This is a genomic window from Collinsella ihumii (genome assembly GCF_900046475.1).
Classification (GTDB): domain Bacteria; phylum Actinomycetota; class Coriobacteriia; order Coriobacteriales; family Coriobacteriaceae; genus Collinsella; species Collinsella ihumii.
Genome location: NZ_FCOU01000012.1, coordinates 345,500 through 400,089 on the forward strand (window position 1 = coordinate 345,500; position 54,590 = coordinate 400,089).

The 54,590-nt window shown below is 65.3% G+C and carries 50 protein-coding genes (1 of these 50 cut by a window edge); 27 read left to right on the plus strand and 23 right to left on the minus strand.

Features of this window, described 5'->3' with window-relative positions:
• Together BN3789_RS10645 and BN3789_RS10650 are read right to left on the minus strand one after the other, a co-directional pair.
• Positions 1-308, minus strand: the start of a protein-coding gene (locus BN3789_RS10645) for an HAD family hydrolase (protein ID WP_066834202.1). The gene continues 532 nt to the left of window position 1, outside the view; only the first 308 of its 840 coding nucleotides appear in the window; its start codon is at positions 306-308; the stop codon falls past the left edge of the window.
• A 47-nt stretch (positions 309-355) separates the two neighbouring features.
• Positions 356-643 carry an ACT domain-containing protein gene (locus BN3789_RS10650; RefSeq protein WP_066834204.1) on the minus strand — a complete coding sequence of 96 codons (288 nt, stop codon included), beginning with the start codon at positions 641-643 and terminating at the stop codon, positions 356-358.
• A 154-nt stretch (positions 644-797) separates the two neighbouring features.
• Here BN3789_RS10650 and BN3789_RS10655 point away from each other — a divergent pair, with 154 nt between their 5' ends.
• On the plus strand, positions 798-1,094 hold the full coding sequence (locus BN3789_RS10655) for a hypothetical protein (protein WP_066834206.1): 297 nt from the start codon (positions 798-800) through the stop codon (positions 1,092-1,094).
• A gap of 157 nt (positions 1,095-1,251) precedes the next feature.
• Positions 1,252-1,680: a 50S ribosomal protein L31 gene (gene rpmE, locus BN3789_RS10660; RefSeq protein ID WP_066834208.1), complete on the plus strand. Its 429-nt coding sequence runs from the start codon at positions 1,252-1,254 to the stop codon at positions 1,678-1,680.
• Between the two features lie 122 nt (positions 1,681-1,802).
• Here rpmE and BN3789_RS10665 read toward each other — a convergent pair whose 3' ends face one another.
• Positions 1,803-2,321: a pyridoxamine 5'-phosphate oxidase family protein gene (locus BN3789_RS10665; RefSeq protein WP_079989295.1), complete on the minus strand. Its 519-nt coding sequence runs from the start codon at positions 2,319-2,321 to the stop codon at positions 1,803-1,805.
• Positions 2,322-2,683: 362 nt separating this feature from the next.
• Here BN3789_RS10665 and BN3789_RS10670 point away from each other — a divergent pair, with 362 nt between their 5' ends.
• From BN3789_RS10670 to BN3789_RS10685, 4 genes are all read left to right on the plus strand, one after another.
• Complete coding sequence (locus BN3789_RS10670; RefSeq protein WP_066834210.1) at positions 2,684-4,324, plus strand: SGNH/GDSL hydrolase family protein; 1,641 nt, start codon at positions 2,684-2,686, stop codon at positions 4,322-4,324.
• Between the two features lie 161 nt (positions 4,325-4,485).
• Entirely contained in the window at positions 4,486-4,980 is a 495-nt protein-coding gene (locus BN3789_RS10675; protein WP_066834212.1) for a hypothetical protein, read from the plus strand.
• 9 nt (positions 4,981-4,989) lie between these two features.
• Positions 4,990-7,257 (plus strand): NHLP family bacteriocin export ABC transporter peptidase/permease/ATPase subunit, encoded by a 2,268-nt coding sequence (locus tag BN3789_RS10680; protein ID WP_066834215.1) that lies wholly within the window; start codon positions 4,990-4,992, stop codon positions 7,255-7,257.
• Between the two features lie 10 nt (positions 7,258-7,267).
• Positions 7,268-9,448, plus strand: a complete 2,181-nt coding sequence (locus BN3789_RS10685; protein ID WP_066834217.1) for an NHLP bacteriocin export ABC transporter permease/ATPase subunit — start codon at positions 7,268-7,270, stop codon at positions 9,446-9,448.
• Positions 9,449-9,496: 48 nt separating this feature from the next.
• On the opposite strand, the gene BN3789_RS10690 is transcribed toward BN3789_RS10685, so the two are convergent.
• The gene (locus tag BN3789_RS10690) at positions 9,497-9,796 is read right to left on the minus strand and encodes an STAS domain-containing protein (protein WP_066834218.1); all 300 of its coding nucleotides are present in this window, start codon (positions 9,794-9,796) and stop codon (positions 9,497-9,499) included.
• Between the two features lie 115 nt (positions 9,797-9,911).
• On the opposite strand from BN3789_RS10690, the gene BN3789_RS13065 reads away from it, so the two are divergent.
• The 3 genes from BN3789_RS13065 (at position 9,912) to BN3789_RS10705 (ending at position 11,423) form a co-directional block, all read left to right on the plus strand.
• Positions 9,912-10,235: a GNAT family N-acetyltransferase gene (locus BN3789_RS13065; protein ID WP_066834220.1), complete on the plus strand. Its 324-nt coding sequence runs from the start codon at positions 9,912-9,914 to the stop codon at positions 10,233-10,235.
• A gap of 37 nt (positions 10,236-10,272) precedes the next feature.
• Positions 10,273-10,488 carry a GNAT family N-acetyltransferase gene (locus BN3789_RS13070; RefSeq protein WP_066834222.1) on the plus strand — a complete coding sequence of 72 codons (216 nt, stop codon included), beginning with the start codon at positions 10,273-10,275 and terminating at the stop codon, positions 10,486-10,488.
• Between the two features lie 101 nt (positions 10,489-10,589).
• Positions 10,590-11,423: an MBL fold metallo-hydrolase gene (locus BN3789_RS10705; RefSeq protein WP_066834224.1), complete on the plus strand. Its 834-nt coding sequence runs from the start codon at positions 10,590-10,592 to the stop codon at positions 11,421-11,423.
• Between the two features lie 86 nt (positions 11,424-11,509).
• Here BN3789_RS10705 and BN3789_RS10710 read toward each other — a convergent pair whose 3' ends face one another.
• A complete protein-coding gene (locus tag BN3789_RS10710) occupies positions 11,510-13,573 on the minus strand; it encodes a YhgE/Pip domain-containing protein (protein ID WP_066834226.1) in 2,064 nt (687 codons plus the stop codon).
• Positions 13,574-13,579: 6 nt separating this feature from the next.
• Positions 13,580-16,147, minus strand: a complete 2,568-nt coding sequence (locus BN3789_RS10715) for a YhgE/Pip domain-containing protein (protein ID WP_066834228.1) — start codon at positions 16,145-16,147, stop codon at positions 13,580-13,582.
• A 202-nt stretch (positions 16,148-16,349) separates the two neighbouring features.
• On the opposite strand from BN3789_RS10715, the gene BN3789_RS12820 reads away from it, so the two are divergent.
• The 3 genes from BN3789_RS12820 to BN3789_RS10730 all read left to right on the plus strand — a co-directional run bounded on the left by BN3789_RS12820 (position 16,350) and on the right by BN3789_RS10730 (position 18,061).
• Positions 16,350-17,000: a TetR/AcrR family transcriptional regulator gene (locus BN3789_RS12820; protein ID WP_066834230.1), complete on the plus strand. Its 651-nt coding sequence runs from the start codon at positions 16,350-16,352 to the stop codon at positions 16,998-17,000.
• Positions 17,001-17,376: 376 nt separating this feature from the next.
• Positions 17,377-17,667, plus strand: a complete 291-nt coding sequence (locus BN3789_RS10725) for a nucleotidyltransferase family protein (protein ID WP_066834232.1) — start codon at positions 17,377-17,379, stop codon at positions 17,665-17,667.
• Complete coding sequence (locus tag BN3789_RS10730) at positions 17,651-18,061, plus strand: HI0074 family nucleotidyltransferase substrate-binding subunit (protein WP_066834234.1); 411 nt, start codon at positions 17,651-17,653, stop codon at positions 18,059-18,061. The genes BN3789_RS10725 and BN3789_RS10730 overlap by 17 nt, the downstream gene beginning before the upstream one ends.
• 206 nt (positions 18,062-18,267) lie before the next feature.
• Here the strand turns inward: BN3789_RS10730 and BN3789_RS10735 are convergent, their stop codons facing one another.
• Positions 18,268-19,149 carry a hypothetical protein gene (locus tag BN3789_RS10735; protein ID WP_066834236.1) on the minus strand — a complete coding sequence of 294 codons (882 nt, stop codon included), beginning with the start codon at positions 19,147-19,149 and terminating at the stop codon, positions 18,268-18,270.
• A gap of 13 nt (positions 19,150-19,162) precedes the next feature.
• The gene (locus tag BN3789_RS10740) at positions 19,163-19,867 is read right to left on the minus strand and encodes an alpha/beta hydrolase (protein ID WP_066834238.1); all 705 of its coding nucleotides are present in this window, start codon (positions 19,865-19,867) and stop codon (positions 19,163-19,165) included.
• 124 nt (positions 19,868-19,991) lie between these two features.
• Here BN3789_RS10740 and BN3789_RS10745 point away from each other — a divergent pair, with 124 nt between their 5' ends.
• Entirely contained in the window at positions 19,992-22,028 is a 2,037-nt protein-coding gene (locus tag BN3789_RS10745) for an elongation factor G (protein ID WP_066834240.1), read from the plus strand.
• 537 nt (positions 22,029-22,565) lie between these two features.
• Here the strand turns inward: BN3789_RS10745 and BN3789_RS10750 are convergent.
• Positions 22,566-23,852, minus strand: coding sequence for an ATP-binding protein (locus BN3789_RS10750; RefSeq protein WP_066834242.1), 1,287 nt, complete (start codon positions 23,850-23,852; stop codon positions 22,566-22,568).
• A gap of 1,065 nt (positions 23,853-24,917) precedes the next feature.
• Here BN3789_RS10750 and BN3789_RS10755 point away from each other — a divergent pair.
• A complete protein-coding gene (locus tag BN3789_RS10755; protein ID WP_066834244.1) occupies positions 24,918-26,612 on the plus strand; it encodes a peptide ABC transporter substrate-binding protein in 1,695 nt (564 codons plus the stop codon).
• A 241-nt stretch (positions 26,613-26,853) separates the two neighbouring features.
• Here BN3789_RS10755 and BN3789_RS10760 read toward each other — a convergent pair whose 3' ends face one another.
• On the minus strand, positions 26,854-28,707 hold the full coding sequence (locus BN3789_RS10760) for an alpha-amylase family protein (RefSeq protein WP_066834246.1): 1,854 nt from the start codon (positions 28,705-28,707) through the stop codon (positions 26,854-26,856).
• Between BN3789_RS10760 and BN3789_RS10765 the strand changes: the two genes are divergently transcribed.
• Entirely contained in the window at positions 28,706-29,020 is a 315-nt protein-coding gene (locus tag BN3789_RS10765) for a hypothetical protein (protein WP_066834248.1), read from the plus strand. The two genes, BN3789_RS10760 and BN3789_RS10765, sit on opposite strands and share 2 nt — an antisense overlap.
• 320 nt (positions 29,021-29,340) lie before the next feature.
• The gene (locus BN3789_RS10770; protein ID WP_066834250.1) at positions 29,341-30,255 is read left to right on the plus strand and encodes a ketopantoate reductase family protein; all 915 of its coding nucleotides are present in this window, start codon (positions 29,341-29,343) and stop codon (positions 30,253-30,255) included.
• Positions 30,256-30,371: 116 nt separating this feature from the next.
• Here the strand turns inward: BN3789_RS10770 and BN3789_RS10775 are convergent, their stop codons facing one another.
• The 4 genes from BN3789_RS10775 to BN3789_RS10790 all read right to left on the minus strand — a co-directional run bounded on the left by BN3789_RS10775 (position 30,372) and on the right by BN3789_RS10790 (position 34,657).
• A complete protein-coding gene (locus BN3789_RS10775; protein ID WP_066834252.1) occupies positions 30,372-31,172 on the minus strand; it encodes a transglutaminase family protein in 801 nt (266 codons plus the stop codon).
• Positions 31,173-31,187: 15 nt separating this feature from the next.
• Positions 31,188-31,886 carry an alpha-E domain-containing protein gene (locus tag BN3789_RS10780; protein WP_066834254.1) on the minus strand — a complete coding sequence of 233 codons (699 nt, stop codon included), beginning with the start codon at positions 31,884-31,886 and terminating at the stop codon, positions 31,188-31,190.
• Entirely contained in the window at positions 31,868-33,220 is a 1,353-nt protein-coding gene (locus tag BN3789_RS10785; protein ID WP_066834256.1) for a circularly permuted type 2 ATP-grasp protein, read from the minus strand. Before BN3789_RS10785 ends, BN3789_RS10780 begins: the two co-directional genes overlap by 19 nt.
• A 258-nt stretch (positions 33,221-33,478) precedes the next feature.
• Positions 33,479-34,657, minus strand: coding sequence for a cation diffusion facilitator family transporter (locus BN3789_RS10790; protein ID WP_066834258.1), 1,179 nt, complete (start codon positions 34,655-34,657; stop codon positions 33,479-33,481).
• Between the two features lie 302 nt (positions 34,658-34,959).
• On the opposite strand from BN3789_RS10790, the gene BN3789_RS10795 reads away from it, so the two are divergent.
• Positions 34,960-36,321 carry an IS3 family transposase gene (locus BN3789_RS10795; RefSeq protein ID WP_066834260.1) on the plus strand — a complete coding sequence of 454 codons (1,362 nt, stop codon included), beginning with the start codon at positions 34,960-34,962 and terminating at the stop codon, positions 36,319-36,321.
• Positions 36,322-36,530: 209 nt separating this feature from the next.
• Here the strand turns inward: BN3789_RS10795 and BN3789_RS10800 are convergent, their stop codons facing one another.
• The gene (locus BN3789_RS10800; RefSeq protein ID WP_066834262.1) at positions 36,531-37,631 is read right to left on the minus strand and encodes a glycerol dehydrogenase; all 1,101 of its coding nucleotides are present in this window, start codon (positions 37,629-37,631) and stop codon (positions 36,531-36,533) included.
• A gap of 842 nt (positions 37,632-38,473) precedes the next feature.
• On the opposite strand from BN3789_RS10800, the gene nrdD reads away from it, so the two are divergent.
• From nrdD to BN3789_RS10830, 6 genes are all read left to right on the plus strand, one after another.
• Complete coding sequence (gene nrdD, locus BN3789_RS10805) at positions 38,474-40,696, plus strand: anaerobic ribonucleoside-triphosphate reductase (RefSeq protein ID WP_066834264.1); 2,223 nt, start codon at positions 38,474-38,476, stop codon at positions 40,694-40,696.
• A 231-nt stretch (positions 40,697-40,927) separates the two neighbouring features.
• Complete coding sequence (nrdG, locus tag BN3789_RS10810; RefSeq protein ID WP_066834266.1) at positions 40,928-41,509, plus strand: anaerobic ribonucleoside-triphosphate reductase activating protein; 582 nt, start codon at positions 40,928-40,930, stop codon at positions 41,507-41,509.
• Between the two features lie 100 nt (positions 41,510-41,609).
• A complete protein-coding gene (gene folE, locus BN3789_RS10815) occupies positions 41,610-42,167 on the plus strand; it encodes a GTP cyclohydrolase I FolE (RefSeq protein WP_066834268.1) in 558 nt (185 codons plus the stop codon).
• Complete coding sequence (locus BN3789_RS10820; protein ID WP_229254342.1) at positions 42,167-42,691, plus strand: HD domain-containing protein; 525 nt, start codon at positions 42,167-42,169, stop codon at positions 42,689-42,691. The genes folE and BN3789_RS10820 overlap by 1 nt, the downstream gene beginning before the upstream one ends.
• A gap of 69 nt (positions 42,692-42,760) precedes the next feature.
• The gene (folB, locus tag BN3789_RS10825) at positions 42,761-43,255 is read left to right on the plus strand and encodes a dihydroneopterin aldolase (protein ID WP_066834270.1); all 495 of its coding nucleotides are present in this window, start codon (positions 42,761-42,763) and stop codon (positions 43,253-43,255) included.
• A gap of 156 nt (positions 43,256-43,411) precedes the next feature.
• On the plus strand, positions 43,412-44,986 hold the full coding sequence (locus tag BN3789_RS10830) for an RNA-binding domain-containing protein (protein ID WP_066834272.1): 1,575 nt from the start codon (positions 43,412-43,414) through the stop codon (positions 44,984-44,986).
• Between the two features lie 71 nt (positions 44,987-45,057).
• Here the strand turns inward: BN3789_RS10830 and BN3789_RS10835 are convergent, their stop codons facing one another.
• From BN3789_RS10835 to BN3789_RS10845, 3 genes are read right to left on the minus strand one after another with little or no spacing between them, the layout of a single operon-like run.
• The gene (locus tag BN3789_RS10835; protein WP_066834274.1) at positions 45,058-45,801 is read right to left on the minus strand and encodes a M48 family metallopeptidase; all 744 of its coding nucleotides are present in this window, start codon (positions 45,799-45,801) and stop codon (positions 45,058-45,060) included.
• Positions 45,802-45,804: 3 nt separating this feature from the next.
• Positions 45,805-46,218: a type II toxin-antitoxin system VapC family toxin gene (locus tag BN3789_RS10840; RefSeq protein WP_066834276.1), complete on the minus strand. Its 414-nt coding sequence runs from the start codon at positions 46,216-46,218 to the stop codon at positions 45,805-45,807.
• The gene (locus BN3789_RS10845; protein ID WP_066834278.1) at positions 46,211-46,507 is read right to left on the minus strand and encodes a hypothetical protein; all 297 of its coding nucleotides are present in this window, start codon (positions 46,505-46,507) and stop codon (positions 46,211-46,213) included. Before BN3789_RS10845 ends, BN3789_RS10840 begins: the two co-directional genes overlap by 8 nt.
• A 240-nt stretch (positions 46,508-46,747) precedes the next feature.
• Between BN3789_RS10845 and BN3789_RS10850 the strand changes: the two genes are divergently transcribed.
• Entirely contained in the window at positions 46,748-47,959 is a 1,212-nt protein-coding gene (locus BN3789_RS10850; protein WP_066834280.1) for a hypothetical protein, read from the plus strand.
• Positions 47,960-48,169: 210 nt separating this feature from the next.
• The gene (locus tag BN3789_RS10855; RefSeq protein WP_202615124.1) at positions 48,170-49,234 is read left to right on the plus strand and encodes a D-alanine--D-alanine ligase family protein; all 1,065 of its coding nucleotides are present in this window, start codon (positions 48,170-48,172) and stop codon (positions 49,232-49,234) included.
• Positions 49,235-49,617: 383 nt separating this feature from the next.
• Here BN3789_RS10855 and BN3789_RS10860 read toward each other — a convergent pair whose 3' ends face one another.
• Positions 49,618-49,803 carry a hypothetical protein gene (locus BN3789_RS10860; protein ID WP_066834284.1) on the minus strand — a complete coding sequence of 62 codons (186 nt, stop codon included), beginning with the start codon at positions 49,801-49,803 and terminating at the stop codon, positions 49,618-49,620.
• Between the two features lie 240 nt (positions 49,804-50,043).
• Here BN3789_RS10860 and BN3789_RS10865 point away from each other — a divergent pair, with 240 nt between their 5' ends.
• Both BN3789_RS10865 and BN3789_RS10870 read left to right on the plus strand, forming a co-directional pair.
• Entirely contained in the window at positions 50,044-50,472 is a 429-nt protein-coding gene (locus BN3789_RS10865; protein ID WP_066834286.1) for an FKBP-type peptidyl-prolyl cis-trans isomerase, read from the plus strand.
• A 151-nt stretch (positions 50,473-50,623) separates the two neighbouring features.
• A complete protein-coding gene (locus BN3789_RS10870) occupies positions 50,624-50,980 on the plus strand; it encodes a metal-dependent transcriptional regulator (protein WP_066834288.1) in 357 nt (118 codons plus the stop codon).
• Between the two features lie 101 nt (positions 50,981-51,081).
• On the opposite strand, the gene BN3789_RS10875 is transcribed toward BN3789_RS10870, so the two are convergent.
• The 4 genes from BN3789_RS10875 to BN3789_RS10890 form a co-directional block, all read right to left on the minus strand.
• Positions 51,082-52,992 (minus strand): heavy metal translocating P-type ATPase, encoded by a 1,911-nt coding sequence (locus BN3789_RS10875; protein WP_066834290.1) that lies wholly within the window; start codon positions 52,990-52,992, stop codon positions 51,082-51,084.
• A gap of 107 nt (positions 52,993-53,099) precedes the next feature.
• The gene (locus BN3789_RS10880) at positions 53,100-53,318 is read right to left on the minus strand and encodes a cation transporter (protein ID WP_066834292.1); all 219 of its coding nucleotides are present in this window, start codon (positions 53,316-53,318) and stop codon (positions 53,100-53,102) included.
• Between the two features lie 18 nt (positions 53,319-53,336).
• The gene (locus tag BN3789_RS10885; RefSeq protein WP_087199962.1) at positions 53,337-53,678 is read right to left on the minus strand and encodes an ArsR/SmtB family transcription factor; all 342 of its coding nucleotides are present in this window, start codon (positions 53,676-53,678) and stop codon (positions 53,337-53,339) included.
• Positions 53,679-53,921: 243 nt separating this feature from the next.
• A partial coding sequence (locus BN3789_RS10890; protein ID WP_459166427.1) for a 3'-5' exonuclease occupies positions 53,922-54,590 on the minus strand: 669 nt, incomplete at its 5' end.

A 54,590-nucleotide genomic window follows, 5' to 3' on the forward strand; every position in this document is an offset into this window, starting at 1 on the left:
TCGCGCGCGATGTCCCAGACCGCAAGGGCGCTCTCGGGCGCCAGGGGGACCAGGCGCAGCGCGGTGGCCGCGTCCGCAGTCTTGTTCTCGGGGTCGAGCCTGCTGACGACCGCTCCGTTCGAGCTGATGGCATAGTGCACCGCCGGGTGGCCGAGCACCTCGGGCGGAATGCCCACGAGCGCGCGCCCCGTGCAGGGGACGAACTCGATGCCGCGCGCGGCAAGCGCGTCGAGCGCTTCCAGGGAGCGTGCGCTCACGGCCTTGGTGCTCGTGAGGAACGTTCCATCCATGTCGGAAAACACAATCATGGCGTCTCTTTCGTAAGGCGCGCGGGGGCCGCGCGGACCTTTTGGCTCTACAGGCGGTACATGAAGTTGAAGACGTCCTCGCGCTGGACGGTCACGGTGACGCCCGAGAGCTCGCCGGCCTCGGTGAGCGCGCCCTGCAGCTCGTGGAAGTCGAGCTTGGAGGCGGAGATGTCGGCAAGCATGGTCATGGTGAAGATGTCGTCGAGGATGGACTGGGTGATGTCGCGGATGTCGACGTTCGCCTCGCCCAGGACGCGCGTGACGCCGGCGACGATGCCCGGACGGTTCTTGCCCAGCACGGTGATGACGATGCGGTTGGATGCGGTCTCGGCCATGGGGGACCCTTCTCTTATGCGGTGAATATGCGACCCCATTGTACCGATTGCCGGCAACGCGTGCGCGCACGGCGGGCAATGTGTGCGAGACATTGTGACGAAGCGTATGGGGGTGCTAGGTAGGATGATAGGTAGTCGAGCGATGGGAGGGGCCATGGAGACGGCCGGGATTTCATTGGCGCAGATTGTCCTGGGCGTGCTCGCGGTCGCGCTCGCCGCCGCGGGCGCAATCCTGCAGAGGGGGACGCGGGCATGCGTGCTCGCGAGCTTTGCCGCGGCGCTGGCCTCGGTTGCCCTGACGGTCGTGTACTTCAAGTGCGAGGCCGAGACGGGTGACCTCGCGGCGATTCTCGACACGGCCGATGCGTTCGTGCTCTGCTCGGTCGTGCTGGGCGTCATCGTCCTCGCTCTCGATGCGGCGGCGCTCGCGCGGGCGGGACGGCGGGGCTGACGTGCGGTCCGCGCGCCTGCATGCAGCGTTGCGTGTGCCTTTTGTGGCCATGATGCGGATGTGGTATTCTAGGCAGGCTGTTTTGTCTTGGTCGGAAACCAAGACACCCCTTATGTCCTGATTGGTAACCAGGACAACGAAGAAGAGGAGCCCTGCCATGAAGTCTGGAATCCATCCGGAGTACGTCGAGTGCACGGTGCGCTGCAGCTGCGGCAACACCTTCAAGACCCGCTCGACCAAGTCCGAGATCGTCGTCGAGCTCTGCAATGAGTGCCACCCGTTCTACACGGGCCAGCAGAAGTTCGTCGACACCGGCGGACGCGTTCAGCGCTTCGCCGACAAGTTCGGTGGCGCCGCCCAGGCCGCTCTCGAGCGCGAGGCCGCCAAGAAGGCCGCCCGTGCCAAGAAGGCCGAGGAGGAGCAGGCCAAGCGCGCTGCTGAGCGTGAGGCCAAGGCCGCTGCCAAGGCCAAGCGTGCCGCCGAGTTCGAGAAGAAGGCTGCCGCCGAGGCTGCCAAGGCCCCTGCTGAGGCTCCCGCCGAGGAGACCGCTGCCGAGGCCGAGGCCACTGAGGCCGCTGTCGAGTAGCATCTGCTGCACAAGCTTCGAGCTGAAAAGGGTCCCGCCAAGCGGGACCCTTTTTTGCAAATCGGGGACGTACCTTCCGCGTGCACAAGTGCACGCGGAAGGTACGTCCCCGATTTGCACTCCTATGGCTCGCGGTTCTCCTTTTGTTTGCGTTCCTTGGCGGTGAGCTCGTTCGCGTCGAGACGGAAGATGGCGACCCGCGCGAGCCCCTCCGGCGAAAACGATGCGGCGACGCCCGGGGCGGCGTGCTCCATGATGCGCTCGAGGGCGCACCGGCGCTCGGTCTCGTCCTCGACCGCGCGGACGGTGCCGTTTCCCATGATGCTTGCATAGGAACGCGAGTATGCGCAGCTGTAGTCGCCGACGATGTTGCCCCGGTCGCAGTCGAGCTCGAACGCGACGGGCACCCCGCGGTCCCCGCCCGCATAAAACGCGTCCGCCTTGCGGCCTTCGCGCGCGGAGTGCAGGTAGAAGCAGGGGAGCGCCTGATCGGCCTCCCACACATAGCCGAAGTTCACCGGGACGATGAACATCCCTTCCGCATCGACGACGCCGAGGCGCAACACCTGGCACGCCTCGATGATGGCGCGTATCTGCGCGGGGTCGGTGACGGCGCGTTTGCCGAGTCGCATGGGGCGCATGGTTCCTCCCTGGTTGTCGCGGAGCACGATTACTCCATGGTAGCGCTTCGTTGTTGGAGTGAGACGCTCCGAGTGCGGGATGGATCGCGCGGCCCCTTCGTGAAGGCGCCAGGGGGTCAATGACACAAACTGGGCAGTTTGGCACGCTAAAGGGGGCCAGCAGAAGCTGTTAGCGTGCCAAATTGCCCAGTTTGTGTCATTGACCCACCTTGGCTGACCTTTCCCGATACTACGTGGTCGCGCTATCGCGTGTTCGCAGCGTGGGTGTTCTGGGGAACGCGTCGAGCTCATGCCGCCGCTCGGCCGCCTTATTCGAAAGCAACTATAATGGAGGCTTGGTAATCCACACGACAAGGGGACATATGTCTGTTCGATTCCTTTCCCTGCGAGCGAGCCTCGCGGTTACCTGCGGCCTGATGCTCTGCGCGACCGGGGCCCTCGTGCCCGTTTCCGCGTTCGCCGCCGATGAGACGGCTCCGGCGATCGGCGCGCCCGCGCCCGCAGATGCGGAAGATGCCGCCGACGACCTGCCGGCAGGCGACGATTCCGCTGGCGACGCCGACGCGGAGCTGCCCGGCTCCGAAGACCCCGACACCGACGGTGGCTCCGATACGGCCGATCCCGAGAACCCTGACGCGCCGGGAGACGCGGATGATCCGGATGATCCCGAGGATCCGGATACGCCCGAGACCCCTGACAACCCCGATAACCCCGACCAGACCGGACCCGAGGCTCCTGCGGGAGGCACCGGCTGGTCGGTATGGGCGGGCGAGCGCTACTGGTACGACGACGGCGTCATGGCCCGCGACAAGCAGGTCTACGACCCCGGGAGCAACGCCTGGTACTGGTTCGACGCCGACGGTACGATGGCCCGCGACAAGGACGTCTACATCCCGGTGTCCAACGAGGACCGCTCCCGCGGCAAGTGGGTGCGCTACGACGGCGAGGGCCACATGGTCAAGGGGGAGGACTTCCGCTACGGCGGCTGGTATTACCTCGATCCGATAACCGGTGAGATGGCCAAAGGTTTTCGCTATATCGAGCAGAGCCAGAAGTGGGTGTTCTACGACTACACCACCGGAAAGATGCTCTACGGCGAGCAGGGTATCGACGGCAGCTGGTACTACCTCGACGAGGTGACGGGCGCGGTGACGTACGGCTGGCACTACCTCGCGTCCCAGAACAAGACCGTGTACTACTCGTGGCCCGCAGGAACCATGGTCCACGGGGATTGCCTGATCGGCCAGACCTGGTACCGCTTCGACCCCTATACCGGCGCGCTCGCTGGCGGCCAGCAGCGCCCCTCCACGACGATCCCCGCCGGGTTCGCGTCCGCGCTGCCCCTCGACACGCTGCTGAGCTCCGAGGGGGTGGACTCGGTGCGCATCCTCGGCGACAGCATCATGGCCGGCCTGGGGGCTCCCGGGTTCGTCCCGGGCTCCGAGAACCTCCTGTTCTCCCTCGACGGCGAGTCGTATTACGAGCCGTCCGCGTCGGTCGACTGCGCGGCGAACCGCCTGCGCTCGGCGCTTGCCGCCCGCGGCGCGACCATGGTGAACGCAAGCGTGAGCGGCAAGGGCAGCATGAACTTCTTCAACCGCTTGGGCGAGGACGCGCTGGGCGATGAGGACGCGGCCATCGTCATCTTGGGCACCAACGATCGCGGGGCGTACGACCGCACCGAGACGCTGGCGGATTTCCGCAGGTATGCCGAGGAGCTGCTCACGCGCGTGGCGGAGCGCTACCAGGGCCGCATGATCGTGCTGTCGAGCATGCCGGTCGTGCGCGAGACCTACAACTTCTCGCTCGCCGAGGTCTCGAGCACGCTGAGGTCGCTGTGCTCCGAGCACGGCTGGGCATTCGGATCGCTCTACGATGCGTACCGCTACGTCGCCTCTGCCGAGGGGTTGCCGCTGGAGGCCTTTTATACCGACGGCACGCATCCCAACCACCTGGGGCAGGAGGTCCTCTGGAGCGCCCTGAGCCAGGTGCTGAGGATATAGGGATGCGCCGACCGACCCGCTTCGCACGGCATGATGCCCCGCGAGGCGGGTCTCGGCGATTTTAGGGCGCGTCTCGCCCGGCGCCTTCGGTGCGCGGCGGATGCGCGGTATGCTTATCCCATTGTGTCGGCTATCGGGTATCGGTGCGGAGGTGCGGGTACATGGCGTCAAGCCTCTTCAGGGAAAAGAGCCTCAAGCGCATTTCTTCCCCAGAGCAGCTCAACGATTACATCAAGGTGTCCCAGCCGAGCGTATGGATCGCCTTGGCCGCCGCCGCGGCCTTTGTCGTGGCGGTGTTCATCTGGTCCGTTGCGGGCACGGTGCCCACGAGGGTGGAGGCCGTGGCCGTGGAGGACGGCGGCGGGCTCACATGCTACCTGTCGACCGAGGACGCCGCGGACGTGGCCCCCGGCATGACGGTGGAGCTCTCGACCGGCGAGCACGGCGCCGTCACCGCGGTGGACGACCTGCCGCTTTCCGTCGAGGAGGTCTCGCAGAGCCTGACGAGCGACTACGCCCGCGACAGCGTGGTCACGTCCGACTGGAGCATCCCGGTTCAGATCGATGTCGACGGGGCGCTCGAGCCAGGGCACCTCTACCAGGTCTACATTACGACGGGCTCGGTGAGCCCCATATCGTTTTTGCTGAGCAGCTAGGGGAGGGCCATGGCGAACACGATCGCGCGCGTGCCCATCATCATGCAGATGGAAGCGCTCGAATGCGGCGCCGCCAGCCTGGCCATGGTGCTCGCATACTACAGGAAATGGGTCCCGCTCGAGCAGGTGAGGCTCGACTGCGGCGTCTCGCGCGACGGCTCGAACGCCGCGAACCTGCTCAAGGCCGCGCGGGCCTACGGGCTCGAGGCCAAGGGCTATCGCTTCGAGCCTGTGGCGCTGCGCGAGCACGGGCAGTTCCCCTGCATCCTCCACTGGAACTTCAACCACTTCGTCGTGCTGTGCGGCTTCAAGGGCGACCGCGCGGTGCTCGCCGATCCGGCGCGCGGCAGCGTGACGGTGACCATGGAGGAGTTCGACCAGGCGTTCACAGGCATCTGCCTCATGATGAAGCCCGGGTCGGCGTTCGAGCCCGGCGGCAAGCCCCACAGCGTGCTCGGGTTCGCGCGCGAGCGCCTGCGCGGTTCGGCGCCGGCGTTCGCCATCGTCATCGCAACGACGCTGTTCGTCACCGCGACGGGCATCATGACCTCGGTGTTCTCGCGCGTCTTCACCGACCGCATCCTCACGGGCGACAACCCCGACTGGCTCTATCCGCTGCTGGCGCTCATGGCGGGCGTCGTGGTGGTCCAGGCGGCGGTGAGCATCGTGCGGGCCGTCTGCATGGAGCGCATCGAGGGCAAGTTCGCCATCGTGGGCAACGCGACCTTCATGTGGCACGTGCTGCGCCTGCCCATGGAGTTCTTCTCGCAGCGCATGGCGGGCGACATCGCGTCGCGCCAGGCGACCAACGCGACGATCGCCTCTACGCTCATCTCCGCTGTGGCCCCGGCGGCGCTGAACCTCATCATGCTCGTGTTCTACCTGGTCGTCATGCTGCGCTACAGCGTGGTCCTGACGGTTGTGGGTCTGGCGACGACCGTCATCAACGCCGCGGTCGCGCGCATCGTCTCGAACAAGCGCACGAACATCACGCGCGTGCAGATGCGCGACGAGGGAAAGCTGGCGAGCACGACCGTGGCGGGCATCGAGATGATCGAGTCCATCAAGTCGTCGGGCGCCGAGAACGGCTTCTTTGCGCGCTGGGCCGGCTATCAGGCGTCGGTGAACTCCTCCGAGGTGCACGTCCATCGCGTGAACCAGCTTCTGGGCGAGATCCCGACCCTCGTCCAGGGCATCGCCAATGCCGTGGTCCTCGTGATGGGCTGCGCGCTGATCATGTCGGGCGAGTTCACGCCCGGCGCGCTCATGGCGTTCCAGGGCTTTTTGGCCTCCTTCCTGGCACCGTGCCAAAGCCTCATCGCGACGGCGCAGAGCCTGCAGGAGATGCGCACGAACATGGAGCGCATCGAGGACGTGATGGACTATCCGGTGGCGGTCGACCCCGAGCCGGGAGAGCGCTCGGTGCACGACGTCCGCGTGTCGGGCGGCGCGCCGAAGACATCCGTGACCTCGGGGGACGCGCGCGACCTTGCGCAGGCTGGATCCGGCCCCGCATCCGCCGCGGCATCCGACGCGGAGGGACTCTCCTTCGACAAGCTGTCCGGTCGCCTTACCATGGAGCACGTGACCTTCGGCTACTCGCGCCTCGCCGCCCCGCTCATCGAGGACTTCAGCCTGGACCTCAAGCCGGGCGGCAGCGTGGCGTTCGTCGGCCCCTCAGGCTGCGGCAAGTCGACGCTCGCCAAGCTCATCTCGGGCCTGTACGAGCCTTGGGAGGGCGCGATCCTGTTCGACGGCAAACCGCGCGAGGCATATATGCGCGAGGTCCTGACCGGGTCGCTCGCCGTGGTCGATCAGGATATCGTGCTGTTCGAGGACACCATCGCCAACAACATCAAGATGTGGGACAGCTCGATCGAGGACTTCGAGATGATCATGGCGGCGCGCGACGCCCATATCCACGATGCGATCATGGAGCGCGACGGCGGCTACAGCTACAAGATCCTCGAGGGCGGCCGCGACTTCTCCGGCGGCCAGCGCCAGCGCCTGGAGATCGCACGCGTGCTCGCGCAGGATCCGACCCTCATCATCATGGACGAGGCCACCAGCGCGCTCGACGCCAAGACCGAATACGAGGTCATGCGCTCGGTGCGCGACCGCGGCATCACGACCATCGTCGTGGCGCACCGCCTGTCGACGATTCGCGACTGCGACGAGATCATCGTGCTCGATCGCGGCCACGTCGTCGAGCGCGGGACGCACGAGGAGCTGTACCGCGCGGGCGGGCTGTACACCACGCTGGTCACGAGCGAGTAGGGGGGCGAAGATGGGACTGTACGACGAGCAGATCAAGCAGCGCAAGCGCAACGACGAGAAGCGCTTCTCCGACTCCTTCGCCGACCTCGCCTCGGTCATCATGGGCGAGAAGGCCGCCGCCAAGACGCTGAACGAGCAGGAGAAGGCCACCAACGCCATCGGCGAGATCCTCAAGTTCTTCCATGCGCCTGCAGGCGAGCTGCCCGCGCATCCGGGCGGCATCGACGACCAGATCGAGTACCTGTGCCGGCCGTCGGGCATCATGCGGCGCACGGTCGAGCTCGAGGGCGGCTGGTATAGGAACGCCTCCGGTCCCTACCTCGGCTTTTTAGAGGATGGCTCGCCGGTGGCGCTCATCCCGCACGGGAACGCGGGCTACCGGTATTTCGACTGGGGCGAGCAGCGCACGGTGGACGTCGACGCCGCAAGCGCGAAAAGACTGCAGCGCGAGGCCATCTGCTTCTACCGGCCCCTGCCGCTGCGCGAGCTCGGCGTGGCCGATCTGGCACGCTTCGCCCTCGACTCGTTCACGCCCGCCGACTACGCCATGATCCTCGTGGCCACGGGCGCCTCGACGCTGCTCGGATTCGTCACGCCGATCATCACGCAGTTCCTCTACGGCAGCGTAATCCCCGTCGGCGCCTCGACGGCGCTGATGTCGACGCTCGTGCTGCTCGTGGGCATGGTGCTGTCCTCCTCGCTCATCAACATCGTGCGCAGCGCGGTGCTCGCGCGCATGCAGACGCGCCTTTCCGTCTCGATCGAGGCGGCGGTCATGGCGCGCGTCCTGTCGCTGCCCGCGTCGTTTTTCAAGCGCTACGGCTCCGGTGACCTCGCGAGCCGCGTGCAGGGCGTGCGCCAGGTCTGCACGGTGCTGTCCGACATGGTGCTGACGGTCGGCTTGAGCTCGGTGTTCTCGCTGGCGTACCTTGTCCAGGCCATCGGGTTCGCCCCGCAGCTCGTGCTGCCGTCGCTTATCGTGACCTTGGTGAACATCGCGATCGTCGTGGTGTCAGGCCTCGTCAAGGCCTCCTTTGCGCGCCGCCAGCTGCAGTATTCGGCCAAGAACTCGAGCGTGGTGCTGGCGCTGATCGGCGGCATCCAGAAGATTCGCCTCGCCGGTGCCGAGCGGCGCGCCTTCGCCCATTGGGCCGACGGGTATCGCAAGCAGGCGAGCTGCCAGTACGGGCTGCCCAGGGTCGCCGTCGTCGGCCCGGCGCTCACGGCCGCCATCACGCTTGCGGGCAACATCGTGATCTACCATGTAGCTGCGACGGCGGGCATCGCGGTCGCCGACTACATGGCGTTCAGCTCGTCGTACGGCATGGTGTCGGGCGGCGTGGCCCAGCTCGCGTCGCTCGCGCTGGTGGTGGCGCAGATCCAGCCGTTGCTTGAGATGGTCGAGCCGGTGCTCAAGGAGGTGCCCGAGGTGTCCGAGGGCAAGCGCGTGGTGACGCGCCTGTCCGGCTCCATCGAGCTGTCCCGGGTGAGCTTCCGCTACACCGAGGGCGGTCCCGACATCATCCACAACCTGTCGCTACGCATCCGTCCGGGCCAATACGTCGCGGTGGTCGGCGAGACCGGTTGCGGCAAGTCGACGCTCATGCGCCTGATGCTCGGATTCGAGAAGCCGCGCAAGGGCGCCATCTACTTCGACGGGCGCGATATCGACAAGATCGACCTGCGCTCCCTGCGTCGCCATATCGGCGTGGTGATGCAGGACGGCAAGCTGTTCCAGGGGGACATCTTCTCGAACATCGTCATCTCCGCACCCCAGCTGACGCTGGACGATGCGTGGGAGGCGGCCGAGATGGCGGGCATCGCCGACGATATCCGCGCCATGCCGATGGGGATGCACACCATCATCTCCGAGGGCAGCGGCGGCATCTCGGGCGGCCAGCGCCAGCGGCTCATGATCGCGCGCGCCATCGCGCCGAAGCCGAAGATCCTGTTTTTCGACGAGGCGACCAGCGCGCTGGACAACGTGACACAAAAGATCGTGTCCGACTCGCTCGACAGCCTGCGCAGCACGCGCGTCGTCATCGCGCATCGCCTGTCGACGATCCGGCACTGCGACCGCATCCTGGTCATGCGGCAGGGCGGGATCGTGGCAGACGGCACCTACGATGAGCTGCTGGAGACCTGCCCGTACTTCGCCGACCTCGTGAGCAGGCAGCGCGTCGAGGCGTAGACGCGGTTTGCGCCCGCGCGGGGTTCGGCCCCGCCATGGGACTCGGGGCTACTCGATCGTGAGGATATCGATGAAGCCCGTCATCTCGAAGATCTCCATGATCTCGTCGTTCACGCCGGTGAGCGTGAGGCTCGTGCCGCGCGCGGCGCTCTGCTTCTGGGCGGCGAGCAGCACGCGCAGGCCCGCGGAGCTCACGTACTCGAGGTGGGAGAAGTCGAGCACCACGTCATGGGTGCCGTCGATGGCGGGAATCAGCTCCTCGTGCAGCTTCGGGCTCGTCGTGGTGTCGAGTCGCCCCTCGAGGGAAAACGTCAGGATGCCGTCCTGTTCAGCGCACGTAACGTTCATGTCTTCGGATCCTTTCGGTTGCGGCGCGGACGCGCCGTGAGCTCAAGTTCCCATTGTAGGCCACAGGGGACGGGTATGATGGGGCTGAAACGTTTTCGTATGAAAAGGGGGAGCCATGGATACACCGGTGCGGTTTCGCTTCGCCGAGCGCGAGGACACGCCGCTCGTGCTCGAATTCATCATCGAGCTCGCGCGCTATGAGAAGCTTGAAGACCAGGTGGTCGCCGACGTGGAGACGCTCGAGCGTGAGTTGTTCGACGAGGGCGGGGCACAGGTTCTGATCGCCGAGGTCGACAGGCAGCCGGTCGGGTTCGCGCTGTTCTTCCACAACTTCTCGACGTTTCTGGGCAGGCGCGGCCTGTACCTCGAAGACCTGTACGTGGTGTCCTTTATACACATCTATGTGTGTATAAGAGAACGAGGCTGTCCGTCTCGCTAGGCGCAACCTCTTCGTCCCGGTCCCGCAGGTCTGGGACGTGAAGGCCTACAACGAGCGGCTGCTGCTGGCGCGCCTGGCGCGCATCGCATGCGAGCGCGGGTGCGGCAGGCTCGAGTGGTGGTGCCTTGACTGGAACGAGTCGAGCATCGGGTTTTACCGGTCTTTGGGCGCCGAGGCCATGGACGAGTGGACGGTCTATCGGATCGCGGGCGACACCCTCCGCCACCTCGCCCACGAGTCCGCTCCCGAGTAAGTGCAAACTAAAGGTACGTCCCCAATTTGCATTTTTGCAAATTGGGGACGTACCTTTAGTTTGCACTCGTGTGTCTACCAGGGGTTTGGGGAGAGGATGCCATGAAGATCACGGTACTGCTGGAAAACGCCACGCCCTCGAGTCGGTTTGTGGCAAAGCACGGGCTGAGCCTGCTGTTGGAGGCCAACGGGGCGCGCGTGCTGTTCGATATGGGGCCCGACGGCAGCTTTCTCGACAACGCGCGGGCGCTGGGCGTCGATGCCGTGCATGTCGACTGCGCCGTCATCTCGCACGGGCACTACGACCACGGGGGAGGCCTGCGCGCGTATCTGGAAGCGAGCGAGGCCGCGCAGGTGGAGACGCCCATCTACGTGCGACGCGGCGCGTTCGCCGAGCACGTTTCGGGGACGGCCGAGCACCATCACGACATCGGGCTCGACGCTTCGCTCGACGCGTGCCCGCGCCTGGTTCCGACCGATGATATGCGTCTGCTTGGACGCGGCATGATGCTGTTCTCGGGTGTCGGGGGCGCATGGCCGAGGCCCTCGTCGAACGGCAGGCTGCTTGAGCGGCGCGATGCGGGGCTCGTGCCGGACCCCTTTGTCCACGAGCAGAGCCTGCTCGTCCATGAAGGCGATCGCTACCTGCTGGTCTCGGGGTGCTCCCATGCGGGCATCTTGAACATCATGGACCGCGCCGAGACGCTGGCGGGCGCGCCGATCGATACGGTGATTGCCGGCTTCCACCTCACGGCGCCGAGCGCGGGAGGCGTGCCGGATGCGTCGTCGGTGCGCGAGATGGCGCGCGAGCTCGCGCGCAGGCCGACGCGGTATGCGACGTTTCACTGCACGGGGCTCGATGCCTACAGCATCCTCCGCGATGAGTTGGGCGAGCGCATCCGCTACCTCTACACCGGGTCGTCGGTCGAGCTGTAAGGTGCGGTCGGCTGCCTGCGGTGGAGCCGGGCCATGCGCGAGGCAGGTGGAATCGAGGGGCTCGGGCGCGGTCCCGGTCCGCACGCCTACATGATGCGGGTCGATTCGAGCGCGTGCTCGAGCTTCTCGTTCACGCGGATGACCGGACGACGGGCGACGAGGCCCAGTAGCAGCGCGGGTGCCAGGTACAGCGCGAGCAGCCCCAGCTCGATCCAGAAATCGGCGCCGTACATCCCGAACATGGCCGCCCTCATGGCCCCCTCGGCGTGCACGAACGGAAGCCAGGGGAAGATCGCCTGGAACGCTGCAGGCAGCATCTGGGGCGGGAACGTGCCGCCGGCACCGGCGACCTGCAGGACCATGAGGACGACGGCGATCGCCTTGCCCACATCGCCGAACGAGGTGGTGAGCGCGAAGATGATGTTGACGAACACGAGCGACGCGACGCATCCCGCGAGCAGGAACAGAACGGGATGGGCGCACTGGACGCCCAGATAGCACAGGTCGCCTCCGCAGATCAGAAGCGCCTGCGCTATGCCGGTCCCGGCGAACAGGGCGAACCTGCCCAGATAGGACTGCGTGAGCGTGCAGCCGGTCTCGCGGAGGGCGGCCTCGCTGGGCGTCGCCTTCACGAGCGCGGCGAGCACGACGCCGCCGATCCAGATGGAGAGCGTCGTGTAGAACGGGGCCATCGCGGAGCCGTTGTTCTCAACCGGGTACACGGCATGGCGCTCGACCGTGACGGGGGACGCCACGAACGAGCCGAGCTCGGCCGGCGAGGTCAAGAGGATAGAGCGCAGGCTGTCCATGTCCGAGGATGCGAGGGCGTCCCCGATGCGCCCGGACAGCTGGTCGAGCGCGGATGCGCGGTCCTCGAGCTCGCCTGCCGCCGTATCGAGCGCCGTGCGGGCGTCGGCAAGCCCCGCGCCGTCGTCGACGAGCTGCGCGAGCTCGCCGCGCGCGGTGCCGGCGTCGGTCAGGGAGCGCTCGATGTCCTGCGAGGTCTGCTGCAGGCCGCTCGACAGCTCCTCGAGCTCGGCGATCGCTTGCTGAACGCGCTCGTTTATGCCCTCGATGGTCACGCGGATCTCGTGGACGCGGCTGAATTCGACGGAACCCACCTGGAAGCGGTCCTCGTAGCGTTTCACGAGCGTATCCTGTCCGTTCAGGCTGTCCGACAGCTTGCGCAGCGCATCGATGCGCGCCCGCACGCTCCCGTCGATCTCACCGAGCGCTCCGGAGAGTTCGTTCGCCTGGCCGGAGGCGGTGTCGAAGGCCGCGTCGATGGCGGCGCCCACGTCGTCGAGACCCGAGGTGCTGCCGGCGAGCGCACCGTCCACGGCGCCGACGGCGTCATCGATCGCGGCGTCCAGACCGCGCAGGCCGTCCGCGCTCTCGACGAGCGCATCCTCAAGCTCGCGGTTGGGGGCGCTCGCCGCGTCGAGCGTCACGACGCTGGTGTCGAGCAGCGCCTGCGAGGAGCCGGCGAGGGAGGAGAACGACCGGGCGATGCCGGCCGTCTCCCTGAGGGTCTGGGACGCGCCGCCGAGCGCTCCTTCGAGGTTGGCGGCGGCGCCGGCCAGCTGGTCGTCGTCCAAAAGACCGCTCAGCTCCTCGAGCGCGCCGGCGCCCACGTCGGTCACGGCCTCGGCGAACCCACTGTCGATGTCCTGCTGCACGGCGGCCGACGCCTTGTTCGTGACGATCTGGGCGATGGCGTTGGCCTTCTGGTTCTGATAGAACGGCACCTCGGCTTGGCGCGGATCGCTCGAAAGCCCGCTCAGCAGGCATGTCGAGAAGTCCTCCGGGATGATCACCGCGGCGTAGTAGGCGCCCGAGCGGACCCCCTCGATCGCCTCGTCATGCGTGGTGGGCGTGTAGCCGATCGACGTCGATTCGGTCAGCTCGGACACCACGCGGTCGCCGAGGTTGAGCTTGACGGGGACGAGCTCGCCCTCAAAGCCCGCATCGTCGTTGGCGACGGCGACCTTGAGGTTGCTTGTCTCGCCATAGGGGTCCCAGCTTCCGGCGATGTTGAACCATGCGTAGAACGAAGGGACCGTGATGATGCCGACCATGACGACGATGCTGATGGCGTTCGCGTAGGCGTGGCGCGCGTCGCGACGGATGAATGCCCAGATGCGGTTCATGGAGCTTCACGACCTTTCCGAGTCGGAGGGGAAATGGCTGCCCGTGCCGGCGCGCCCATGCGCCGCTGCGTGCACCGCCGCAACCGGTGCCGCCAGGCTGTGCAGGTATTCGATGACGATGAGGTAGGCGCACGAGCAGGCAAGCGAGACGATCCAGCAGATGAGCAGCGGGAGCTTCGCGGGCAGCACGAAAAGCGCGAGCAGCAGCACGGCGGGAACCCATCCGAGGGCGATGAGGCCGCGGTGCACGAGGCGCGGGTAGGCCCGTTCGAATCCGCGGGCGCGGGCGGAATCGGCGAGCAGGGCGCCCGCGCCGCCGAGATTCTCGGGCGCGCGGACCGCCTCGGTGGCGTCGGTGCGCTCGGCGATCATGAGGTCGGTTTGCGCCAGGCGCCGGTCGAACAGGGTGTTGATGCGCAGCAGCCGGCGACGGGCGCCGATGCCGACGATGAGCGCGGGTGCGCAGAACAGCATGAGGACGGCGAGGTTCTGGACGTAGTACATGCCGTAGAAGCCGGCGACCGCCTCGCGCATGGCGTCGATGCCGTAGGTGAACGGCAGCCAGGGGTGCAGCGCCCGGAAGAACCCGGGCATCATCTCGATGGGGTAGGTGCCCGCCGCCCCCGGAATCTGCAGCACGACGAGCAGGACGCCGAGCGCCTTGCCGATATGCTTGAACGAGACGGCGAGCGCGTAGACGATGAGCACGTAGACGAGCGACGCGACCATGCCGGCGAACACGTACGCGACGGGCGAGACGCACTGGATCCCGAGGAGCACGTCGCCGGTGCAGCAGATGATCGCCTGGATCTGCCCGAGTGCGGCCAGAAGCAGCCAGCGTCCGAAGAACGCCTGGTAGGGGAGCACGGTCCCGATGCCCTCCGCGTCGACTTCGAGCTTGTAGATGGCGACCAGCACAAAGCCGCCGACCCACAGGGCGAGGTTCGTGTAGAACGGCGCCACGCCCGAGCCGTAGTTCTCGACCGGGAAGACCGCCTTGTCGACCATGGCCGCGGGCGACCCCATGAAGGAGCCGATGCGCGCGGGGTCGAGGTCGACGAGACGGGAGAGCTCGCTGGCCGCCTGCGCGCTGCCGAGCGCATCGAGGTCGTCGGCGAGGCCGCGCACCCGCGCGGACGTGTCGCGGATGGTGCTGGACGTGTCGCGCGCAGTCGAGGCGGTCTGGTCGAGCAGCGTGTCGAGCTGGCCGAGCAGGGAGGACGCTTGCTCGGTGAGCGGGCGGACGGATGCGAGCGCGCCGGACAGACGGCCGCCGGCGCTGGCGAACGCGTCGAGCGACGAGGTGAGCTCGGGCAGGGCGCCGCCAGAAAGCTGGGCCTGCAGGTCGGCGATGCGCTCGGTGCCGTCCTGCACGGCGCCCGCGACCGAGCCCGACAGGTCGCGCACGTCCCCTGCGGCCCGCTTGATGTCGTCGGAGATCTGCTGCAGGCGGTCGAGCTGGGCATTCTGCGCGTCGGAGAGCTCCACGAGCGCCTGGATCTGGACGTCGAGCTCCTTGACGATATCGGTCTGGATGGTCGTCTGCTCGCCGTCTTGCGGGGTGAGGGTCACGATGGTGGAGCGGACGGTCTCGAGCGAGGTCTTGAAGGTCTGGACCGTTCCGTCGAGCGCACGGATCCGCGCGATGGCGGCATCGACGGTGCTCTGTGCCCACGCGACGTCGCCGGCGAGCGCGCTCAGGTCGTAGGCGGAGGTCGAGGAGATGCGTGCGATGGTGCCCGTTCCGGTACCGAGGGCGTCCGAGAGCGTCGACGCCATCTCCCGCATGCCGCTCCGCGCGTCGCCCAGCGTGCCCAGCGAGGAGTCGAGGGTGCCGGCGAGCGCGTCGGAGGTGCCGGCGATCGAGGCGAGCGAGGCGCGCGCGTCGGCGATCGCGTCGCGCGAAGAGGACAGCGTGGCGTCGAGCCCGTCGATGTCGCGGGAGAGGCCGTCGAGGGAGCTCGCGGTGTCGCGCAGCGCGCTTGCGGCGCCCGTCGTACCCCGGTCGATATCGGCGAGCGCGCCGGCTGCCGCCCCCTTGAGCTTTTCGGAGGCGACCTCGCCCACCACGCGGACGAACTCGTTGGAGATCTGGTCCTCGAGGGTGGTCGCCCCGGTGTCGGTGACCTTGGGCGCGATGGCGTTTTCCTTCTCGTTGACGTAGTAGGCGATATGCGCCGGCTGCGCGCTCCCGTCGAGCACGCCTGCAAGCGTGGACGTGAAGTCGCGCGGGATGATGAAGGCGGCGTAGGCGTCTCCTGCCCGCACCTTGTCCGTCGCCTCCTTTTCGGTGTCCACGAACGTCCATCCGAGCTGGTCGTTTTCCTCCAAGCGCTCGCGCACCATCTCGCCCGCGTTCGTGGGTCCGCGGTCGGGGATGTCCGCGCCCGCGTCCTCGATCACGACCGCTACGGGCACGGTGCTCGTGTTCTCGTAGGGGTCCCAGTTGGCCAGGATGTTGATCCATGCGTACAGCGACGGGATGATGCACACGCCGAGGGCAATGACGACGGCGGCGGGGTTGCGCACGATGCGTTTGAGGTCGCGCGCGAAGATGCGAAAGACGGTTCTCATGGGTTCTCCTCGGCATCGTCTGGGCGATGCCCTCGACAGCACACTGCAGATACCCGTTTTCTTACCATGATTCCAATAATTTTGAGAAAAGTTCAAAAAACTTAAGAGATGATAGAATTTCGAGTGAGCAAGGGAGACCACCGCGTCCGTCTCGGACGGTTCCGCGTTTTTCCCGATGAGGGTTTCGGCAGAGGGTGCAGGTATGAAGAAACAAGTCGAGAAGCGCGACGCTGCGGAAGCGGCCGGCGCCCAGGCGCGGACGCGCAAGAGCGCGGCGACGCGCGAGCGCATCATGGCGGCGGCGACCGAGCTCATGCTCGAGCACGGGGGCACCGGCTTTCAGATCGGTGAGGTGTCGGAGCGCTGCGGCATGTCCAAGGGGTCGCTGTACTACTACTTCGCCGACAAGGGCGCGCTCGTGCAGGCGATCTTCGACCGCTCGATGGACGGCCTTGTCGCCGACGTCGAGGCCGCGGTGGCGCACGCCCCGTCGGCGAGCGCGTCGATTTTGGGCCTGGTCGAGGCGGTGGCGCGCGCGGTCCGCCCGGGCAGCGCGCTCACGCTGGCGCTCGCCCATGGCATCTGGGACGTGGAGCACGAGGTCCTGCCGCACATCAAGGAGCATCTCGACCGCATCATCGCCGTGCTGGAGGCCCAGCTGGAGCGCGCCAAGGGGGAGGGGATAGTGCGCCCGGGCGCCAACAGCCACCTGGTGGCGGTCGCCATCATCGGCGCCTTTGCGATCACGGAGTACGCGGGCGAGGTCGTCGACGAAAACGACGATCCCGAGGCCTTCGTCCACGGCGTGCTCGACGTCGTCTTCCACGGCATCGGCGCGGACGGGCAGCACTGAGCTGCTCATTAGATGGTTATTGGTTTATAAGGTGGTAAGGTGAAAGCTTATGAAACGTTGTCTTTTAATTGCATTACTACTGCTCATAGCATTTGCTTTTATCGTGCTATCCAATAGGTTCCTTCCAAGTACCCGGATTGGATGCTACCCGATAACCATCGGCTGACGAGGGCAACCACTGCTAAAAGTCGTGACAGGTTGGGGAGTAAAGCAGCTTTCGCAATACAGCTCGCCATCAACAGCGGAAAGCATGGCAAAGGCTCTATAGCCTGCATGTTCATCGTCAATCGAGCGCGTCGATCGTCCGCTTTTGCGTCGAGTGCCCCGCGCGTGGCACGGTAAGATGTATTCACGTTCGCGATGGAAAGGGAGTTCCATGGCAGATATCGATCGGGTGTATCGACAGATCGCGCAGATTGCCGAGAGGGAGGGCGCGCAGCGGGTCATCTTGTTTGGATCCCGTGCGCGAGGGACCAATCTGCCCAAAAGCGACATCGATATCGCCGTCGAGGGCTGTCCCCATCCAGAAGCGTTCGAGGATGCCGTGCAAAACGACCTCTGGTCGTTGCTCATGGTGGACGTCGTCAATCTCGATGAGACGGTTTCGCCTGCTCTGCGCGCAGAGATCGAGCGGGACGGAAGGGTGCTGTATGAAAAAGCTCGATAACTACCGCTCGGCGCTCAGGGTGCTCGAGCAGGCTCCTCTCCAGGACCGGACCAATGAGTTTGTGCAAAGCGGCATCATCGGCAAGTTTTCCCTTCAGTTCGAGTTCGGCTGGAAGCTGCTCGGTGCACTGTTGACATACGAAGGGGATCAGGTCTCGGCGTCGGGCTCTCCCCGGGAGATCATCAAGCGTGCGTTTCGGTATTTCGACGGCATGGATGAAGAGGCATGGCTCTCCATGCTACGCAACCGAAACGACATGACACGCATCTACGATGCAGTGCGCGCCTCAGCGCTCGTGGAGCGCATCGTTGATGACTACATCCCCGTCTTCCAGCGGCTTGAGGCATTCGTGCTCGAGCGCTATGCATCCGGCGAGCTCGACGAGCTGGCCTGAGGGAGCGTCTTCGCAGTTGCGCTGACGGTGCCGGATCATTGGCAGGCGCAGATTTTTATCAACGCCACCGAGAGCATGCCCAGAAGATGTACCCAGATAACGGGCCCAGAACTGGCAGAGAAGAGCTCAAAGGAGGCTCTCACTGCAAGTTCTGGGCCCGCTTGGAGGGTGTTCAACACTTCGTCCGCCGGGGAGCAGGCACCCTGCTATCCCTCGCGCACGGTGAACAGGTAGCCTACCGTGCCCGCATCGAAGGTCGCCTCAAAGAAGTACCGGTATCCGGGTTCGATCGTGAACGCGTATGCCCCATCAGACGCAGTGACCTGCGCGTCCTCTCCGGGAAAGTTGATCGAGTTGGGGTCCGCAGCACCCGAGATGTCAGCTTCGCTCCAGCGGGTGACGTGGAGGTCGGAGGCGGGCACGTCGAATGACACGGTGGCGTCGGTCGGACCGTCAACCTGCGCGTCGATAAGGTCGTCCGCCTTGACCTGAACCGGGTCGGCAACGTCCGCCGTCACGGTCACACCCTCGCCGTTCTCCTCGTAGCTCCAGGTGTAGCCGTTGGTTTGCGGCATGAGCGAGACGAGGGCCTGCTCGGTCCGGTACTCGACGGTCGCCTGCGCCGGCTCGGCGGGGTCGCGCTCCACGTTCAGCTCGGAGATCATATCCGCATACGGCTCGAGGTTTTCGGGTGCGCCCTCGTCGATGATCGCGATGGCGGTGATGCCGGGGTATTGTGCCGGATAGCTCTCCAGCATGATTCCGTTGCCGGTGACGCGCACGACGTTGCCGCTGGCGAGCGCATCCGCAGAGATCTCACTGGCGTCCGCGTCGACGATGCGCGCGGTATCGAGGCCGGGGTAGTAGGGCGACTCGGTGTCTTGGTCGATGAGCAGTATACTGCCGTCGTCGAGGAGGGCGACCAGCGCGGTGCTGGTAAACGATGCGGCCGCTTCACCGCTTCCCCGGTCGGTCTGCGTGTTTCCCGCAGCCGGAGACGACGACGGGGACGAGCAGCCCGCGTTGAAAGCAAGGCTTGCCGCAAGCGATGCCGTGGCGAACAGGGTGAGGCACGGATGCGTCTTCATGGCCGGTCTCCTCTCAGTCGAGGTACATCGTATCATGCCCGTCGTCTTGTCTGCCGAGGAAGGAGTCGAGGGCGGATATGCCCGCCTCGAGGCGCTCCTGGTGATGTTGCATATGGTTGCCGGGCCCCATGGCGATGTCGACGTCGCATCCATATGCGCGGCAGAGTTCCGCGCAGCGCTCCATGCGGGCCTGTACGCGTCGCATGATCGGGGCGCCCGAGCGCGGCTCCTTCTTGCCGAGCGAGAAGTACGCGTAGCGGCCCGCGCCGTTGAAGGGATGCCGCTCGAGGTCCTCAACCAGCCCTTCATACCACAGCGAGCCGGAGAGGCTCGCGCAGGCGATAAGGCGCGCGTCGCGGCAAAACGTGTGGAAGGCGAACAGCCCGCCGAGGGAGTAGCCGCAGATGGCGAGCGCGCGGGGCCGGATGCCGTGGCGCCGCTCGAGGGCGGGGACGACGGAATCGAGCAGCTCGCGGAGCGTGCGGTCGCCGTGCCCCCCGAACGGGGCGTTGCCATCGCGCAGGCCCGGTGCCGGCCACGGGGTGAGGTTGTCGCCCCATGCCGCAATCGGAATGCGCGCGACCGAGGCGCGTCTGCCTTGCGCTGCCTCGGCGATGCCGAAGGGATGCTCCGGCAGGTCGATGACGCAGATGAGGGGAGCGGTCGGTCCTTCGGCCCCTTGGAACACCTCGCATGTCTCAAGATCGATGCAGTCCATGATGCACACCTCCTCATCCAGTATACGAGGCACCCGGTCGTTTCGTTCCCGGCCCAAAAAGCACCAGCCCCTGCGCTTCGTGTGCGACAATGGTGAGCGCAGCAATCGGTTGGAGGAGGCGTGCATGAAGCAGGCGGTGGTGGGGCTTTTGGCCCATGTCGATGCGGGCAAGACGACCCTTGCCGAGGCGATGCTGTTCGCCGCTGGCGCCATCCGCACGCGCGGGCGCGTCGACCACGGCGACGCCCATCTGGACACCGACGCCATGGAGCGCGAGCGCGGCATCACGATCTTCTCCAAGCAGGCGCACTTCGACCACGACGGTACGCACTACATGCTGCTCGACGCGCCGGGCCACGTCGATTTCTCCGCCGAGGCGGAGCGCACGCTGCAGGCGCTCGACTACGCGATCCTCGTCATCGGGGCGAACGACGGCGTGCAGGGCCATACCGAGACCATGTGGGATCTGCTGGAGCGCTACGGCGTGCCCACGGTCCTCTTCGTGAACAAGATCGACCTGGCCACGGCCGATACCGAGGCGCTCATGCATCAGGTGCGCGCACGGCTTTCGGCTTCGTGTCTGGACGGGGTCGCGCTTGCCTGCGCGGCGGGGGTGCGCGTGCCGGAGGGCTGCGCGACGGACCCGGGCGCTCTGGAAGATGCCGCGGCGACCGACGAGGCGGCGCTCGACGAATACCTCGAGACCGAAACCCTGGCGCGCACGACGGTGCGCCGCCTGGTGTCGGAACGGCGCGTGTTTCCCGTGCTGTTCGGTTCCGCGCTCAAGGGCGAAGGCGTCGAGGAGCTACTGTGTTGTCTCGATGCGCTGGTCGACGAGCGGACCTGGCCCGACGAGTTCGCCGCGCGCGTGTACAAGGTGAGCCGCTCTCCCCGCGGCGAGCGGCTCGCATGGCTCAAGGTGACCGGCGGGACGCTGCGCGCCAAGATGTTCGTATCGGGCACCGAGCGCGGCGAGGCGTGGGAGGAGAAGATCGACCAGGTCCGCATCTACCAGGCCGAAACGTTCCAGACGGTCACTGAGGTCCCCGCCGGCCAGATCTGCGCGGTCACGGGGCTCACGCATGTGGTGCCCGGCAGCGCACTGGGCGCCGAGCCCGCGGGCATGGCGCCGCAGCTCGCACCGGTCCTGTCCTATCAGGTGCTTCCCGGATCCAACGACGTGCACATCGTCGTGCGCGCCCTGCGCGAGCTCGCCGACGAGGATCCGCTGCTGGGCGTGTCGTGGCAAGAGCACCTGCAGGAAGCGCACGTGCAGCTGATGGGCGCGGTCCAGCGCGAGGTCATCCAGCAGACGCTCTCCGAGCGCTTCGGGCTGGATGTCGAGTTCGGCCCGGGAGGCATCTTATATAAAGAGACCGTGACCGCGCCGGTCGAGGGCATCGGCCATTACGAGCCGCTGCGCCATTATGCCGAGGCGCACCTGCTGATCGAGCCGCTGCCGCGCGGCGCGGGCATCGAGGTGGGCACGAGGTGCTCGGAAGACGACCTCGACCGCAACTGGCAGCGCCTCATCCTCACGCACGTGCTGGAACGCGAGCATCTGGGGGTGCTCACCGGCTCGCCGATCGCCGACGTGCGCATCACGCTGCTCGCCGGCCGTGCGCACGCCAAGCATACCGAGGGCGGCGACTTCCGGCAGGCGACGTATCGCGCCATCCGGCACGCGCTGATGTGCGCGCGGGAGCAGGGCGCCTGCATGCTGCTGGAGCCGTGGTATCGGTTCCGCCTGACGGTACCTGCCGACAAGGTGGGCCGCGCGCTCGCCGATGTGCAGCGCATGGGCGCCGAGTTCGATGCACCGGAGATCGCGGGCGACACCGCGCAGCTTGTCGGCACGGTGCCCGCGTCCGAGATGCGCGAGTACGCGCTCGAGGTAAGCGGCTACACGGGCGGCATGGGGCGCTTGGCGCTCGAATACGCAGGGTACCGGGCGTGCCATGATGCCGAGCGCGTGAACGAGGAGGCTGCCTACGATCCGGAGGCCGATCTGCCCAACACGCCCGACTCGGTGTTTTGCAGCCACGGCGCGGGATACACGGTCAAGTGGTTCGATGTGGCCGAGCACGCGCATGTCGAGGTGGATCCCGCGCGCCTGCGCCCCTGGCGCGAGGCGGATGCGGCGTTCTTCTCGCGCGGGTAGCGGGGGATTGCGCGGGTTGTCAGCGGGTCTGCCGGGCGCGCCAGCCTGCCCGGATTTTGGCATGTATAAAGCGCTGATAAACCTGCAGGTAGCGAGCATTCTCGTGCATAAAAATCAGGCCGAAGTAAAACCCATCAAGGACACAGGTTGAGTTTGGTGCGATTTTTGAGTGCCTTTTCACCCTATGCGCCGTACCCCTCGACAAAACCGCAGGATTCAACTGGGCTTTTGTCGAGAGGTACGGCGCATGTGGGCAGAAGGCACTCAAAAATCGCACCAAACTCGTATACATGGTTTTTGGACCCGCCCCAGAAAGGGGTCGGCATATTGAGGCAGCGGCTTTGCACCGGGCCGCCGGCATGAGTGGGCGGCCTGTCTGCGATTTTGTGTAAAGCCGGAGTGATATCTGCTATTTGGCACCGTGCTGTCCGGAAGCCTTTGCAACGCGAGCTCTACGGTGGGCTGTCGCCCTCCCAACGCGAACATCGGGTTTCAGCGCAGCGCGCATCCGTCCCGGATGGCAGGATGGCGAACGAATCAGCGCGACGCGGTTCCGACGCATTCGGTAAGAAGGAACCTCCAAGCAGGGATGACCTCAATCAAGACCTCGTCCTGCTCGATGGTCTCTTCTTCCTCTTTGGTGACGATAACCAGCCGCTCGATAGCGGTGTCTGCTTTGGCCAGCCGGACGAGATTGCCGATTTCACGGCCGCGCGCTTCCCCTGCGATTGAGTAGGCAACCTGGACCGCCAGCCGTGCCTCAGGCAGATAGAAGTCCACGTCGATGCCGGTTTTTGAAGACTTTGCATAGTGGAGGTCGGCCCCAAAGCGATCATAGAGGGCAACGGCTATCTCGTTTTCCAGAAGGGCTGTCTCACGGTCGACGATAAACAGGTTGAGCAGCCCGTTATCCGAGAAGTAGTACTTGGGGCTTCCCTCGCGCTCAACGAATTTCGCCGTGGCATTAGTGATTCTGAACAGGAGATACGCCTCTTGTGCATATTCGAGGTACGCTATCAACGTATCTTTCGAGATCGAGAATCCGATATTTTTCAAGGTGTTGTGGAGCGTCGAGAACGAAACCTCGGTGCGGACCACCTCGGCGATTTTCTTCATGAGCACACGGAGCGCGTCGACATTGCGCACGCTGTAGCGAGCTGCGATATCTCCGAGAAGCACCTTCTGGTACACGTTTTCAACATATTCGCGAGGAGAGACGTAGCGCAGCGATTCGGGGAACCCGCCAAGTTGATAGAACGTGTCGAAATGGCGCGCGATGCGTCCGATTTCGCGCGTCGTGAAAAGGGCGGTTTCAGTGCGCGCCTGCTGCCTTGCATCAAGATACTCATCAAAGCGGTAGGGGGTTACGTGCAATGGAAAGAAGCGACCTCCCAGCGTCGAGGAAATCTGCCTGCTGAGCATCGTGGCGTTGCTGCCTGTGATGTAGACGCGCTCACCGGCGTCGGCGAGCCTGCGGGCAAACTTCTCCCAATGCGCGATGTTTTGGATCTCGTCGAAGAAGAAGTAGCCGCGCTCGTCGCTCAGCTCGTTTTGCACGAGCAGGATATCCTGAAAGTCTCTCGCTGAAAAATCTGCAAGCCGCTCATCTTCGAAGTTGATATAGATGATGCGCTCCCAAGCCACGCCATGAGCGACGAGGTCCTGCACCACGCTATACAGGAGCGTCGACTTTCCTGCACGGCGCAAACCGGTGATGACATAGTTTGCCTCGGGGTCGAGTTCGTATCTACGTGGAACGATGTGTGCGTTGCGGATGATTTCATGCTGATCGAAGATGATTCGCTTAAGTGCTGCGTGGTTCATACGGCGTCATCCAATCTGTCGAATATACTCGACAGAATCATATACTTTTTGTCGAGTACATTCGACAAAAGAGAGCGTATTGCTGTGCGGACGGAACAGTTCGCGTTGAGTACGGCCCGCGGCCTTTTTAAGAGCGACCGTCCTGCTCAAGGAGCCAGCCAAGCGCGTAGACCTGCTGGATGCCGTCGTGCGAGATGGGCCTGACGTCATCCAGGGTGATGAGATACTTCGGATGATTGTCTCGAACGGACTTCAGGGGGGCAGCTCGCGCTCGAGCGCGGCGGGATTGGCGACCGTTTCCGCGACCTAGTAGTGCACCATGCCGTTTGCCCCGTTGGCGATGAAGTCGATTTCGCCAGCAGGCGTCTTGTCAACGACGCGTTCGACCCTCGCCGACAGGGGGACGGCCGATCCGAGCCGGCGCATCGTCTCCCCGCGCCTGTCGCTGCGCACGAAGTGAGCTGCGCTCGCCGAGCAGCTCGAAGCCCTGACCGGGGAGGCAATGCCCGCAAGACGGCGCGGACTGGCGGCGGGTCTGCCGGGCGCGCCAGCCCGCCCGGTTTTTGGCATGTATAAAGCGCTGATAAACCCACAGGTAGCGAGCACTCGCGTGCATAAAAATCAGCTCAAAGTAAAACCCATCAAGGACACAGGTTGAGTTTGGTGCGATTTTTGAGTGCCTTTTCACCCTATGCGCCGTACCCCTCGACAAAACCGCAGGATTCAACTGGGCTTTTGTCGAGAGGTACGGCGCATGTGGGCAGAAGGCACTCAAAAATCGCACCAAACTCGTATACATGGTTTTTGGGTCGGACACCACGGCAGATGCTCGACGGATCTCATGCCGGCGACCGATGCGGACTGAATCAACGATCGTTTCCCGAGGCGAGTGCACCCAGCTGAAAGACGCGGAGCTTTCGCAGGCGCCCCACCACCCACTCCATTCAACTAAAACATTTCCAGCACTTTTCCAAACCGTTAACGGACGGTTCGACGCTTTACTTAACCAGAGTGCTGGTTTATACCATTATCCACGGAGGATGAGATATCTAGGAGGTACGGAAGATGGCAAGCGAATCGAATCGTATGCCCATGATGGGCCGCAGGCAGTTTATCGGCAGTGCCCTTGCGGTGAGCGCCCTGACCGCGCTTGCCGGATGCAGCGGCGGCACCGGGTCCACGAGCGGGTCTGCGCCGACCGGCGATACGGGCAGCGCCTCGTCGGGCGACAACGTCATGAGCATCTACACGAGCGAGCCTGCGTTCATCGATCCGTACAACGCAAAGGAAGTCCAGGGCACCATGGTCGTGCTCGCGTGCTTCGACACGCTCGTCTCCTGGGACTGGGACACCAACACCGCGGTGCCCCTGGCCGCAGCCGAGCTTCCGTCGCTTTCGGATGACAAGCTCACCTACACGTTCAAGCTGCGCGAGGGCATGACCTTCCACAACGGCGATCCCGTCGACGCCGCCTCGTTCAAGCGCGCGTGGGAGCGCCTGGCCGACCCCACGATGTCCACGCCGTCCGATATCGGTTACCACCTGCAGCCGGTCGCGGGCTATCAGGGCATGGTCGACGGCAACGCGACCGAGATGAGCGGCCTTGCCTGCCCCGACGACCTCACCTTCGAGGTGACGCTCACCGCACCCATGGCCGACTTCCTGGCCGTCTGCTGCCACCCGGGCCTCTCGCCCGTGCCGCAGGCCGCTATCGACGACCCGGCGACCTTCCTCGAGCAGCCGATTGGCAACGGCCCGTTCATGCTCGACGAGCCCTGGCAGCACAACCAGTACATCTCCTGCTCCCGCTTCGAGGGCTACTACGGCGATGCGCCCAAGCTCGACGGCGTGTACTTCGCCATCCACAGCCAGCCCGACACGGCGTTCAACGAGTTCGAAGCCGGCTCGCTCGATTTCGCCCAGATTCCGTCCGGCCGCATTCAGCAGACGATCGACGCTTACGGTCAATCGGATGACGGCTACACGGTCGAGCCGGGCAAGCAGGTGCTCGTGGGCAGCCAGGTCTCCACGTACTTCATCGCCCTCAACACGCAGGACGATCTGCTTTCCAACGTGGACCTGCGCCGCGCCGTGTCGCTCGCGATCAACCGCCAGAACATCGTCGACACGCTGTTCGAGGGGACGCGCGAGGTGGCCGACACCATCTTCCCGCGCGCCATCGACTCCGACGACGAGAACATCTGGCAGTACTGCACCTACGATCCCGAGCAGGCCGCCCAGCTGCTCGACGCGGCCGGCTACCCGGCGGCCGACGACGGCAGCCGCGGGCTCACGCTCACGCTGAGCTACGACAGCGGGCGCGGCCACGAGGACATCATGAGCTCCATCCAGGCGGACCTCGAGGCCGTGGGCATCACGGTCACCCAGGACACGGCCGAGTGGGCGGTGCACCTCACCAAGATGAGCGAGGGCTCGTTCCAGATGGCGCGCAGCGGTTGGACGGCGGACTATCCGACCATGGACAACTTCCTGTACCCCAACTTCTACAGCACCGCGGCCGACAACTACCCGCACTACAACAACCCCGAGGTCGACGCGGCGATCGATGCCGCGCGCCAGATCGAGGACGAGGACGAGCGCAAGGCCGCCTATCGCAAGGTCTGCCATATGATCGGCGAGGACATGCCGCTCGTGCCGATCATGTACTACGCGCATAACTACGTGGGCTCCGAGCGCGTCCAGTCGTTCTACTACGACGCGCAGCAGCATCCCGACTTCAGGACTGCCGAGCTGGCGTAAGCGATTCGCCTTTCTCGTGCCGTCCCGCGATCCCGCCATCCTCCTTGTATCGTTGCGGACGGCGTCATGAACCTGCCCCTGGCCACCTTTCTCCAACGGCCAGGGGCATCGCTGTATCGAGCGGTCGGGCTCCTCCCCGATGGCGGGTATCGGAAAAACGGGGGACGGGTGCCATGGGCCTGCCGTTTGCCAGGGAGGCGGCAGGCCCATGGCACCCGTCCCGATTTGCTCGGCGGTCAGCCTACTTGAGCATCCAGATGAAGCTCCAGCTCGGCATGTCGACGGTGGCGACCTCGGCGGTCGTGCCGCTCATCAGGTCGGTGTAGGTCGCCGTCTCCGGCATCCAGACCGTCTTCGCGTCGTCGCTGAAGTTGAAGACCGCGTGCAGCTCGCGCCCGCCGGCGCGGCGCACGATCCACAGGATCGAGGTGTCGCTGTAGTCCTTGGTGCAGACCTCTGCCTCGGCGCCGAAGATCGCCTCGGTGCGGCGGATGTCCTCGAGCTGCGCGAGCGCGCTGAAGATGCGCTGCTGGATCGTGCCGGGCTTCTCGATGTTTTCCGTCAGCTCCCAGTCGAACGCGCCGCGGTGGATGTAGCGGGAGTCGGCGGCCTTCTCGGGATCCTCTTTGTAGGAGTAGTCGTTCACCTGGCCGATCTCGTCACCGCTGTAGATGATGGGCAGGCCGGACTGGGTGAACATGTAGGCGTGCAGCATGATGTCCTTGCGGATGGCCACGTCCATGGCCGCCTCGTCGCCCTCGAAGCCCGCCGCCTCGATGCCGCACATGGACGCGGTGGTGCCGCAGAAGCGCGCGTCGCCCGTCACGGGGTCGGCGTTGTACAGCTCGCCGCGCGAGACGCTGCCGGGCGCGACGCCGCAGAAGTAGTCGTTCAGGAACTGCTTGTGCGGCACCTCGGCCATGCCCCATGCGGACAGTGTGCCGTAGTCGAGGCCCCAGCCGATATCGTCATGGCAGCGCAGGTAGTTCAGGAACGTGTACTCGCGCGGCAACCCGAAGACGGCGTCGAGCTGGGAGCGCAGCAGGCGCGTGTCGCGGCAGGCCACGGTGTTCCAGGTCGTCGCCATGGTGGTGACGTTGTAGAGCATGTGGCATTCGGGCTTCTCGACCGTGCCGAAATATGGCACGACCTCGACCGGCGCCATGACGACCTCTCCCAAAAGCACGATGCCCGGGCAGACGATCTCGCCGATCATGCGCATCATGCGCACGATGGTGTGGACCTGCTTGAGGTTGCGGCAGTTGGTGCCGAGCTGCTTCCAAATGTAGGGCACCGCGTCGATGCGGATGATGTCCATGCCCTGGTTCGCCAGGAACAGGAAGTTGTACATCATCTCGTTGAACACGCGCGGGTTGCGGTAGTTGAGGTCCCACTGGTAGGGGTAGAACTGCGTCATGACGCACTGGTCGAGCTCGGGCAGGTAGGTGAAGTGGCCGGGCGCGGTGGTGGGGAAGACCTGCGGGACGTCGCGGGTGTAGCGGTCGATGATGCCCTGGTCCTTCACGAAGAAGTAGCGGCTCATGTACTCGCCCTCGCCGGCGCGGGCGCGGCGGGCCCACTCGTGGTCCTCGGAGGTGTGGTTCATGACGAAGTCCATGCACAGGCTGATGCCGCGCGCATGGCATTCGTCGGCGAGGTGGGCGAGGTCGTCCATGGTGCCGAGCTCGGGCTTCACGCGGCGGAAGTCGGAGACCGCGTATCCTCCGTCGGAGCGGCTCTTGTCCGCCGGCGTGTCGAGGAACGGCATCAGGTGGAGGTAGTTGACGTTGCACTGCTGGACGTAGTCGAGCTTCTCCTCGACGCCCTTGATGGTGCCGGCGAAGTTGTCGATGTACATCTGCATGCCGAGCATGTCGCTCGCGCGATACCAGGCGCCGGCGGTCTCGCGCTGGGCGTCGAGCTCCTTGAGCTTGGCGCTGCGCTCGTCGAAGAAGCGCTTCATCTGGTCGCAGAGCTCGGCGAACATGTCGCCGTTGTCGTAGAGCTCCATGTAGAGCCAGCGCAGCTCGTCGTGATGGCGGGCGAGGCGCTCGGCGAAGATTTTGTCCGCGGCCTCCTTCTGGGCCTTGGTCATGCGGGCGCTTGCAGGCTTTGCGGCTGCGGGGGACGCGGTCTTGGGCGCGGCCTTCTTCGCGGCGGCCTTCGGCTTGGGTGCGGCCTTGGCCTTGGGGGCCGCGGCGGTCGGCTTCTTGGCCGTCGATGTCGCGGAGCCGGCCCGTGCCGCCGTCTTCCTGGTCGCGGCGGTCTTCGTGCCGGCCGCCTTGGACGTCGCCTTCTTCGCGGCCGACGGCTCCTTGCCCGCGGCGCTCGCGGAGCCGGACGCGGGGTCGTCGGTTAGGATGGGGTCGGAGGGGAGCTGTCTCTTATACTCATCTAGATGTGTATAAGGGACAGGGCTTGGCCTTCGGGGCTGCGGGGGTGTCGGTTACGACGGTTTCCTGCGATGCGGCAGGTTGAGGAGTCTCTGCCATGTGACGTGTTCCTTTCGCGGCGAAGCATGGGAAAATGAACGGGACAATTGTATGCTCTCGCGCGTCACCCGCATGCCGGACCGATGCAAATTAGCCCGATGAGCTGCAAGGATGTATATTTTCAACGGCATCCAGCAGGCATGAGGGAACATTATGTGTAATCGGTTTCACATATGGGCGAACCGTATCCGGCAGGACGGCGGGACGGGATGCGGCGAGGCGGAAAGGGGTTTCGCATGGCTATCGAGAAGGTCGCAATCGTCGGCAGGGGAGCGGTCGGGCTTCTGCACGGCACGGTCATCGCCGAGCATCTCGGCTGCGACGCCGTCGAGTTCGTGATGGATGACGAGCGCTTTGCGCGCAAGGGCGCCGATGCCGTCATGGTCAACGGGTCGCCCTGCCCGATCCGGACGATCCCGGCGAGCGCGGCGGTGCCGGTCGACCTGGTCATCCTGGCCGTCAAGGGGCCGGGGCTCGTGGGCGCCCTCGACACCATGGAGCTGCTGGTGGGCCCCGACACCAAGATCATGTCGCTGCTCAACGGCGTGATGAGCGAGGAGCGCGTGGCGGAGCGCTACGGCTGGCAGCGGACCGTGATCTCCATCACGCAGGGGATGGACGCCGTGTTCATCGGGGGAGAGCTCACGTTCTCGCATCCGGGCGAGATCCGCTTCGGCGCCGCCCCGGGCACCGAGCCGGGCGTGGTCGAGGACATCGACGGGTTCTTGGACCGCGCGGGCATCGTGCACGCGGTCGAGGAGGACATCCGCCACCGGATCTGGACGAAGCTCATGCTCAACGTGGGCGTGAACCAGACCTGCATGGTGTACGGCGGGACCTATGGCTCGGTGTGCGATGAGGACGGCGAGCAGTACCGCAGCCTGGTCGCCGCCATGCGCGAGGCGCGCGTCGTGGCGCGTGCCGAGGGCGTCGCGGTGACGGAGGACGACCTGACCCAGATGGTCGAACTGCTCCGGACCCTCGATCCGGAAGGCATGCCCTCCATGGCGCAGGACCGCATCAACAGGAAGCCGACGGAGGTCGAGGAGTTCTCGGGCACGATCATCCGCCTAGCCGAGCGCCACGGCGTGCTCGTGCCGCAGAACCGGTGGCTGTACGCCCAGATTCGCGCCATCGAGGCCGCCTGGTAGACTCGGTCGGCTGCAGGAGGGGGTTCGTTGGGGACGGGTTCATTTCAACCCATGGCGGCGCTCCGCGCGCCGCCATGGGTTGAAATGAACCCGTCCCCAACGAACCCCCTGCCGGCTCACACCCGCATGCTCTGGTCGCGCACCGAGATGAAGAGCTCCTGGCGCTGGTCGGCGCCCCCGCGGAACACGCCGGCCTCGATGGGGCAGTCGGAGAAGTCGCGCCCGTGCGCGAGCTCGATATAGTCGTCGTCGACGTCGCGGTCGTTGGTGGGGTCGATGCCGCGCCAGCGGGACCCGTCGTGCACCTCCACCCAGGCGTGCGTGGCCCCGTCGCCCACGATGAGGCCGTTGACGTAGCGGGCCGCCGCGCCCAGCGACCGCAGCGCAGCGATTAGGATGTGCGCGTAGTCCTGGCAGACCCCTCGACGCTGGGCGAACGCCTCGGAGGCGCTGGTGGTGGTGAACGTCGACCCCGGTTCGTAGGACATGGCAGCATGCAGCGCGCCCGAGATGCGCCGCACGCAGCCCCACAGGTCGCCCGCCACATCCGCTGAGTCCCGCCCGGCCGCGTCGCGCGCGAAGGCCGCGATGCCCTCGTCGCAGGCGGCGAGGGCGGACGGCCGCCGGTACATGGGGTGCGCGTGCTCGCAGGGCTGGTCGGCGCGGTCGACCAGTACCCGGCCGGCGGACAGAAACGAGAACTCGTCGTGCTCCGCCGCGATCCTCCCGGCGAGCACGGCGTTTCCGAACCCGTCGGTAAGCTCGAGCAGCCGCGTGTCGGGTGTCACCACGGTCTGGGTGCTCAAGACCGTCTGGCCGCCCGCGCTTTTCGGGCGGCACCGCAGCAGGAAGTCGTGCTCGCGCACGGGCTCGCTCAGATGGAGGGCGGTCTCGAACGAATAGCTGAGGATGCGCATACGCCTCACCCCGTCCTATGCGAAGATGCCGTTCGCGCACGCGATCATGCGCTCGAGGCCCTTGTCATCGACATTCTGGGGAAACGCCGGGTCGAAGGTCTGCGCCGCCAGCTCCTTGACCGCCTGGCGGCTGTAGGAGGCCCCGGTGCGGTCCAGCCTGCTGGCCAGGCGGTCGACCTCGTGCGGAATGCCGTCCAGCCGGTAGCGCAGGCGCGCGCACAGGTCGATGCGCTCTACGGTCATGCCGCATTTCACCAGGCAGCGCGCCGCGTCGTCCACCACGAAGTCGTCGATGCACCCCTTGAAGGCCATGATGTTGTCCTGGACCAGCTGCAGGTCGAGCAGGGGGCTGTCCGACGCGCTCGAGGCCTCCAGCGCGTTGACCGCCATCTGGATGTAGCCGAGGCTCTCGGTTCCCAGCGCGTCGCGGCAGGCGATGGCGTTGTCGTAGGCGGCGTCCATGGAGCGCGCCACCGACGAGGGGTTGTCGCGGTTGAACAGGCACCGCTGGAAGAACTCCAGCGGCGTCTCGGTCTCGCAGTTGAATCCCAGATCGACGAGCTGCCCTTTCCAGTCCCCGTCGATATCGTCGAGCGCCCGGTCCGCGACGCGGTCGTAGGCGGTCAGGATGAATCGCTGCGTGGTGAAGGCGCGTTCCAGGTAGCGCCCCAGCCACAGCAGGTGGTCTATGCGGTTCAGCGAGAGAGTACCCATGTGTCCTTGAAGCCTCCTCCTTGGCTTGAGTTGACGATGACCGAGCCCTCCTGCCGCGCGTAGCGCGTGAGGCCGCTGGCCCAGACGGTGGTGGTGGGGCCGCTCAGCACGAAGGCGCGCAGGTCCGCCTTGCGGGGCACGACCTCGCCGCCGATGTAGGTGGGCAGGCAGGTGAAGTCGACCACCTCCTGCGCGATGAAGCGGCGCGGCTCTGAGCGGATGGCGCGCTTCATCGCCTCGAGCCCGTCGGCATCCAGGGTGGATCCGAAGACGACCCCGTAGCCTCCCGCCTCGGCGACGTCCTTGATGACGAGCGAGTCCGCATGGTCCAGCACGTAGGCCATGTCGTCGGGATAGAACGGCAGGTAGGTGGGAGCGTTTTGCAGGATGGGCCGCTCGCCCAGGTAATACTCGACCATCTTGGGGACGAAGTAGTACAGGCCCTTGTCGTCGGCCGCGCCGTTGCCCGGGGCGTTGACGATCGCCACGGACCCTGCGCGGTAGGCCGCCATGAGGTTGGGGACGCCGATGAGGCTGTCGGGGCGGAAGCACAGCGGGTCCAGGAACTCGTCGGACAGACGGCGGTACACGGCACCCACCCGGCGCATCGCCGCGGCGTCGCGGTAGTACAGCCTGCCGTCCTCGCAGAACAGCTCGTCGGGGGTCGCCAGCAGCGCATCGGCCTGCTCGGCCAGGTAGGCGTGCTCGAAGTACGCGGCGTTGTAGCGTCCCGGGGTCAGCACCACGTTGATGCCGCCGCGGTTCACGTGGTCCATGACCTCCTTCAGCCTGCGCCCGTAATCGCGGTTGTCCACCACGGGCACGCGCCGGAACGTGGTGTCGTCGCAGCGGCGGCACAGGCTGCGGGCGATGAGCGGGTAGGAGGCGCCCGACGGGATGCGCAGGTTGTCCTCGAGCACGTACCAGCTGCCGTCGGTTCCCTCCACCAGATCGATGCCCGAGATGTGGCTGTAGATGCCGCACGGGGGCGTCACGCCCTCGCATTGGGGGAGGTATCCCGAGCTCGCGAACGCGAAGTCCTCGGGCACCACGCCCTCGCGCACGATCTCCTTTGCGCCGTAGATGTCGCGCAGGTACGCGTTCAGGGCGTCCACGCGCTGGGCGAGGCCGCGCTCGAGCGTGGCCCAGGTGCGCGCGTCGATGATGCGCGGGATCGCGTCGAAGGGGAAGAGCCGCTCGTTGAAGGTCCCGTCTTTATAGATGCCGAACTTCACGCCGTAGCGCGCGAGCTGCTGGTTGATCTTGGGCGTGTGGGGGACGAGCCCGGTGTAGGGGGCGACGTCCGTGCGGCCGGCGGGGTCGTGTGCATCCATGGGGTCCTCTTCCGTAGCAAACCTGTCGAGCGGTCCGTCCGCTCGATTCCGAGTATCGGTGTCGTTTATTTCCGGAAGAAGAACACGGCTGAGGTGGTCCAACGCGTTGCGATTCTGTTGCCATTCGGAAAACTGCGGGCCGGTGCGGGTGCAAATTCGGGGACGTACCTTCCGCGTGCATTTCTGCAAATTCGGGGACGTACCTTCCGCGTGCACTTATGCAAATCGGGGACACCCCTTCGGCGTGCCGTCGCCCCGTTACTGCTCCGAGCTCACGTAGCTCTCGTCGATGGTGATCTTGGCGACGGTGCGCGGGTAGTGGTCGCTCACGATCTGCTTCACGCGGCGGCGCAGCTGCTCCTCGGAGAGCTCAAGGTCGGCGGGGCGCACGCAGTCGAAGATCACGTTGGTGTGCGTGGGCCCGGGGACCGTGCGCAGGTCGTGGATGGTGATGCGCGGGTCGATGATCTTGACGGCCTGGTCGATCCAGTTGCGCATGTCGGTGACGGCGGGGTCGTCGGTCACGATGGGGTCGTAGTGCAGCGTCACGATGAGGCCGTCGTCGTTCTTGAAGTCCTGCTCGATGTTGTCGATCAGATCGTGGCTCTCCATGGGGTCCGCCTCCACGGGCATCTCCACGTGCGCGCTCGCGAACTGGCGGCCGGGGCCGTAGTCGTGCACCATGAGGTCGTGGGTGCCGAGCACGCCGGGGTAGCTCATGATCTTGGCGCGGATGTGCTCCACGAGCTCAGGCGAGGGCGCTTCGCCCAGCAGCGGGTTCACCGTGTCGCGCACAAGGCCGATGCCGCTCCAGATGATGAAGACGCCCACCGCGGCGCCCACGATGCCGTCGAGCTGGATGTCCGCATAATGCGCCACCACGGAGGAGAGCAGGACTGCCGCGGTCGAGATGACGTCGTTGCGCGAGTCCACGGCGGTCGCTTGCAGCGTCTCGGAGTCGATGCGGCGCCCGATGGAGCGGTTGAAAGCTGCCATCCACAGCTTGACGACGATGGAGAGCAGCAGGATGACCACGAGCACGCCGTTGAACTCGACCGGCGTGGGATGGACGATCTTGTCGACGGAGGAGCCGACCAGGTTGATGCCGATGGCGAGCACGAGCGCGGCGACCACGAGCCCTGCCAGGTACTCGTAGCGGCCGTGGCCATAGGGGTGCTCGGGGTCGGCGGGCCGGCTTGCGAGCTTGAAGCCCAGCAGGCTCACGATGTTGCTCGCCGCGTCGGACAGGTTGTTCACGGCGTCGGCGACGATGGAGACTGAGCCCGCGACAATGCCGATGGCGCCTTTCGCCACGCACAGGGCCACGTTGCACACGATGCCGACAATGCCCGCGAACTGGCCGTAGCTCGTGCGCACGGCGGCGTCGCCCGTGTTGTCGCAATCGCGCACAAAGCGGCGTACCAGCCAATCGATCATGATGCCGACCCCTTCCATCGTCCATATGAGACGACCCCGCCGGTCGGGCGGGGTCGTATAACAAATAGCAAATTGTAGAGCTTCGCGGGGCGAGATGCCAGCCGAACCCTTCCCGGGGGCGTGCAAATTCGGGGACGTACCTTCCGCGTGCATTTTTGCAAATCGGGGACACCCCTTCGGTATGCACCGCATCCGGTACGGTTGCCGCGCAGGCCGTCCAGCGGGCGCGTTCTTCATGAAAAAGTGCGATGCTCTGGGGGTGCGGCAGGAATCCTGGAGCGCCGGGGCGGGAAGGAACTGCGATGTTCACACCCGAGGAGAGGGAGGCGGCGCTCGGGCTCTACGACAGGCTCGGGAGCGTCCCCGCCGTGGTCGCCGAGCTCGGCTACCCCAGCGAGCGCTGCCTCTACGGCTGGATCGCCCGCCGGGACGGCGCCTGCACCCGTCCGCGTGCGGTAAGATACCCCGCGCAGGAGAAGGCGGCGGCCGCCAGGCGCGTCCTGTCCGGGGAGAGCTGCGCCGCCGTCGCCGCCGACGTCGGGGCCTCCGCCTCGGCGGTCCTGCGCTGGCGGGACGCCTATGCAGAGGGAGGGATCGGGGCACTCATGGCCAAGGGGGACGTGGTCGCGCCGGGGCCGCGCGCGGACGCGGGCGCGCTGCCCGACGACGCGGGGGAGCTCAAGCGGATGGTCCTCGAGCTCCAGCTCGAGAACGACCTCATGCGGCAGGTGGTCGAGCTCGTAAAAAAAGACCCCTGCGTCGACCCGACGCGCCTCTCGAACAGGGAGAAGGCCCAGGTGATCGACGCGATGAGGGGGACGTATTCTCTGAGCTGTTTGGCCTCTAGGCTCGGCATCGCCGCGCCCAGCTACGGCGACGGGCCCCCGATCGCGGGCGGCGCGCCCGACAAGTGGGCCGAGGCGCGCGCGGCGGTCGTCGAGGAGTTCGAGGGCGCCGGGCGCTCGCGCGGCTACCGCTACGTCCACCGGCGCCTCGCGGAGCGCGGGATAGCCTGCGGGGAGCGCAAGGTGCGCGAGCTCATGGCCGAGGAGGGCTGCGTCGTCGTGTACCTGAGGCGGCCGAAGAGGTGGAGCTCCTACGCGGGGGAGGTCTCCGAGGCCCCGCCCAACCTCGTGGAGAGGTCGTTCCGCGCCGAGGCCCCCAACAGGCTCTGGCTGACCGACATCACCGAGTTCGCGCTGCCGGACGCGGGCGAGCCGAAGGTGTACCTCTCGCCCGTCGTCGACTGCTTCGACGGGATGCTGGCGTCCTGGTCCATCGGCACCTCCCCGAACGCCGAGCTGGCGAACTCCAGCCTGGAGCGCGCGTGCGAGGGGCTCGCCGACGGCGAGGCGCCCGTGGTCCACAGCGACCGGGGCGGGCACTACCGGTGGCCCGGCTGGATCTCGATCTGCGAGGAGCGCGGGCTGACCAGGTCGATGTCGAGGAAGGGCTGCAGCCCGGACAACGCGGCCTGCGAGGGCTTCTTCGGCAGGCTCAAGAACGAGTTCTTCCACGGCCGTGACTGGCGGGGCGTGGGCGCGGAGGAGTTCATGCGGAGGTTGGACGCGTGGCTGAGGTACTATAACGAGGTCCGCATCAAGGAGTCCCTGGGCTGGATGAGCCCGAAGCGGTACCGGGAGTCGCTGGGCCTCGCGGCCTAGCCCGATGTTTGCCCCGGCGCTCCAGGATTCCTGCCGCACCCCCTCTTTTTCGCCTACCTGCGGAAACGTCGATTCGGGTCCCCTGCATTCATGAAAAAGCGCCCAGCGCGCATCGGGGACGCCCCTTCTGCACGCGCTTGTGCACGCGGAAGGTACGTCCCCAAATTTGCAAAAGTGCACGCGCAAGGTACGTCCCCCGATTTGCATTCTTAGCTGTCCAAGGAGTAGTAACGGCCGAAGGCGTCTGCTGCGAGGATCGCGTCGCACACCATGTCCGGGGTGACGGCGACGGGAAGGTTCCCCATGGTCTCGGTCGGCGCGCACGCGCTCTCGGCGACCGCCATGATGCGATCGCGGGAGATGTCCTCGACGCCCAGGTCCTCGAGCGTCACGGGCAGGCCGACCTCGAGGCAGAAGCCGAGCACGCGTTCGAGCAGCTCGGTCGGGGCGTTTTCCAGCACGAGCTGCACGAGCGTGCCGAAGGCGACCTTCTCGCCGTGCATCGCGTGGCCGGTCTCCGGCAGCAGGCCCATGCTGTTGCTGACGGCGTGCGCCGCTGCCAGGCCGCAGCCCTCGAATCCGATGCCCGAAAGCAGGGTGTTCGCCTCGATGATGCGCTCGACAGCCGGCGTGCAGCAGCCCGCCTCGAGCGCGACCTTGGCCTTCACGCCGTCCTCCATCAGGGTGTCGAAGCACAGGCGGGCGCAGGCGAGCGCGGTGCCCGTCGCCTTGCCGCCCGCGCAGGTGTCGGCATCGGAGTCGACGCAGGCCTTCGCCTCGAAGTACGTGGCGAGCGCGTCCCCCATGCCCGCGACGATGAGGCGCACGGGCGCGCCGGCGATCACCGTCGTGTCCATGAGCACGACGTCGGGGTTCGCCGGCAGGTACAGGTAGCGGTCGAGCGCGACCGTATCGGAGTAGATGACCGACAGCGCGCTGCACGGTGCATCGGAGGACGCGGCGGTCGGGCAGACGACGACCGGCGCGCCGAGATAGTAGGCGACCGCCTTGGCGGTATCGAGCACCTTGCCGCCGCCGATGCCCGCCACGACGTCGCAGCCTGCCTCGCGCGCGACCGCGCAGAGCCGCTCGATCTCGCGCCCGGTGCATTCGCCTTCGAACCGCTCGAAGACGATCTCGGCGTCGACGTCGGCAAAGCCGCACTCGATCTTGGCGCCCAGGCGCTCGATGCCGGTCGCCGTGGCGATGGCGAGCAGCTTGGATCCGAGCGGGGCCGCATGCGCGCCGAGTTCGCACAGGGCGTCGGGTCCTTGGATGTACTTGCCGGGGCTGGTATAGATGCGAGTCATGGATGCTCCCCTTATCCTTGAGAGGTTGATGCCACCTATTGTAGGGAAACACCGATCAAGGCGTTCGCTTGGCGAGCCTGAGACGCCCGTGGAGGCGGGATTGTATATTCCTGCCCCCATACTGCATAAAAATCTGCTCAAAATAAAACCCATAAGGGTCATAGGTTGAGTTTGTCATTGTTTTTAAGCGCCCTTTCTGCACACGCGCTGCACCCTCCGGCATTTCCCCAGTTGAATCCTGCGGAAATGCAAACGGGTGCGGCTCGTGTGGCGAGATGGCACCGAAAAACAATGACAAACTCGTATTCACTCCTCCGAGAGGGTCCGGTCGGGCACGCGACCCGCCCCGCGCCACGCGCCCAGCGCCCCGCGCCGCCCCCCGCGCGGGGCTCCCGCCCAACATCTAGGTCAAGACCCCAACTTGCGCCATTCTCGTGTTCGACATCGAACGCGTTGTGGATTCTTCGTTGGGCCGGCGCCCCACGCCAAAAAGGACAACCGCAGCTCACGCGCTCAGGCGCATTTTCGGACCCTCCCGTCCCTTCAGCAATAGTTAAATGACTCGAAAAAAGCACATTGCGGCTGACCTGCCAAAACACAATATATAGTAGGGGGTGCCCAGAAGTTCCCCCGTATGTTGTAAGGATGGATGACGTATAGTTGGTATCCGGCACTGCTTGCCTCCCGCCTCGCCGGGGTGTCCCAGACTCGGCGGCACCGTTTTGCGAGGCGGATGGCGGGCGGTGCTGGAGAAGAGCCGGGCAATCGGATTCGCGCCGTCGGGTGCGAAAGGGCCGGTCGGCGCTCTCCGGGCACGAACATGACTATCGAAGGGCATCGATATGAAAATCATCAAGCGCAACGGTACCGAGGTCGCATTCGACATCGAGAAGATCTCGAACGCGATCCGCGGCGCCAACCGCGAGGTGAAAGAGCGCGAGCGCATGACGGAGCGCGAGATCGTCTTCGCGTCCCAGAACGTGGCGGAGGCATGCGAGAACGCTGGCCATACCGTGTCGGTCGAGGAGATCCAGGATCTCGTCGAGGACGAGATCATGGCGCTCGACCACTACGAGGTCGCCCGCCACTACATCATCTACCGCTACGTGCAGAGCCTGAAGCGCCAGAAGAACACCACCGACGACAAGATCTTGTCGCTCATCGAGTGCAACAACGAAGAGGTCAAGCAGGAGAACTCCAACAAGAACCCGACCGTGAACTCCGTGCAGCGCGACTACATGGCCGGCGAAGTCTCCAAGGACCTGACCCAGCGCGTGCTGCTGCCCTCCGACGTGGTCGACGCCCACAACGAGGGCCTCATCCACTTCCACGATTCCGACTACTTCGCGCAGCACATGCACAACTGCGACCTGGTGAATCTCGACGACATGCTGCAGAACGGCACGGTCATCTCCGGCACGCTCATCGAGCGCCCGCACAGCTTCTCGACCGCTTGCAACATCGCCACGCAGATCATCGCCCAGGTGGCCTCGTGCCAGTACGGCGGCCAGTCCATCTCGCTGACGCACCTGGCGCCGTTCGTGGACGTGAGCCGCCAGAAGATCCGCGGCCAGGTGCTGCGCGAGCTCGAGGAGCTCGGCGTGGACGCCTCCGAGGACAAGATCGCCTCCGTGGTCGAAGACCGCCTGCGCGACGAGATCCGCCGCGGCGTGCAGACCATCCAGTACCAGGTCGTGACCCTTATGACCACCAACGGCCAGGCGCCGTTCGTCACGGTGTTCATGTACCTCAACGAGGCGCGCACGCCCGCCGAGAAGCACGATCTGGCCATGATCATCGAGGAGACCCTACGCCAGCGCTACGAGGGCGTGAAGAACGAGGCCGGCGTGTGGATCACGCCCGCGTTCCCCAAGCTCATCTACGTGCTTGAGGAGGACAACATCCACGAGGACTCCCCGTACTTCTACCTGACGCAGCTCGCCGCCAAGTGCACCGCCAAGCGCATGGTGCCCGACTACATCTCCGAGAAGATGATGCGCAAGTACAAGTTGTCGAAGGGGGAGACCGAGGGCAACGGCGACTGCTACACCTGCATGGGCTGCCGCAGCTTCCTGACGCCCGACCGCTCCGGCAACGGGTTTGACAACGTGGCGCGCGCCAAGAACTACGAGCCGGGCAAGCCCAAGTACTACGGCCGCTTCAACCAGGGCGTCGTGACCATCAACCTGCCCGACGTCGCGCTGTCGTCCCACGGCGACGCGGACAAGTTCTGGGAGATCTTCGACGAGCGCCTGGAGCTTTGCCACAAGGCCCTCATGTGCCGTCATGAGCGTCTGAAGGGCACGCTGTCCGACGCGGCGCCGATCCTGTGGCAGTATGGCGCGCTCGCGCGCCTGGACAAGGGCGAGACCATCGACAAGCTGCTCTACGGCGGCTACTCCACGATCAGCCTGGGCTATGCGGGCCTGTACGAGTGCGTGAGGTTCATGACCGGTGCCTCCCACACCGACGAGCGCGGCAAGGACTTCGCCCTCAAGGTCATGCAGCACATGAACGACAAGTGCGCCGAATGGAAGGCGGCGTCCGACATCGACTTCTCGCTGTACGGCACCCCGCTCGAGTCGACGACCTACAAGTTCGCCAAGTGCCTGCAGCGCCGCTTCGGCATCATCCCGGGCGTGACGGACAAGGGCTACATCACGAACTCCTACCACGTGCACGTTTCCGAGGAGATCGACGCGTTCGACAAGCTGAAGTTCGAAAGCGAGTTCCAGCAGCTGTCGCCCGGCGGCGCCATCTCCTATGTCGAGGTGCCCAACATGCAGGACAACCTCAAGGCCGTCATCCGCGTGATGCAGTACATCTACGACAACATCATGTACGCGGAGCTCAACACCAAGAGCGACTACTGCCAGGTGTGCGGCTACGACGGCGAGATCAAGATCGTGGAGGACGACGGCAAGCTGGTGTGGGAGTGCCCCAACTGCGGCAACCGCGACCAGGAGAAGCTCAACGTGGCGCGCCGCACCTGCGGCTACATCGGCACGCAGTTCTGGAACCAGGGCCGCACCGAGGAGATCCGCGACCGCGTGCTGCACCTGTAGTTCCGCGGTTCTACCGAACCGCGGAACTGCTCGACGCTGCGCGGGCATCTGACGGGCGACCTGTCCCTCACTTGTCGGGCATGGCCTTAAGGCCTATGCCCTCCTCGTTCGGGTCACCTCGCCTCGTCAGATGCCCGCTCGCTGACTGAGTACTCTACCTAGAGGGCCTAGAGGGCTGCTGTCGACATTGCATGATGGATCGTTGCTGGCACGGTGAGAAGTGGAGCACGCGTGAACTACGCCGAGATCAAGAACTTCGATATCGCCAACGGGGAGGGCGTGCGCACGACGCTGTTCGTCTCCGGATGCAGGCGCGGCTGCCCGGGGTGCTTCAACTCCGGCGCATGGAGCTTCGAGGCGGGCGAGCCGTTCACGCGCGCGGTGGAGGATGAGATCATCGAGAGCCTGGCGCCCAGCTACGTCGACGGGCTCACGATCCTGGGCGGCGAGCCCATGGAGCCCGAGAACCAGGCGGGGCTCGTCGAGTTCGTCGAGCGCGTCCGCGCGACGTATCCGCGCGGCTGCGGCAAGACCATCTGGTGCTTCACGGGCGACACGCTCGACGAACTCATGGAGGGCGGCCGCCATCGCACCGAGGTGACCGAGCGGCTGCTCGCCTGCATCGACATCCTGGTCGACGGGCCGTGGGTGCAGGAGCTCTACGACATCACGCTGCGGTTCCACGGGTCGTCCAACCAGCGGGTGATCGACCTCAACGCCACGCGCGAGGCCGCATCCGAGCAGGGCGTGCCGCTGTCCGAGGCCGTGCGCCTCTGGCAGGACGAAGAGGTCTACAGCACGCACACGATGTAGGCGCGACCCGCCGTCGGGCCCGTCCACAATGGCGGGTCCGGCGGCGGGCGTTGTGGTGGTACGATAACGCAGTCAGCGGCATGCGTTCGAAGGGATGTTCATGGTCGATCAGGAAAAGGTGCGCCAGGCGATCAGCCTGCTGCTCGAGGGTATCGGCGAGGACCCGACGCGCGAGGGGCTCATCGAGACGCCCGACCGCGTGGCGCGCATGTACTCCGAGCTCGCGGGCGGCATGGACCAGGATCCTGCGACGCATCTGGCCAAAACGTTCGCGGTCGAGGCGGACGACATGGTGATCGAGCGCGACATCACGTTCTACTCCCTGTGCGAGCACCATCTGCTGCCGTTTTACGGGAAGGTCGCCATCGGCTACATTCCCGACGGGCGGGTGGCGGGCCTCTCCAAGCTCGCGCGCACCGTCGAGGTCTTCGCGCGCCGCCTGCAGCTGCAGGAGCGCCTGTGCGCCCAGATCGCCGACGCCCTCATGGAGGACCTCGGATGCCGCGGCGCCATCGTGCTCATCGAGGCGGAGCACATGTGCATGACCATGCGCGGCGTTAAGAAGCCGGGCACCAGTACGGTCACCTGCGCCCGCCGCGGCGCGTTCGCGGAGGACCCGTCGCTCGAGGAGCAGTTCTTCCGCATGCTGGGGCGCTAGTGGGGCGCTGCGGAACGGTCGCCTGCGCGGCCATGCCCCGGGCGGATGCCGTCTGGCGCCACCCGGTCTTTCAGGAACATCTCGCTCGCATACAGGAGCTCGAGCGCACGCGCGCCTTCTGCCGCCATGACCTCGCGCACCTGCTGGACGTGGCGCGCATCATGTGGATCGGCGTGTTGGAGGAGGGCGCGGACCTGCCGCGCGACGTCGTCTACGTCACGGCGCTTTTGCACGATATCGGTCGTGCAGCGCAGTACGAGACGGGCGAGCCGCACGATGTCGCCGGGGTGCGCATCGCGCGCGAAATAATGGGTACGGTAGATGGCGACCGTGCATTCTCGCCTGCGGAGCAGGACCTCATCGCAGACGCCATCGGCGCGCACCGCGTATCCGATGCGACCGCCTCGCCGCTCGGCAGCCTGCTGTATCGGGCCGACAAGCTGTCGCGCCCCTGCTTCGCCTGCCCCGCACGTCCCGAATGCAACTGGCCGACAGAACAGCAGAACCTCGCCGTCCGCATCTGACGGGAGCAAAAGGGCCGGGCGCCTTTTGACCTCCTCGCATGCGGGGCGGGGACGAAAGGGGAGATTGCCATGGGCAAGAAGCATCAAAAGCATCTGCCGGAAAACGCCACGCCGACCGAGGGCGCCGAGCTCGCACGGCGCGAGGCCGGGCTGCCCGCCACGAGGACGGCCATAGCCCGCTGGACGCCGGCCGACCTGTCCGGAGCCGATAAGATCCAGATCGACGGCCTGGAGGTCTTCGCCAACCACGGCGTGTATTCCGAGGAGCGTGCGCTCGGCCAGAAGTTCATCGTCTCGCTCACGCTCTACACGAGCCTGCGCGAGGCGGGGCGCACCGATGACCTGCGCGCGTCGATCGATTACGGCAAGGTGTGCCACGAGGTCGACGATTTCCTGCGCGACCATACGTTCAAGCTAATCGAGGCCGCGGCGGAGGGCGTGGCCGATCGCCTGCTCGCCCGCCACGACGCGCTCGTGGGCGTCCGCGTGCGCCTGGAGAAGCCCTGGGCCCCGATCGGCCTGCCGCTGCGCACCGTCGCGGTGGAGATCGTCCGCACGAGGTAGCGGCCAAGCCTTCGACCCGTGTCCGGCGACCCGGTACGAAGACCCTGCCTCGATGTACCGCGCCGGCACGAGCCGAAGGTCGTTTCGTCGTTCAGAGATAGCGATGTCCGCACGCCGTGGTACTATCGTCGATATATCGACGAGAGGAGGCGGGCGATGGAGTACCGGGAAACGGAACGCATCGAGTTCAAACGCACAGCTACCGAACGTATCGTCAAGACGATCATCGCATTTGCAAACGGAACCGGCGGGGACATCTATATCGGTATCGACGATTTTGGCCGGGTGATCGGCGTCGACGATATCGACGGTGAGATGCTCAAGGTCTCGAACCTCGTGCATGATGCCATCTGCCCACCGCTCGTGCGCCTCGTGCATATCGAGCCCGTTAAGCTCGAGGGCAAAAACACCGTGCTCGTGTCCGTCGAGGCGGGTGATAAGAAGCCCTACTATCTGGCTTCGAAGGGCCTGGTCCCGGCCGGCGTGTTCACCCGCCTGGGGCCTGCGACCGTGCCCATGGGCCGTCGGGACATCCGGCGCATGATCCGCGAAGCCGACGATGACTATTTCGAGACGCGCCACGCGAGGGTGCAGGATCTCACCTTCGACGAGGCCGGGCGCGTCTTCCGGGAGCACGGCGTCGAGTTCTCCCCGGAGCGCTTTCGGGCGCTCGGCATGCTCGCCCGCGACGGGTTCTATTCGAATCTCGCCCTGCTCATCTCCGACCAGAACCCCTTCACCCTGAAGTGCGCCGTCTTCAACGACGACGCCGGCACCGAGTTTCTGAACCGCATCGAGTGCGAGGGCTCGATCCTCGGCCAGTACGAGCGGGTGCTCGGCTTTTTGCGCCTCGCGAACAACCTCAGGTCGTATTTCCCGTCGAACACGAGGATCGATCAGCGCGACTATCCTGATGACGCGCTGCGCGAGGGCCTGCTCAACGCCATCATCCACCGCGATTACGATGAGAGCCTCTGCGTGCCCACGCTGGTGAAGATGTACCGTACGGAGCTTTCGTTCACCTCGTTCGGAGGCCTGTTCGGCATCACCGCGCAGCAGGCCATCACGCGGGAGTCCTCGCCGCGAAACCCCCGGCTGCTGGCGCTATTCGGCCGTTTGGGAGAAGTCGAGGCGTACGGGTCCGGCCTTCCCAAGATCTGGAAGCTGTATGAACGCGAGGGGCTTGCAGCGCGCATCGAGGCCGAGGGCTCCTTCTTCACACTCGTGCTGCCGAACGTCAACACGACGCGCAACCCGCACATGAGCCTGACGGCGAACAACGGCCCTGATCTTCGCGGGGGCCAGGAGGCTTTCGACGAACTCGATGAGATGGGGGCGATGCCCGTGCGCGTGAAGGCGGCATATGACCGGGCGCGTGCGGAGAGGTGCGCGCTCGATCGTGCACAAGAGGGAGCTCACGCGGCGGATGCGGACGGACGGGAGGTCGCCGGCGCCCCGGCGGGCGTTCGGGTCACGCATATGGAACGCATCGGGGACAGCCCTGCGGATACGGGCTCGCGTCGTCTCGAGCGGTTCATGATATCCTTCGCACTCGAACGAGGCGATTTCTCGCGCGAGGAGGCTCAGCGGGCGCTTGACGTCGGACGCGATACAGCGCTCAAGGTCATCAACGGCATGGTTACCTCCGGTGCGCTGATTAAGACGGGGCGTGCGCGGGCAACCCGTTATCGGGCTTCAGACGAGCTTCGGCAAAACGAGGCTCTTGGGTAGTCCGTCGCGATCTCCCTCGATGACAAGCTACGTATTGTCGGTAGGCCTCGAGAGGTTGTCTCTTCTATAGTTCACGAACGGCGCAACAGCGCCGAGGCCTCACGGTTCTTTGGGCAATAGGTGTCGAGCAGCATGTGGAAGCGGGCGTTGTGGCTTGGCTCCATGAGGTGCACGAGCTCGTGGGTGACGACCATCTCCAGGCAGGTTGGGGGGTAGGCCGCCAGACGCGCATTGATGCGGATGGCGCCGGTTTTCGGCGTGCACGAGCCCCAGCGGGTCTTCATGGTCCGGATGCTCCAGCTGCTCGCATGCACGCCCATGACGGCCTCGACGCGCTCGGCCACCTCGGGCAGTGCGCGGGCGAGCTCGCGGTGGTGCAGCTCGTCGACCAGGCGATTGTACGCTTCGGGCGTGAGATCGGCGAGCTCGTCTTCGTCACGCGCGGGGGTAGTGCCGAACGTCGCGGGTCGCGCAGCCGCGCCGAAGCGCATGCCCGCCCGCTTCAGTGCGTCGGCGAGGGGGACGATCGATCCCCACAGCGGCACGTTCTGGAGGTCGCGCGCCTCGCGTCGGTCTTCGCCAGCCAGTTGCCTGCGTTTCACGCGCTCGGCGATCCAGGCAGCCTTGCGGTCCAAGAATTCCTGCGCCGTGTCCGCGCTCGTGCGAACGGGGATGCTCATCACGACGGAGCCGTCTCCGCGCACGCGCAGGTTGAGGTTGCGCACGCGCTTGCGCGTGACGGTCACGGGGATGCGTGCCCCGTCGGCATCGACGTGCAGCGAGAACGTGGCGGGGAAGGGCTTTTCTCGTGCCATGGTTCAGCAGAACAGGTCGACGAACCGCTGCGGCGTGATGGCCCGCACGGTGCTGCGCTCGTAGGCCCGCTCGTCACGCGTGAGGATCAGGTTGGCGCGCATGTTCTCGGCGGTAGCGCGGATAATCGCATCTTCGAAATCTGGCTCATCAGAGCTGGCGGCGATTCTGCATGTTGCCTCATCAAGTGCAATAACGTTGAGCGCATCGAGAAACGCCCGAACAAAATCCCGCGCTGCTTGCTCGCCAAGGTATTTGCATGCCACGTAGTAAGCATCCTTGAGAGATCCTGCGCATACGCAGCCGGTATCGGTCCCGTTTGCACAGCGGCGTATAACCTCCACTGCGGCATTCGATTCCGGGCGCTCAGGAACCATGAAGTCAAGCAATACGTTCGTGTCGAGCAGCAATCTATACATCCCGCATCATCAGCTCTCGTTTGATGTCGGCGGCTGTCATGTGCGCAAGCGGCGTACCGTGCGGCGTGCGGGAGCGAAGTTCCATGAGATGCTGGAACGTCTGAGAGTCCCCGGTTTCCGATTCCTGCTCGGGCGCTGCGTCAAACCGGGGGATTTTGCCTGTCGCTGCGATGTAGTTCCAGAGCGAGCGGATAACCTCGTTGGCAGTCGTGCCCGCCTGGGCGAGGTGATGCGACACGATGGTTTTGGTCTCCGTATTGATGCTTGCTGAAACCGTTGAAGTTGCCATCGATCCTCCTTTTCGTATATCTATTATAGATTATCTTCTGTAGATAGACATAATGATCGACATGGTAAAGGTATCGGGTGGTTTCGTCGCACAACGGGTGATCTCGTCATGCGTGTCCGCTATATGCCGCCCGTGTTCGCCTGTTTTGTCGTATCCGAGCAGCCCATGAGAGCTTCATGTCTACGCGAGGGGTTAGTCTGGGCTTCGTAGCCAATTATCGGTCCGATTGAAAGGCAAGCCATGAACAAGAAGCATCAGAACTTGCGGAAGAAGAACAACCGCGGCACCCCGATCGTACCGGCTTACCTCGAGGCGGAAGATTCCGTCGTCGTCTGTCCGACGTGCCACGCGGCGTTTCCGCTCTCGGCGCTGGAGCCGTTCGATCCGTGCCGTGAATCTCATGCCCGTTGTCCGGTGTGCTGCGCACCCTGCACGGCCGATGCCTATGATCGTGAGGCGGCACACATGATCGAGCTCCAGCGTGAGGTGGAGCAGCTGCAAGCCGCGCGCGGCAGGGCCCTCAACGAGTTCGATCGAAAACGGATCTGGCACGTACCACTTGTGGGGAAGCTGCTCGCTCGGGTGCGGCAGCGACGGCGCGAACAGCTGAAGGCGGAGCTGCTCGAACCCATTTCCGATATCTCGAGCCGTATGGTCGGTCTCGACAAGCTCGCTTCCTCTCGCTATCTGATGTCCGAATACCATCTGCTGACGCGGACGCCGCTTCGTATCTACGCGGAGCGGGGCGGATACTGCATGCGGTGCTGCTACGATATGACCGGCGCGTTCACGTTCGATTACCGCCACGGATACTCAATGTGTCGCGGTCTTGTCGGTGAAATCAAGGCGTTCGAGCAGGTGGTCGCTGCCATGCGCGCTGAGGCGCGTCTCGAGGGGGCGCGCCTCGTCCCAAACGTCTTCGTGCGCAAAAACGAAGGATCCAATCCCAGTGAGCGCGGATCGTACTTCTCGCAACTCGATATGGTGCTGTTGACGCGTCGTGCGGCCTATGTGTTTGAGGTCAAGAGCCGAGATGCCTCCATCGAATGGGGCGCGAGCGGTGCACTCGAGGCGACGTATTGTCAGGGCGACAAAGTCAACGTGAGAAAGCTGGCCGGAGATCTTCAGCAGCTTGCCGACCATGCTTTTTATTTCAATCGGTGTGTCGGCCGTTACCCCTTCGATGCGACGTTCGAGGTGATGGTGTACGTCGATCCGGCAAGCTGCGCCGCCGACATGGAGGCGTTCTGCGACAACCTGCTCGTGCGGTCGCTTACGGCTGACGCGCGTGAGCTTGTCCGTATCATCGCCGAGCAGGACGCGAGGCTGTCCGATGCGATGGATCAGAACGCCCTTGATGCGCTTGCCCGCGAGGTGCTGGCGCGCTATGGGGATCGCGACTTGCGCAAGCGCCAGATGCACGCGATGAGGCTCGAGCGCAAAACCGCATAGGCGAGCGGATGCCTCCAGGGATGCGGGCTCGCGGCGCATGCGGTTCGCCTGTATGCGCCGACGTGAATTCTCCGTGATGCCGGGGCGGTTTGCCGTGGTCAGGCGCTTGGGCGCCCGCGGTGGCGAGAGGGCATGCGGGGTCGCGTCGCTATAATGGGTGCCCCTTGCACGCGCGGCACCTCGTCGCCCGATCGGAAAGGACAGATGGCCATGATCAAGGTTGCCATTCTCTTCGGTGGTATCTCCACCGAGCACGATATCTCGCTCAAATCCGCCGACAACGTCATCGCGCAGCTGCCGCGCGACCGCTTCGAGCCGGTTCTCATCGGCATCGACCGCGACGGCGCGTGGTTCCACTATTCGGGCGATGTCGCGGATATCGTGTCCGGCGCATGGGAGGACCACGACGTGAACCCCGTGGTGCTCATCCCCGGCTGCAGCGAGGACGCACGCGGCGGCTTCATGGAGCTTGTCGAAGGCGAGTTCGTGGAGCTGCCGGTCGATGTGGCGCTGCCCGTGCTCCATGGCCAGGGCGGCGAGGACGGCACGGTGCAGGGCACGCTCGAGGCATGCGGCGTGCCGTACGTCGGCTGCGGCGTGCTCGCCTCCGCGGTATGCATGGACAAGGACGCGTCCCACCGTCTGGCGGCAGCCGCCGGCGTTCGCTCGCCCAAGTGCGAAGTGCTCTACCGCGGCGCCTCCGACGAGGCGTGCCACGCCGTCGTCGAGAAGTGCGGCGGCTACCCCGTGTTCGTGAAGCCCGCCCGCGGGGGCTCGTCCATCGGCGTCTCCAAGGCCTCCGATGAGGCGGCCTACCGCGCCGCGCTCGATGCCGCGTTCGCGCTCGACGAGAAGGTCGCCGTCGAGGAGGCCATCACGGGCGTCGAGGTGGGGTGCGCCGTCATGGGCGACTCCATCCACGGCATCACGATGGGCGAGGTCGACGAGATCGTCATCACCGGGGACGGTTTCTTCCGTATCCATCTGGAGAAGGATCCCGGCGCCAACACCGAGCTGCGGTGTCCCGCCGATCTTCCCGCCGACGTCATGGCCCGCGTTCGCGAGGCGGGCCGTACGGTCTACGAGGCGCTCGGTTGCTCCGGGTTCGCGCGCGTGGACCTGTTCGTGACGCCGGAGGGCGAGGTCGTCTTCAACGAGGTTAACTCCACGCCGGGCATGACCTATTACTCGCGCTTCCCGCAGATGATGCGCGTTGCGGGCCACGATCTGGGCGAGGTGCTCGCCGAGTTGATCGACGCCAAGCTGCGCAGGTAGCGTCAAGGGCGCGTGCCTGTCGATTATCTGTTTAGCCCAGGCGGCCGGAGCGCTCAGCGGCGTGGTGGGGTCGGGGTATAATGCCGGAAATTCCGGCATTATACCCCTGTTTTTATATATTGCATTTAATAGAATACTCTTGAATTACTGCCTGAACGAATTTGGGACTTTTGGGTACATGTTTTCCGGTTGACTGAGTAGCCCACCGTCTGCATATGGCAACATATCTAAATCAGTATGTTATACATTATGCTGATGAGGGTCTACTCGGCGGACCGGAAAACATGTACCCAAAAGTCCCTTTTCGTTTCGTGCCGATGCTCAGATGCCGGTATCTGAGCAATTCGTGGTCCGCACTGCGCGAAATCCCGGCATGCGGCCGCTTACAGGCGCTGCGCCTGGTCTTTCAGCAGGTCGGACGCGGTTTTAACTGCGTTGTTCGCATGTTCGAGGAAGTTGCGGTACGAGTCCGTGAGGTCCCTGATCTCGTCGATGCTCATGCCGCCCGACGCCTGCTCGAGCTCCCTGTCCGCAAGGGCGTCGCGATCGCGTGCTGTGGAATCTGCCATGATCTCATCCTTTCATCGGGCGGGGTGCCGGGCCAGCAGGTGCCGACCGGCTGCTTGCGCGACCTGCCCCGGCTCCGGGCCGGGAGCTTTTCTAGGCCATGGTACCCGAATTTGTGTGCTTATCTCGCTCGATCGCACGAATGCGCCGCGCGCGGCATGATTGCGGCGCATGGGGTATAGTGACCACTGCATGTCTGCGCCCACAAGGGGCGAGACGGTATGACAGAAACGAGGATGCACATGTCCAACGACGGCAAGAAGGTCCGCGCGCACTACCGCGGCACGCTTGACGACGGCACGCAGTTCGATTCCAGCTACGATCGCGGCGAGCCGATCGAGTTCACCTGCGGCGCCCATCAGATGATCGCCGGTTTCGACGCGGCGGTGATGGATATGGAGGTGGGCGAGAAGAAGACCGTCCACATCCCGGCCGACCAGGCCTACGGCCAGCACCGCAAGGAGCTCGTCTTCAGGATTCCGGCCGACCAGGTGCCCAACATCGACCAGGTGCATGCGGGCGACCACGTCTACCTGTCCGGCCCCGCGGGCCAGCCGATCCCCGCGGTCGTGCTCGAGGTGAACGACGAGGGCGTCATGCTCGACGCGAACCACGAGATGGCGGGCAAGGACCTCAACTTCGAGATCGAGCTCGTCGAGGTGCTCGACTAGAGGCGAGCGATCCGCATCGCGCCGCGCTTCAAGCCGCTTTACCGCAAGCCCTGCACCGCTGTCCGGTGCAGGGCTATTTGTTTGCCATACCAAACTCTTTGAGGTAGTATGAGTTTGCTATAACTAACTAAGCGATCGAAGGGGTTGCGACATGCGGTTGCGCGAATCGGGCGAGGATTATCTCGAGGCTATCTTGGTGCTCCAGCAGGAGCGCGGAGCTGTTCGCGCCATCGACATCGCCGAGCATCTCGGGGTGACCAAGGCAAGCGTCTCCAAGGCCATGTCGACGTTGGAGGGCAAGGGATTCATCGAGGTCGTCAAGCGCGACGTCCGGCTCACCGAGGCGGGGGCGCAGGTGGCGCACGAGATCCTGGAGCGGCACGTCTTCTTCCGCGACCTGCTTATCGCGGCCGGCGTCGAGCCGGAGCTCGCGGCCGAGGAGGCCTGCCACATGGAGCACTGCCTGTCCGAGGACAGCTTCCAAAAGCTCAAGGCGCATATGGCCTAGTGGTGCTATAAGGGACGGGGTCGTTTCACCCACGTCGGCGCAGCGCGCCGCCATGGGTTGAAACGACCCCGTCCCTAAATGATCCACGGGAGCGCGGAGCTCTAGACCCTCTTCACCCGCATGGCACGCATCGCGTTCAGGATCGCGATGATCGCCACACCGACGTCGCCGAACACCGCGAGCCACATGTTCGCCACGCCGATCGCCGCGAGCAGCAGGATCGCGATCTTCACCGCGAGCGCGAACACGATGTTCTGCCACACGATGCGCATGGTCTTGCGCGCGATGCGGATGGCACAGGCGATCTTGGACGGCTTGTCGTCCATGAGGACCACGTCGGCGGCCTCGATGGCGGCGTCCGAACCCATGGCTCCCATGGCGATGCCCACGTCCGCGCGGGTGAGCACCGGCGCGTCGTTGATGCCGTCGCCCACGAACGCGAGCTTGGCGTCGCCGCGCTCGAAGCCGAGCAGATGCTCGACGGCGCTGACCTTGTCGGCGGGCAGAAGCTGGGCGTGGACCTCGTCGAGCCCGAGCTTGCCGCCCACGGCCTCGGCTACGTCGCGCCGGTCTCCGGTGAGCATGACGCACTTGGTCACGCCGGCGGCATGCAGGTCGCGTATGGTCTGCTCGGCATCGTCTTTCACCACGTCGGCGATCACGATGTGTCCGATGTAGCGGCCGTCGACCGTGACGTGCAGGATGGTCCCGGTCAGGTCGCATTCGTGCCAGCGGGCGCCGTGCTCGGCCATGAGCTTGTCGTTGCCGACCAGGACCACATGCTCGTCAACGTGCGCGGACACGCCGTGGCCCGACTCCTCCTTGACGCCGCGGATGCGCGCCTGGTCGATCTCGCCGGAGTACGCCTGGCGCACGGACACCGCGATGGGGTGATCGGAGAACGCCTCGGCATATGCGGCGTTGGAGAGCACGTAATCGGGGTCGACGCCCGTCTCGGGATGGATGGCGACCACGTTGAACGTGCCGTTCGTGAGCGTGCCCGTCTTGTCGAACACCACGGTATCGACCTTGGAGAGCAGCTCCAGGTAGTTCGAGCCCTTGACGAGGATGCCGAGCTTGGAAGCGCCGCCGATGCCGCCGAAAAACGACAGCGGCACGCTGATCACCAGGGCGCAGGGGCAGGAGACCACCAAAAACGTGAGGCCGCGCAGGATCCAATCGGACCAGGCGCCCATGCCGAGCAGGGGCGGGATCACGGCGAGCAGCACGGCGGCGCCGGTGACGATCGGAGTGTACCAGCGGGCGAAGCGCGTGATGAAGTTCTCGGTCCGCGCCTTCTTCTCGCTCGCGTTCTCCACGAGCTCGAGGATGCGCGAGACGGTGGATTCTCCGAACGGCTTGGTCGTGCGGATGTGCAGCATGCCGGTCATGTTGATGCAGCCGGAGATGACGTCAGCGCCCGGCTCCACGTGGCGGGGGATGGACTCGCCGGTGAGCGCGGCGGTGTCGAGCTGGCTTACGCCCTCGGTGATGACGCCGTCGATCGGCACGCGCTCGCCGGGCTTGACGACGATGATGTCGCCGACCTGGACCTCATCGGGGTCGACCTCGACGAGCTGTCCGTCCTGCTCGATGTTGGCGTAGTCGGGGGCGATGTCCATCATGGCGCTGATGGACTTGCGGCTCTGGCCCACGGCGTAGCTCTGGAACAGCTCGCCGACCTGATAGAACAGCATGACCGCGGCGCCTTCCGCCATGTGCGGCTCGGCCTCGGGGAAAAACACCATGGCAAAGGCGCCGATGGTCGCCACCGTCATGAGGAAGCTCTCGTCGAACGCCTGGCCGTGGCGGATGTTGCGCCATGCCTTCTGTAGGACGTCGTAGCCGGCGATGAGGTAGGGGATGAGGAAGAGCGCGAAGCTTGCGTACAGGTCGCCGGGCGCTCCGAAGATGGCGCCGAGCACGCCGAACTCTTCGACGGCGTACACGACGATGAAGATGACGAGCGCGAGGACGATGCGGTTCCTCCAGCGCTTCTGTTTCTTGTTCATGGTTCGATCACCTGAATGGGTCTATACTTGCCGTGTCAACGGTATGAGATGTGCCGGTTGATTCGAGCCGCCCGCGCCTGCCCGCGCGGGCGGCTTTTTCGTATCCTCTAACGCAGGATCTCGCAGTCGGGTTCAAGATCGGCGGTGAGCTTGACCACGCGGTCGAGCACCTCGTCGAACCGGTCGTCGGCGGCGGTGAGGGTGAGCTTTTGCGTCATGAAGTTGACGCTCGCCTTCTCGACGCCGTCGAGCTTCGAGATGGCGTCCTCGAGCTTCTGGGCGCAGTTGGCGCAATCGATTTCGTCGAGCTTGAAGGACTTGCGCATGATGGTTCCTTTCGGTCGTTATTCGCAGATATGGCTCATGCCCTGGTTGAGCATGGTGTACACGTGGTCGTCGGCGAGCGAGTAGTTGATGTTGCGGCCGTCGCGCCGGAATTTGACGAGGTGCGACTGCTTGAGGATGCGCAGCTGGTGCGACACGGCCGACTGGGACGTTTCCGTCGCGGCGGCGATGTCGGCCACGCACAGCTCGCGGCCCATGAGGGCGTAAAGGATCTTGATGCGCGTGGTGTCCGAGAACACCTTGAACAGGTCCGCGAGGTCGTACAGAAGCTCCTCGTCGGGAAGGTCCTCAGGCGAGCAGGTCGTGGCGAGCTCCGCGGGCTCATGGGCGGTGGCCGTCATGTCTCCGCCGTCCAATTGTTGCTGTGGCGCGCTCATTTTTGCCTCCTTTCTCATATGAACAGACGTTCATATTTCTGTCAGCTCCGATTATATGAGCGCATGTTCATATGTCAAGGGATTTTTCCAGATGATGGGTTGGCTGGGGACGGGTTCGTTTCAACCCATCGCGCACAAAAACGCGAGCCCTTGCCGGACGGTATTCCGGCAAGGGCCCGCGTTGCAAGCGGATATGAAACGTCTCGCTTACGCCTTGAACATGGACTTGCGATTGAACTCTGCCTGCACGGTGCGCAGCATGAGGTCTGTGTCGTCGAGGCCGAGGTGCTGCTCGGCGGCGTCGGCGGCAAGCGTGCCGCGGCGACGCGCCCAGTTCTCCAGGCTCGCGGGCGCGCTCTCGCGCGGCAGGGTGCGAACCTCCTCGTCGATGGAGCGGCAGATCTGGCGCGTATCGATGGGCAGGATCTTGCCCGCGCGGCGCAGCTCGGCGTAACCGGGCAGATGCATCATGAACCACGAATCCTCGAACGCCGCGTTGTGCGCCATGAACGGGTACTTCTTCATGAGCTTGATGAGCGTCTTGTGCAGCTCCTTGTCCTCGCGGAACGGCGTCTTGCCCTCGACGTCAGACCACGTGATGTGGTGGATGTCGGCCAAGGGGATGCCCGCCTCGCGGTACATCTCGGGCAGGCCGCAGTAGTGGGCCTCGGCATCGTGGGGCACCGCGTCGCTCGTGAGCTCCATGATCTCCCAGCCCACGTTGATGATATAGCCGCGCTCCGGCGCGCGCCCGGTGGTCTCGATATCGATGCCGAGCACGCAGCCCTTGATGGGCTTGCGGACCCATTCGACCGCGTCGCCCTGTCTCTTATACACATCTAGATGTGTATAAGAGACAGGCTCCAGGTAGTAAGA

Bases quoted from the DNA above. Each gene is read 5' to 3' on its own strand.
- folE (WP_066834268.1), top strand. From the start codon at position 41,610: ATGGTCGATCAGGAAAAGGTGCGCCAGGCGATCAGCCTGCTGCTCGAG.
- BN3789_RS10675 (WP_066834212.1), top strand. From the start codon at position 4,486: ATGGCGTCAAGCCTCTTCAGGGAAAAGAGCCTCAAGCGCATTTCTTCC.
- BN3789_RS13065 (WP_066834220.1), top strand. From the start codon at position 9,912: ATGGATACACCGGTGCGGTTTCGCTTCGCCGAGCGCGAGGACACGCCG.
- folB (WP_066834270.1), top strand. From the start codon at position 42,761: ATGGGCAAGAAGCATCAAAAGCATCTGCCGGAAAACGCCACGCCGACC.
- BN3789_RS10885 (WP_087199962.1), bottom strand. From the start codon at position 53,678: ATGACGGCCACCGCCCATGAGCCCGCGGAGCTCGCCACGACCTGCTCG.
- BN3789_RS10860 (WP_066834284.1), bottom strand. From the start codon at position 49,803: ATGGCAGATTCCACAGCACGCGATCGCGACGCCCTTGCGGACAGGGAG.
- BN3789_RS10835 (WP_066834274.1), bottom strand. From the start codon at position 45,801: ATGGCACGAGAAAAGCCCTTCCCCGCCACGTTCTCGCTGCACGTCGAT.
- BN3789_RS10850 (WP_066834280.1), top strand. From the start codon at position 46,748: ATGAACAAGAAGCATCAGAACTTGCGGAAGAAGAACAACCGCGGCACC.
- BN3789_RS10665 (WP_079989295.1), bottom strand. From the start codon at position 2,321: ATGCGCCCCATGCGACTCGGCAAACGCGCCGTCACCGACCCCGCGCAG.
- BN3789_RS10765 (WP_066834248.1), top strand. From the start codon at position 28,706: ATGCGGGCGCTTGCAGGCTTTGCGGCTGCGGGGGACGCGGTCTTGGGC.
- BN3789_RS10840 (WP_066834276.1), bottom strand. From the start codon at position 46,218: ATGTATAGATTGCTGCTCGACACGAACGTATTGCTTGACTTCATGGTT.
- BN3789_RS10685 (WP_066834217.1), top strand. From the start codon at position 7,268: ATGGGACTGTACGACGAGCAGATCAAGCAGCGCAAGCGCAACGACGAG.
- BN3789_RS10725 (WP_066834232.1), top strand. From the start codon at position 17,377: ATGGCAGATATCGATCGGGTGTATCGACAGATCGCGCAGATTGCCGAG.
- BN3789_RS10770 (WP_066834250.1), top strand. From the start codon at position 29,341: ATGGCTATCGAGAAGGTCGCAATCGTCGGCAGGGGAGCGGTCGGGCTT.
- rpmE (WP_066834208.1), top strand. From the start codon at position 1,252: ATGAAGTCTGGAATCCATCCGGAGTACGTCGAGTGCACGGTGCGCTGC.
- BN3789_RS10735 (WP_066834236.1), bottom strand. From the start codon at position 19,149: ATGAAGACGCATCCGTGCCTCACCCTGTTCGCCACGGCATCGCTTGCG.
- BN3789_RS10740 (WP_066834238.1), bottom strand. From the start codon at position 19,867: ATGGACTGCATCGATCTTGAGACATGCGAGGTGTTCCAAGGGGCCGAA.
- BN3789_RS10680 (WP_066834215.1), top strand. From the start codon at position 4,990: ATGGCGAACACGATCGCGCGCGTGCCCATCATCATGCAGATGGAAGCG.
- BN3789_RS10670 (WP_066834210.1), top strand. From the start codon at position 2,684: ATGTCTGTTCGATTCCTTTCCCTGCGAGCGAGCCTCGCGGTTACCTGC.
- BN3789_RS10790 (WP_066834258.1), bottom strand. From the start codon at position 34,657: ATGATCGATTGGCTGGTACGCCGCTTTGTGCGCGATTGCGACAACACG.
- BN3789_RS10780 (WP_066834254.1), bottom strand. From the start codon at position 31,886: ATGGGTACTCTCTCGCTGAACCGCATAGACCACCTGCTGTGGCTGGGG.
- BN3789_RS10715 (WP_066834228.1), bottom strand. From the start codon at position 16,147: ATGAGAACCGTCTTTCGCATCTTCGCGCGCGACCTCAAACGCATCGTG.
- BN3789_RS10870 (WP_066834288.1), top strand. From the start codon at position 50,624: ATGCGGTTGCGCGAATCGGGCGAGGATTATCTCGAGGCTATCTTGGTG.
- BN3789_RS10845 (WP_066834278.1), bottom strand. From the start codon at position 46,507: ATGGCAACTTCAACGGTTTCAGCAAGCATCAATACGGAGACCAAAACC.
- nrdD (WP_066834264.1), top strand. From the start codon at position 38,474: ATGAAAATCATCAAGCGCAACGGTACCGAGGTCGCATTCGACATCGAG.
- BN3789_RS10760 (WP_066834246.1), bottom strand. From the start codon at position 28,707: ATGACCAAGGCCCAGAAGGAGGCCGCGGACAAAATCTTCGCCGAGCGC.
- BN3789_RS10880 (WP_066834292.1), bottom strand. From the start codon at position 53,318: ATGCGCAAGTCCTTCAAGCTCGACGAAATCGATTGCGCCAACTGCGCC.
- BN3789_RS10710 (WP_066834226.1), bottom strand. From the start codon at position 13,573: ATGAACCGCATCTGGGCATTCATCCGTCGCGACGCGCGCCACGCCTAC.
- BN3789_RS10730 (WP_066834234.1), top strand. From the start codon at position 17,651: ATGAAAAAGCTCGATAACTACCGCTCGGCGCTCAGGGTGCTCGAGCAG.
- BN3789_RS10705 (WP_066834224.1), top strand. From the start codon at position 10,590: ATGAAGATCACGGTACTGCTGGAAAACGCCACGCCCTCGAGTCGGTTT.
- BN3789_RS10650 (WP_066834204.1), bottom strand. From the start codon at position 643: ATGGCCGAGACCGCATCCAACCGCATCGTCATCACCGTGCTGGGCAAG.
- BN3789_RS10755 (WP_066834244.1), top strand. From the start codon at position 24,918: ATGGCAAGCGAATCGAATCGTATGCCCATGATGGGCCGCAGGCAGTTT.
- BN3789_RS10745 (WP_066834240.1), top strand. From the start codon at position 19,992: ATGAAGCAGGCGGTGGTGGGGCTTTTGGCCCATGTCGATGCGGGCAAG.
- BN3789_RS10775 (WP_066834252.1), bottom strand. From the start codon at position 31,172: ATGCGCATCCTCAGCTATTCGTTCGAGACCGCCCTCCATCTGAGCGAG.
- BN3789_RS10875 (WP_066834290.1), bottom strand. From the start codon at position 52,992: ATGAACAAGAAACAGAAGCGCTGGAGGAACCGCATCGTCCTCGCGCTC.
- BN3789_RS10785 (WP_066834256.1), bottom strand. From the start codon at position 33,220: ATGGATGCACACGACCCCGCCGGCCGCACGGACGTCGCCCCCTACACC.
- BN3789_RS10855 (WP_202615124.1), top strand. From the start codon at position 48,170: ATGATCAAGGTTGCCATTCTCTTCGGTGGTATCTCCACCGAGCACGAT.
- BN3789_RS12820 (WP_066834230.1), top strand. From the start codon at position 16,350: ATGAAGAAACAAGTCGAGAAGCGCGACGCTGCGGAAGCGGCCGGCGCC.
- BN3789_RS10655 (WP_066834206.1), top strand. From the start codon at position 798: ATGGAGACGGCCGGGATTTCATTGGCGCAGATTGTCCTGGGCGTGCTC.
- BN3789_RS10690 (WP_066834218.1), bottom strand. From the start codon at position 9,796: ATGAACGTTACGTGCGCTGAACAGGACGGCATCCTGACGTTTTCCCTC.
- BN3789_RS10795 (WP_066834260.1), top strand. From the start codon at position 34,960: ATGTTCACACCCGAGGAGAGGGAGGCGGCGCTCGGGCTCTACGACAGG.
- BN3789_RS10800 (WP_066834262.1), bottom strand. From the start codon at position 37,631: ATGACTCGCATCTATACCAGCCCCGGCAAGTACATCCAAGGACCCGAC.
- BN3789_RS10830 (WP_066834272.1), top strand. From the start codon at position 43,412: ATGGAGTACCGGGAAACGGAACGCATCGAGTTCAAACGCACAGCTACC.
- BN3789_RS10750 (WP_066834242.1), bottom strand. From the start codon at position 23,852: ATGAACCACGCAGCACTTAAGCGAATCATCTTCGATCAGCATGAAATC.
- BN3789_RS10865 (WP_066834286.1), top strand. From the start codon at position 50,044: ATGTCCAACGACGGCAAGAAGGTCCGCGCGCACTACCGCGGCACGCTT.